Genomic DNA, 57,671 nt, shown 5'->3' with positions numbered 1-57,671 from the left:
CGATCACGTCAGGCAGGTGATCACCCTGGGCAGTCCGTTTGCCAACACCCACAGCAGTCTGCCGTGGATTGCGGGATTGTTTCGTCAACTGAACCGCCCGTTGCGACACCTGCCCCAGGAAGCTCATCAACGTTTGCGCGCGCCGCTCGATGTCCCCACCACGGCGGTGTACAGCCGTACCGACGGCATTATCCACTATCGCGCCAGTTGTATTCCACAGCTCAGTCCCAACAGTGAAAACATCGCCGTATCGGCCAGCCACCTCGGCATGGGCCACCATCCTCAGGTGCTGTGGCTGCTGGCTGACAGGCTGGCGCAGGCGGATGGCCACTGGAGGCCGTTCACGCCCCCCAGTGGCTTGTCGTGGGCCTTTCCCCGTCAACGGCCAAGGTCAATGACATGACCCAACAATGGCCTGTTAACGAGTCGATTGAGTTGTGTGTGGACGATCTGGGTAACCGGGATGCGCCGGTGGTACTGCTGATCATGGGGCTGGGCATGCAATTGATCCATTGGCACGATGGCTTTTGTCAGTCGCTAGTAGACCGGGGCTTCAGGGTCATCCGTTTCGATAACCGTGATGCCGGCCAAAGTACCCATTTGCACGCCCTTGGTGTTCCCGGCAACTGGTTACTGACCCGACAGCGGCTGGGCATGACCCGCACCAGCGCTTACAGCCTGACGGATATGGCCGAGGATGGCTGGCAACTGCTTGACCAACTTGACGTGCAACAGGCCCACCTGTTTGGCGCGTCCATGGGAGGCATGATTGCCCAAACCATGGCGCTGCAACAGCCAAAGCGCAGCCTCACCATGACCTCAGTGATGTCGAGCCCGGGAGCACCGCTGCGCCCGGGTCCCAACTGGTCGTTGCTAATGCACATGGCTCGCACGCCGAGGCGAGACAAGGATGGTTTCCTGCAACACACCCTCGCCTTATGGCACCGCTTGAATGGCACCGTGTATCCGTTTGATCGCGACTACACCGCAGCATTGATCCAGCGTGCCCAGCAACGGGGCATGCGGGTGGGCAGTCTGCGACGTCAGCTCAGTGCCATTTTGACCCAACAGGACCGGCGCTCGGCATTGGCCAGCCTGAAGGTTCCTTCACTGGTGATCCACGGTAAAGCCGATCCGCTGGTCCCCTTTGCGCAGGGACAGGCGACCGCACAGGCGCTCGGCAACGGGCGACTGCTGGCCATCGAACACATGGGACATACCCTGCCTCAAGCGGTGTGGCCTGACATCCTGGATAACTGGCAGGCGATGACCGAACAACGTTGATCAGCCGTTATTCCGGTTGTGCCCAGCGGGGAAATCGGGCGACAGCAAATCGCTCAGCGTAGATCGCCTGCAATTCGCCGGATTGGTACAAGGCTTCCATCGCCTGATCATATTGCGTTGCCAGCGCCCGGCCGGTGTCGTTGGGCTGAAACACCAGCCACAGACGGCGCTCTGGCACGATTTGCAGTTGCGCAAAGCCGGCGTCGGGTTTGATATGATTGGTGTACTCGAGTACCCCATCGATGCGCTGTGCTGATAACAGCGACAAGCCCCTGCTGCCTTGCTCAACCGGATAATGCACCACGTCTGATGGAATAAAACGGGCAAAGTCATAACCCCGATACCATGCCAGCACCAGACCCGCCAGGTCCTTCGGCGCTTCGATATGATGACGCTTGTTGTCATACAACAACATCAGTGGCGCCTGAATATCCAGATGCCACTGGGGACGCCAAAAGCCAGGGTGGTCATCCGCATAGGCGCCGACCAGGATATCCGCGCGACCATCCAGAAACCGTGCCGACAATCCACCGTAGTGCCCTTGCAGGAAGATTACCCGATTGCCCTTAAACACCCGCTTCAATAAGCGGTCGTAAATGCCCTGTTCGTCCGGTTGGGAATAGCCCGGCCAGTGGTCGCTGGCCACCACAATCGGTCTTGCAATAGCCAGACTTGCGAAGATAACGCTAATCAAGAAAACCGAACTCAGTCGGAAGATGGTTCGTCGTCCCAAAACGCCCCCTGCTCAGGTATAGAAGATGGTTGTTCACCTGCACGCTGCCTGGCAAGTGCCCGGCGCTTGCGTTGCTGACAAGCCCGAATGATGGTGCGCCTGACGCCGTCATCGAGTTGCTGCCAATACAGACGTTCTTCGCGCGAGCGAAAACACCCCAGGCAATACCCTCGGGGGCCTGACTGGCATACCCCGATACAGGGGCTGGGAATGTCAAAAAACTCGAGTTGCTGCACAGGCGCTTGGATCATCTCAGGCAGATTATCATCGCAAGCATAGCACGTCGATTTGCCCTTGTGGGCAGAAATTGTAAGCGTTTACGCTCGGCCACAATGAGGTGTGGCCACAACGGTGTTTAGCCACAAATACACAATAAAAAAGGGCCCGAAGGCCCTTTTTTCAATCATGCTCAGATCACTTTTTCTTGGCTTTCGGATTCGGCAGATCAGTAATGCTGCCTTCAAAAATTTCCGATGCCAGACCGATGGACTCGTTCAACGTCGGGTGGGCGTGGATAGTCAACGCCACGTCTTCGGCGTCTGCACCCATCTCGATGGCCAGGCCAATTTCACCCAGCATCTCACCGGCATTGATACCGACGATGGCACCACCGATCACACGGTTGGTGTCTTTGTCGAAAATCATTTTGGTCATCCCTTCGGTACGACCGGAGGCAATAGCACGACCAGAGGCAGCCCACGGGAAGGTCGCTGACTCATACTTGATACCCTGCTCTTTGGCTTCTTTTTCAGTCACACCAACCCACGCTACTTCAGGGTCGGTATAGGCCACAGAAGGAATGCATTTCGGATCGAAATAATGCTTCTTCCCGGCAATCACTTCCGCTGCCACGTGCCCTTCGTGAACGGCTTTGTGCGCCAGCATGGGTTGACCGACCAGGTCACCAATCGCATAGATGTTAGACACGTTAGTACGCATCTGCTTGTCAACGCTGATAAAGCCACGCTCATCAACATTCACACCGGCTTTGTCAGCCGCTACCAGGGCGCCATTCGGACGACGGCCCACTGCCACCAGCACTTTGTCATACTTGACCGGCTCAGCAGGCGCTTGCTTACCTTCGAAGGTCACGTACAAGCCGTCTTTCTTCGCTTCAACCGCAGTCACTTTGGTTTCCAGCATGACGTTGAACTTGTCTTTGACGTACTTCTGGTAAATCTTGATGACGTCTTTGTCTGCGGCCGGGATCAGTTGATCGAGGAATTCAACCACATCAATTTGCGAGCCCAGTGCGCGGTAAACGGTCCCCATTTCCAGACCGATGATGCCGCCACCCAGTACCAACATTTTTTCCGGCACATCCTGCATTTCCAGTGCACCGGTGGAATCGATAACGCGAGGGTCATCATGGGGAATGAACGGCAGGGTTACCGGCTCAGAGCCGGCAGCAATGATGGCGTTGTCAAACGTAATGGTGGTTTTGCCGTCTTTGCCTTCCACTTCCAGGGTGTTGCTACCGGTGAATTTACCGTAACCCTGAACGTGCTTCACTTTACGCATCTTGGACATGCCCGCCAGACCTTTGGTCAGCTGACCGACCACGCTGTCTTTCCAGCTGCGAACTTTGTCGAGATCGATTTTCGGCTCACCAAAGGTGACACCGTGAGCAGCCATTTCTTTCGCGTCGTCAATCACCTTGGCAACGTGAAGCAATGCTTTGGAAGGAATACAACCGACGTTCAGACACACACCACCTAAGGTTTCACGTGCGTCAACAATGACAGTTTCAATGCCCAAATCTGCTGCACGGAATGCTGCAGAGTAACCACCAGGACCGGCGCCAAGCACCACTAACTGGGTTTTAATCTCGCTCATTATGACCTCAATCTCGAATTTTGTTGGTACAGACGGGGCGAAATTTTACATACCCTACCTGCCCTTAGCAAAAAAAAGCGTCACTTTTTGTCACACTTTCTGAAAAACCACAGCCGGGGTTACATACCCCGGCCAATATGGATGGCGCTCCTTACAGCAACATCTGGCGCAAATCACCCAACACATTGCTCAAATGCACCGCAAACCTTGCGGCCACCGCACCGTCAATCACCCGGTGATCGTACGACAACGACAGCGGCAACATCAGGCGAGGCTCGAAGTCCTTGCCGTTCCATTTGGGTTTAATCTCGCTTTTAGAGACGCCCAGAATGGCCACATCCGGCGCATTGACGATCGGCGTGAAGGCTGTACCACCAATCCCGCCAAGGCTGGAAATGGTAAAGCAGCTACCTTGCATGTCGGCCGCTTTGAGCTTACCGTCACGGGCTTTAACACTGATCTCCATCAGCTCTTTGGACAGCTCCATGATGCCCTTCTGATCCACGTCCCTGACCACCGGAACCACCAGACCGTTGGGTGTGTCCACTGCAATGCCGATGTGGTAATACTTCTTCATGATCAGGCTTTCACCAGACTCGGACAGAGAAGAATTAAACACCGGGTAAGCTTTCAGTGCATCTGCCACGGCCTTCATCATGAACACCAGTGGGGTAATCTTCACACCCAGCTTTTTCTTCTCTGCCAGGGCGTTCTGCTCTTTGCGAAACGCTTCCATGTCAGTGATATCGGCTTCTTCAAACTGGGTCACATGGGGAATGGTCACCCAGTTACGGTGCAGGTTAGGCCCGGAAATTTTCTGAATGCGAGTCAACTCAACTTCTTCAACGTCGCCAAACTTGCTGAAGTCCACCTTGGGTGGCGCAAGAACCTGCAAACCGCCGGAACCGCTACCAACCGATGACCCTGGAGTCATTTTTGGCCGTGACAGTTCGTATTTTACATACGACTGCACGTCTTCTTTGAGAATACGGTTTTTCGGGCCAGTGCCTTTCACCTGAGACAGGTCTACACCAAACTCACGGGCCAGTCTGCGCACCGCGGGCGAAGCGTGCACCTTGCCACCCGGCTTGCGCTCACCCGCCGACGGGTGATGGGGAACCGGTGGCGGCTTAGGCGCACTGGCGGGTGCCGGTGTGCTGGCTGGCGCAGGGCTGGCAGCTGGCGCCGGGCTTGGCGCTGGCGCAGGGGCGGCTTCGCCTTGCACTTCCAGTTCAATCACCAGTGAGCCCTCAGAGACCTTGTCACCGACCTTGACCTTAACCGCTTTGACTTTACCCGCTTTGGGGCTGGGTACATCCATGGTTGCCTTGTCGGTTTCCAGGGTGATCAGGCCGGCTTCGGCGTCAATCTCGTCCCCTTCACTGACCAGCACATCAATGACATCCACATCGGTGTCGCCACCGATATCCGGCACTTTGACCTCGATGGTTTCACTACCACCGGATGTCGGCGCAGGTGCAGGGCTGGAGGCAGGCGCTGGTGCGCTGTCAGCGGGCGCGCCGTCAGCCGTTTCCAACAGCAGGATAAGACTGCCTTCAGACACCTTGTCACCGACCTTGACCTTAAGGCTTTTGACCACGCCCCCCTGGGGGGCTGGCACGTCCATGGTCGCCTTGTCTGTTTCCAGGGTGATCAGCCCGGTTTCTGCGTCGATGCTGTCCCCTTCGGCAACCAGCACATCAATGATTTCCACATCGGTGTCACCACCAATATCCGGCACTTTGACTTCCACGGTCGCGCCACCTGAAGACGGCGCCGGACTGGCAGCAGGTGCTGGCGTTGGCGCAGGTGTCGGTGCAGGCTCGGGGGCTGACGCGGGTTCGGATGCTGCTTCAGGTTCAGCCTCACCACCACCGTCAACGGCCATTTTGGCAATCAGGGTGTCCTGACTGACTTTGTCGCCCACCTTGACCAGAATTTCTTCTACCTTGCCGCCAAATGGCGCCGGAATGTCCATACTGGCCTTGTCACTCTCTACGGTGATCAGTGCGGCTTCAGCGTCAATGTTGTCACCCACGCTGACGCATACTTCAATGACTTCAACCTCTTCGCCACCGACATCTGGCACAACCACGTCTTTAACATCTGACATTTTGCTCATCTCCCTATCGGTTACGCGTACAGCGGGTTGAGTTTGTCACCGTCAATGCCGAACTCTTTGATGGCATTGAGAAGTACCTTCTTGTCCAACTCGCCGGCTTTAACCAGCTCGTACAACGCAGCAACGGTAATGTATTGCGCATCGACCTCGAAGTGGCGACGCAGGTTTGCGCGGCTGTCCGAACGCCCAAAACCGTCGGTGCCCAGCACGCGATAAGCACCCGGCACGAAGGCACGGATCTGATCGCTGTAGGCTTTCACGTAGTCGGTCGCCGCAATAGTAGGGCCATCGAAACCGTCTTGCAGGACTTCAGTCACGTACGGCACTTTCTCTTTCTTGTCCGGGTTGAGCATGTTGTAGCGCTCACAATCCTGACCGTCGCGGGCCAGTTCGTTGAACGAGGTCACGCTGTAAACCTCGGCAGCAACACCAAACTTGTCATGCAGCAGTTCTGCCGCTTCGCGCACCTGTAGCAAAATGGTGCCAGAGCCCAGCAGTTTCACTTTCTTCTTCGACTTGGCGGTGCCGACTTTATCCAGCAGGTAGATACCTTTGATAATGCCGTCCTCAACCCCTTTGGGCATTTCAGGCTGCACGTAGTTTTCGTTCATCACGGTCAGGTAATAGAACACGTTTTCCTGTTCTTCGCCCATGCGGCGCATACCGTCCTGAACAATCACCGCGACTTCATAACCAAAGGTCGGGTCGTACGTCACGCAGTTGGGGATCAGACCCGCCTGAATGTGACTGTGCCCGTCCTGGTGTTGCAGGCCTTCACCGTTGAGCGTGGTTCGACCGGCGGTACCACCGACCAGGAAACCACGGGCCATGCTGTCACCGGCGGCCCAGGCAAGATCGCCCACCCGCTGGAAGCCAAACATGGAGTAATAGATGTACACCGGGATCATCGGCAGATCATTGGTCGAGTAGGAGGTACCCGCAGCCAGCCAGGACGCCATCGCACCCAGCTCATTGATCCCTTCCTGCAGTACCTGGCCTTTTTTATCTTCGCGGTAGTAAGCCACCTGATCGGCATCCTGCGGCACGTACTTCTGGCCCTGACTGGAATAAATACCGACCTGACGGAACAAACCTTCCATACCAAAGGTACGGGCTTCATCAGGAATGATGGGCACGATGCGACTACCGACCTGCTTATCTTTGAGCAGCACGGTAAGAATACGCACGAAGGCCATGGTGGTAGAGATTTCACGCTCACCAGAGCCTTTGGTAATCGCTTCAAACGACTTCAGAGGCGGCGCTGGCAGTTCTTCCTTACTCTGCGGCAAGCGTGCTGGCATGTAGCCATACAGGGCTTCACGGCGAGCACGCAGGTACTTCATCTCTTCGCTGTCTTCGTCAAACTTGTAATACGGCAAGTCTGCCAGCTTGTCATCGGCAATCGGGATGTTGAAACGGTCGCGGTATTGCTTGACCGCTTCGACGTCCATTTTCTTGACGTTGTGGGCAATGTTTTTGCCTTCACCGGCAGCGCCCAGGCCATACCCTTTCACGGTCTTGGCCAGGATCACCTGCGGACGGCCCTGGGTTTCAACCGCACGCTTGTAAGCAGCATACACCTTGACCGGATCGTGACCGCCCCGGTTCAGACGCCAGATGTCTTCATCCGACATGTTGGACACCATCTCCTTGAGCTCTGGGTATTTACCGAAGAAATGCTCACGGGTATAGGCGCCGCCTTTGGCTTTAAAGTTCTGGTATTCGCCATCCACGGTTTCGTTCATGACATCCAGCAACTTACCGGAAGTGTCACGAGCCAGCAGCGGATCCCAGTAACGACCCCAAATAACCTTGATCACTTCCCAGCCTGCGCCGCGGAAGTTACCTTCCAGTTCCTGAATGATCTTGCCGTTGCCCCGCACCGGTCCATCCAGGCGCTGCAGGTTACAGTTGATCACAAAAGTCAGGTTATCCAGCCCTTCGCGAGACGCCAGGCCGATCGCGCCCAAGCTTTCCGGCTCATCCACTTCACCGTCACCCATAAAGCACCAGACACGCTGGCTGGAACAGTCTTTCAGGCCACGGTTGGTGAGGTATTTCAGATAACGGGCCAGGTAAATGGCCTGCATTGGACCCAAGCCCATGGATACGGTTGGGAACTGCCAGAAATCCGGCATCAATTTGGGGTGAGGATAAGACGACAAACCATTGCCATCCACTTCCTGGCGGAAACCGTCGAGTTGTTGTTCACTCAAACGCCCTTCGATGAACGCACGGCTGTAGATGCCTGGCGATACGTGGCCCTGCACGAACAGGAAGTCACCACCGTCTTTATCATTGGGGGCGCGGAAGAAATGGTTGAAGCCCACATCGTAGAGCATCGCGGAGGAGGCGAAACTGGAAATGTGGCCACCCAGCTCAAGATCTTTCTTCGAGCCGCGCAGCACCATCATCAATGCATTCCAGCGGATGGCTGTGCGGATACGGGCCTCGATGGTCTGATCCCCTGGCATCACCGGTTCCTGGCCGGCAGGAATGGTGTTGATGTACGCGGTGGTCGCGTCATAGGGCAAATGCGCGCCACTGCGGCGGGCTTTCTCGATCAGGCTTTCCAACAAGAAATGCGCGCGATCAATGCCCTCTTCTTCGAGGACAGCTTCAAGGGCGTCTAGCCACTCCTGCGTTTCTTGTGGATCCACATCCGGATGCATCATTTCTGTCATGGTGCTTTCCTTTCATCAAAGTGTGATAAAAATCAGGCTAAGTCGTTAAAGATAGTGCATTTACACCATTTTTCAGCCGACCTGGCCTGCGTCAGTCCTGCCCTTGCCTTCAAGTGACAGGCTCACTGACTAACGTTTTACTTCAATCCGCCGCAACGCCCGCTGTATACGAGTGTCCTGACGATTAATGTTCAATAAAGTGTCTTCAATAAATGCCAGGTGCTCATTACTCGCCTGGCGTGCTAATTCCGGGTCTCGCTGGACAATGGCGTTGACGATCTGCTGACGCTGTTGTGCGATGGTATCGCCCACATCCGCATCCCGGGCCAACATGTCGAGGTTGCCACGGATATTGTCCTGCAACATCGGTAACAGACTGCGCATGACATGCAACAGCACCATATTGTGTGCCGCTTGTGCCATGACCAGATAAAACGATGCCAGCGCCTCGGCTTCTGCCGCGGTGTCCTGGTCGCCATCCTTGGGTAGGCCGTTAAGCGCATCCTGTAACCGCTGGTAATCCTCCGGCTGACCACGCAACGCTGCATAATAGGCCGCCATGCCTTCCAGGGCATGACGAAACTCGAGCAGGTCAAACTGCGTTTCTGGTCGCTGAGCAATCAAATCCAGCAACGGATCCGTCACCAATGCGGTCAGTCGCCGTTTAACAAACGTGCCGCCGCCCTGCTTACGGTACACGAGTCCCTTGGCTTCCATCTTCTGTATGGCTTCACGCAGTGACGGGCGCGACACCGCGAACTGTTCGGCCAACTCTCGCTCAGGGGGGAGTTTCTGGCCAGCCAGTAAGCGACCGTCCAGGATCATGGACTCCAGTTCTTCCATGATCACATCCGACAATTTTTTGGATTGAATCCGTCGCATGTCAGCCTTGATGCTCCGATGTCTGTCGTGCCAAGAGAAAAAACAGACACCACAGCCGCCCAAAAATGGCACTGTCATCGTCTGTCACTCGCAAATTGGTAAGACCAATTAACCTAATAGCTTAAATGATCCCTGCCTAAGGGTAAATAGGCAACCGAAATCCTGCCAGGATACATGCATATTTTTTATTCAAAATAAGAAGTTTAAGCCGTCAGACCAGGGATTTCACACCTGGTCTGACCAATTTAAAGAAGAGGGGTTAAGGGTATCAGGCTATCCAGCCAGACAGGGTCAAAGCGGCGATCACGGCCAACATCAGCATCACATTGCGCTTTGCCAAACGGACTAAGGTACAGGGCTCTTCAGTGCAGTCACATTCCTCCGGCTCAATTTCTTCCGCCGCACAGGACACTTCAGACAACACTTGTCGGGCGGGTACGGACGGATCCGGCAAATAGGACAACCACACTGGCAACGCCCGGCTGAAGTGGCCAACCAGCAAAAAGCCCAACGCAGTGAGACGTACCGGCACCCAGTCCAGAATGGCCATCAAAGATTGCACGCTGGCGCTGGCGGGATGGGCTGTTTCCTGCAGTTTTTCGCCCAGTGAGCGGGTCAGGGTATAAAACACCGCACCCGGGGCACCGAACACCGCAAACCACACGACCACCGCCGCATAGTGCTGGTAGTTAAGCCATACCAGCGACTGACCAAAGGTATAGTTGTGCTCATCGCTGTGACCCAGTTGTTGGGCGTACAAATCACAGGCTTCCAGGTCACCGCGGTTGGCAGCCTGCAAGTAGGCTTTGTACGTCGCGCGCAATGAAGGACAGCCGATACACACCAGCATCACCAGTACACTGACCACGAACGACAGCAATGCAGTGTCCAGCTCCCACAGCAACAAAAACAGCAGCACTGCAGGCAACAACACCGCCACCAGTGCGGCCCATACGCCATGCCCGCCATCGAACCAGCCTCGCTTGGTCCACATCTCGAAATACGGCACAGCATAGGTCTCGGCACGCCACATCCGGCTTTGGGTGGCAAATCGCTCTATACTCAATACCAGCAGCAAACTGATCAGAATCATGACGTTTCCTCGTCAATACGATGATGAAAGGGCGTCGCTCAAATCACGACGAAAACGGGCCCAGTCAAACGCCGGACCTGGATCGGTCTTGCGACCCGGCGCGATATCACAGTGTCCAATGATCCGCCCAAGGGTAACACGTGGGTAAGTGTGCATAATTTTGACGCTGAGGGCTACCAGCTGTTGATACTGCTCGGATGTGTAAGCCGTCGTATCCGTACCTTCCAGTTCAATGCCAATGGAAAAGTCATTGCAACGCTGGCGGCCCTGAAAACTCGACACACCGGCATGCCACGCGCGTTTGTCAAAGGGTACATATTGCACCACCTCCCCTGTGCGGCGGATCACACAATGGGCTGACACCCGCAGTCCGCGCAACTGTTCAAAAAAGGGATGGGTCGTACAATCCAGCGTGCCCATGAACAACCCGTCAATGGCCTCGCCGCCAAATTGCCCGGGCGGCAGAGAAATATTGTGGATCACCAGCACGCTGATATCGTCTGGATCGGGCCGTTCATCGCAATGGGTTGTCATCCGCAGGCGACAATCCGCTAAACATCCGTTTACAATGGTCAAAGCAGTAACTACAACCGGTCATTGAGCATGTGGCTATTTGACCAAAAAAACGCGGGAAATGATACGCATGAATGACCAGTCCGGCGACAATGGCGAGCGTGGTATGGGCAAATGGATGATAATATTGGCCTGGCTGAGTGGCCTGGCCCTGCTTGCCATGGTGTTCGATGATCTGCTCGAACGTCAGGTTAATCCCAACGCATCCCCCCAATCGGTTTACCGTGGCTCGGCAGTGGAAGTCACACTGGAGCAGAACCGCTACGGACACTATGTGACCAGTGGCACCATCAATGGCCAGCCAGTCACCTTCTTATTGGATACTGGCGCCACCAATGTCTCTATCCCTGCCCATCTGGCTGCTCGACTGGGATTGAACGCCGGCCCTCGCTACCGCGTCAACACCGCCAATGGGCAGATCACCGTAGCCAGTACGCACATTGATCGACTCGCCATTGGCGATTTGCAGCTCAACGATATTGATGCGCACCTTAACCCCGCAATAAACAGTGATGAAATTTTGCTGGGAATGAGTGCCCTGAGACAATTAGAATTCACCCAACAAGGCAAATGGCTGACGTTACGCAGCCGCTAATTCACTTTAAAAAGACAACACATGCAATCAGAAGCGATACGAAACGAGGTCACACAGGCCTTACTTGAAGATCTTGGCGGCACCCTTGAACCCGGTGCCGATATCACCGCCCAGCTCATTCCTGCGCAGCATACCGTCACGGCACGGGTCATCACCCGGGAGCCTTGCATTCTGGCCGGTCAGGCCTGGGCCACCGCCAGTTTTGAACTGATTGACGATACACTCGACATCCAGTGGCAGGCCAATGACGGCGATGCTCTGGCGGCCAACGACACCTTATTTACTGTCACCGGCAGCGCGCGCCACATCCTGACCGCAGAGCGCACCGCGCTGAACTATTTGCAAACCTTGTCGGCCACAGCGACCCAGACTGCCGCCTATGTCAAGCTGCTGGACGGTAGCGGTATTACCCTGCTGGATACCCGCAAGACCCTGCCAGGAATGCGCATGGCGCAAAAGCACGCAGTGCGCTGTGGCGGTGGGCAGAACCATCGGGTCGGCTTGTACGATGCCTATTTGATCAAAGAGAATCACATCATGGCGTGTGGCTCAATCGATGCAGCGGTTACTCAAGCCCGTCAACTGAATCCCGGCAAACCGGTCGAAGTGGAAGTAGAAACCCTTGATGAATTAGCCCAGGCGATTGCTGCTAATGCGGATATTGTGATGCTGGATAATTTTACCCTGGACAACCTGCACAAAGCCGTTGCAATGGCCAAAGGGCGCTGTAAGCTGGAGGTTTCCGGCAACATTACCGACCAGCGGTTACAGGAATTGCGCACCACTGGTGTAGATTTTATTTCCTCAGGTGCACTAACAAAAAACGTTCAAGCTATTGATTTATCGATGAGAATTGTTGATAAATAGGGTTCTGTTCGCAATTTTGTTTGGGCCCGAAGACATTGGTATGTTCCTGCATACTTGTCGTTAGGCTAACTCGCTCTATACTGAATATGAATTCAACGGAGCGCCAACACACAGCGAATTGAATTTGGCCTAATTATTAATTTGTCAGTAACAATATAAATGTTCTTCACGGGGCATGCGGAGTAAAAATCATGAATATGACTCAACAAACTAACAACAAGGGTTTCACCCTGATCGAATTGATGATCGTTGTTGCTATCATCGGTATCCTGGCAGCCGTCGCATTGCCAGCGTATCAGACTTACACTGAGAAAGCGCGTTTCAGTGAAGTGGTACTGGCAACTTCTGGTCACAAAACGGCCATCGAAGTATGTGCCCAATCTACTGGCGCACTGGCTAACTGTGCACCTACCACTAACGGCGTTCCTGCGAACATCGCAGCCGGTGCTAACGGTGAGCTGGATTCATTGACCTGGGACCAGGCAGCGCCTCTGCTGACTGCAACTGGCGACAATGGTTTCACTTACACCTTGACGCCTAACTTCCAGAACGGCCAGGTTATCTGGACTGACGGTGGTACCTGTAAAGCAGAAGGTATCTGTTAATACCAGGGTCGGTGTAACACCCAACCCAATAAAAAAAGCCCAGCCTCGCCTGGGCTTTTTTGTCGCTCACCGCCGAACTCACAGAGAGCTGAACGATGGCAAAAACACCTGATATCTATATATGGAGTGGCGCCGACCGCCGGGGCCAAAGCGTGAAGGGAGAAATCAGCGCAACGTCCCTCAGCGAAGCAAAGAATTTGTTGCGTCGTCAGGGCGTCTCCGCCACCAAAGTCAAAAAAATGAGCAAGCCTCTGTTTGGCAAAGGGGCGGAAAAAATCAATGCCGCGGACATTTGTGTAGTCTCCCGTCAGATAGCCACCATGCTCGGTGCCGGTGTGACCTTGATCCAGTCGCTGGACATGATTGCCCAGGGCCATGCAAAAACCAGCATGCGCAAAATGCTCAACGAAGTCAGTAATGAAGTGAAAGCCGGTAACCCGCTCTCCAGCGCACTGCGCAAACACCCGGACCATTTCGACGATCTGTACTGTGATCTGGTGGAAACCGGTGAGCAATCAGGTGCCCTTGAAACCATTTATGATCGTATTGCAACCTACAAAGAAAAAGCCGAAGCGCTGAAATCCAAGATCAAAAAGGCCATGTTCTACCCGGTCGCGGTATTGGTTGTGGCGTTTATCGTAACCACCATTTTGCTGGTCTTTGTGGTACCGCAGTTCGAAGAAATCTTTAGCAGCTTTGGTGCTGAGCTTCCTGCCTTTACCCTGTTCGTGCTGGGCATATCCCGGTTCGTACAAGACTATGGTATCTACATTGCCATGGCGATGGGTGGCGCAGGCTTTATGTTCGCCCGCGCCCACAAGCGCTCGCTGGCGTTACGTGACAAGGTCGATGCTAACATCCTGAAGCTGCCGATCATCGGTGAAATTCTGAAAAAAGCGTCGATTGCCCGTTTCACCCGAACCCTGTCAACCACCTTTGCGGCCGGTGTTCCGTTGATTGGCGCGCTGGAATCGGCAGCGGGTGCATCAGGCAATGCGGTCTACCGTGACGCCATTTTGTTTATCCGCAAAGAAGTGTCTGGCGGTCTGCAGATGAACACCGCGATGCGCGCCACCGGCGTGTTCCCTGACATGGTCACCCAGATGATTGCCATCGGTGAGGAATCCGGTGCGGTGGACGATATGCTGAGTAAAATCGCCACCATTTATGAAGCCGAAGTGGACGACATGGTAGACGGCCTTACCAGCTTGCTGGAGCCTATGATCATGGCTGTCCTGGGTGTGGTCATCGGTGGTCTTATCGTTGCCATGTACCTGCCTATCTTCCAGATGGGTAATGTGGTTTAAGCCATAAAATTCTCCGCTTGCCGTTTTCCTGTCGCAGGAATTCTGGCAAGCTAATCCCGTTTATCGTTCGGAAACCCTATCACCATGCCGGAAATCTTTGTGCTGTTGGCAGAATCCCCCGCCTTTTTCGTTATCTTTGTGTTTGTGGTCAGTTTGATGATCGGCAGTTTTCTGAATGTGGTCATTCACCGCCTGCCCATCATGATGGAACGCAGTTGGAAGCGGGAATATCATGCCTATTTTCATCCTGACGACACCGCCAATGCGCCGGATGATACAACCTATAACTTGGTTAAGCCTGACTCCACCTGCCCCAAATGCGGCCATCAGATCCGTGCCTGGGAAAATATTCCAGTCATTAGCTGGCTGGCCCTGGGTGGCAAATGCAGTGCCTGTAAAACGCCGATATCGGCACGCTATCCCGCCGTTGAACTACTGACTGCCTTGCTGTCGGCGTGGGCCGCCTGGCACTTCGGGTTTGGCTGGCAGGGCATCACGGCCGCGCTGTTTACCTGGTTACTGGTCAGTATGACGTTTATCGATCTGGATAAAATGCTGTTACCGGATCAACTGACCCTGCCGCTGCTGTGGATTGGCTTACTGCTGAGTCTCAATCACACCTTTGTCACCCCTCAGGATGCAATTATCGGCGCCGCCGCCGGTTACCTCAGCTTGTGGTCGGTGTATTGGGCGTTCAAGCTGTTAACCGGCAAAGAAGGCATGGGCTATGGCGATTTCAAACTGCTCGCTGCTTTGGGCGCATGGATGGGTTGGCAACACCTGGCCCTGATCATTTTACTGTCCTCTGTGGTCGGCGCCGTGCTGGGCATTCTGATGTTATCGATGAAAGGTAAAGACAAACGCCAACCTATCCCGTTTGGGCCTTATCTTGCCATCGCCGGGTGGATTGCATTGTTGTATGGCCAGCCCATCGCGGATTGGTATTGGGGCCTGATGCTGCCATGAGTGCGCTTGTTGTTGGTCTGACAGGCGGTATCGGCAGTGGCAAAACCGCGGTGTCTGATCGCTTTGCCAAGCGAGGCATCGACATCATTGATGCCGATGTGATTGCCCGTCAGGTTGTGGAGCCCGGACAACCTGCCCTGGCCCAAATCGAAGCACATTTTTCTGCCGATATTCTCAATCCTGATGGCACATTGAATCGTCGCGCCCTGAGGGCCAAAGTGTTCGACAATCCTGACCAGCAACAATGGCTCAACCAATGCCTGCACCCACTGATCAGGGAACAAATGGTCACACAGACGCAAAAGGCATCATCACCATACTGCCTGCTGGTAGTGCCACTGTTGGTGGAAAACAACCTGACCTCACTGGTCGACAAAGTACTGGTAGTGGATGTGGATGAGGCACAGCAACGTGCCAGGGCCGCCGCACGGGATGATCAGAGTGCCGAGCAGGTCCAGGCTATCATGGACGCTCAGGCATCGCGTCAGCAGCGCCTGGCAGCAGCAGATTACGTCATCGATAACAGTGCCGGGCCAGATGCGCTCGACGCACAGATTGATGCCCTCGACCAGACCTTCCGAAAATTGCTAAAAAACCAGCCAAAAGCTTGAAATCCCATTGGATTTGCGTTGTAGTTCATGGAATGCCAATCGGGGAGTTACCATGTCCAACGCTGTATTTGAATTTCCGCTCAATGAAAAGGTCAGAACTTACCTGCGCCTTGAGCAACTGTTCAAGCAGCTGAAGCAAGGCCTCGACGCCAAGGAAGACTGGCAACGGATCAACTTTTTTGAAACCTTGTTCACCCTGCTCGATTTGCTCGAACGGTTAGATATCCGTAACGATATGCTCAAGGACATTGAGATCCACGAAAAAAACCTGGTCCACTGGTCTCAGCACCCCAATATTGACAACGAGGCATTGCAAGGGACATTGCAGCGCATTTTGCGTTTGCGCGATGAACTGAAAAATGCCAAACGGGTTGGCTCGGCCCTCAAAGACGACAAGTTTCTGGCCTCTATTCGTCAACGCTTCTCAATCCCGGGGGGCACCTGCAGCTTTGATTTACCCAACCTGCACTATTGGCTCAAGCAGCCTGATGACAATATCCATAAGGATATTCAGCGCTGGTGCGGTGAGTTTGAGCTGTTCGAGCAAGCCATCGGCATAACCTTGTCCTTCTTGCGCGAACGGGGCCGTTTCACCGAGCTGACCGCCACCAATGGTTTCTTCCAGGGGGTGGCCGATGACAAGAATGAACTGATCCGGGTGTATAGCCAGACCGACAAAGGCTACTATCCGGTGCTGAGCGGTAACAAATACCGCTATGCATTGCGTTTTATGTGGTTTACCCCGGACCCCAATGGCAGTGCCCAGGTTGATACTGACGTTACCTTTCAATTAGCCAGTTGCTGAAAATAGATCATGACCACCGTTGTAAAGTGTCCGACTTGCCAAACGGCTGTGCAGTGGAATGCTGACAGTCCTTATCGCCCTTTTTGTTGCAAACGCTGCCAACTCATTGACCTTGGTGAGTGGGCGGCTGAAGAGAAAGTGATTCCGGGTCAGCACAGCAGTGATAACGACAAGCCACCAGTCGATATTGAAGAAATCGAAGCCATGCTGGCCAAACAGCAGGACGACTTTTTCAAAGACTAGCGGTGTCCCGGCGCAATTCAGTTGCGCTGATCGAGGATCACCGGGCCGCTTCCTTTGTCGGCCAGTTTGTCCTCCGGGTTGTACAAAGGGCAGTTCTTCATCGACAGGCAACCACAGCCAATACACCCGGTCAACGAATCCCGTAACCGGCTGAGATAATCAATACGCTCAGACAACTGGCTATGCCATCGGGACGACAATTGCGCCCACTCCTGCGGATTTGGTGCACGATGTTTGGGCAGTGGCGCAAACGCCTGAGCAATCTCTTCCAGACTCACTCCCATGGTCTGGGCCCCTTTAATAATCGCAACACGTCTCAATACATCTTTGCCGTAGCGGCGCTGATTACCCCCATTACGTGAACTGCTGATCAATCCCTTGCGCTCATAAAAGTGCAATGCCGACACCGCTACTCCACTGCGCTTGGCAACCTGCCCTACCGATAACAGCCCGTCATTCATGATTGCTCCTCAAAGGGATTAAATAAGTGCAAAAAAACACTTTACCTAAACTTTAGTTTAGGTTTTAGCATGAGTCCCGAATCAATACAAGGAGCACCAAAATGACAACTTCTACACCCCTTCAACGACGCTTTCAACGCTGGGTTAAAAAAGCCCTGAACCGCTTTCCCAGCCAATACCGTTCAACCATGTTTCTAAAATAGGGAGGCTACAGCCATGATGATAGAACACCTGAATCTGGTCGTTTCAGACATTCAAACCAGCCTGCGCTTTTACCGTGCGGCCTTTCCACACTGGCAGGTGCGTGGCGGTGGAGAGCAGGACTGGTATGGCGTAGAGCGCCCCTGGGTGCATGTGGGAGACGATAACCACTACCTGACCCTGAATGGCAACGGCAGCGGCGAAAACCGGGACCTGACCAGCAACCGTCTCGGCTTGGGCCACTTTGCCTTTGTGATCAACAACCTTTCAGCCCTGGAGGACAGGCTGAGCGACGCAGGATTCCAGCCCAGCAAACGCGGGGCAGCGCATCCCTATCGTCGCAACCTGTATTATGAGGATGCCGATGGCTTTGAAATCGAATTCGTCGAATATCTGAGTGATATTCCCGAGCAGCGCAATCGTTATGATTGATCTGCTGGCACGCTGCCCAATGCCCCACACTGCTGGGGAAACGCCGGCAGCGGGCTCGGTGCCACTTGATGCTGAGCTATGCGCAACGCTTCAGACAGGGGACCAACCAACGCTCTGTGCCGAACATTCAGGTAGGAATACAAGGGGATTCTGGCCACCGATTCAATGACCCATTGTCCGTCAAGACCAATCTGTTGCTGAACTTCATCCTGGGTCAGGGACAAGGTGTAGACATAGTCGACCCGCTGACGGCGCAATAACTCCATCATCCGTGCAATGCCATCAACCTGCATCGCCTGTGGGTAACGCTGAGCCAGAATAAACGCCCCTTGCGGGATTGCAAAGCGGCCATTCAATGGGATGAGTGCGAGGGGTTTGATCCGGTAGATGCCCACTTCTACAGTAGGGACTTCAAGACGCAACAGGTTGTGAGTGAACTCAGGCTGCAAGGTGTGAATACTGGCGACACGTACCAACTCACCGGCCGGCTTGTCGTTGGCCATCTGCAAACTGCGTCGCGAAGATAACTGCTCCACGTTAAGACAATAGCCCAGTGAAGACAGTGCCTGCTGAAGACGCCAGGCCGCCAACCGGCTGGCGGGTAAATCAACATCAGTGTAGAAGGTAATGGCCGACACCATGGTCGACATTAGCAGCGTCCCTGCCAATAAGACACACGTGCTAATTCGTTTGATAAGACTACCCAACACATTCAGGGACTTCGCACAACTCTAGCCAGTCACCGTGAAAATTACCAGTGTTGATGCCCCGAATACCCCATCAGCGCTGTTGTAAGGCGTTTACAATGGCAAGGTTTGCCTTGGGGAAGGTATAGCGATGAAGATCCGATACCGAAACCCACAGCGCCTCCTGGCCTTCCTGTTGACGAGGTTCACCACGAAAAGCAGTGACCGTACGCACATCCAGGGTGACCTGTTTATCCGGATAATCATGACGAATCTGCATCAGCGGACGTTGGGTCTCGACGTCAATGCCCACCTCTTCGCGCAGCTCCCGACACAGGGCCTGTTCAAAGGTCTCATCGGCTTCTCGTTTCCCCCCCGGGAACTCCCATTTACCGCCCTGATGCAGGTGATCTGCCCGACGACTGATAAACACCTTCTCGTCACGCAGGATAACCCCCACGGCAACTTCAATCCGCTGCATTGACTGACTCCTGAATAAAAAGCCGGGTCAGACCCGGCTTTTGTTCAATTTCTGTTATGTCACTCAGCTCAGTTTGCCGTGACACTGCTTGTACTTTTTGCCCGAGCCGCAAGGACAGGGGTCGTTTCGTCCCACTTTTGGCCCTTCACGCACCGCCGTTGGGTTGGGCGCAGCCTCGCTTTGATTAGGAGACTCGTGCTCGTAATGTTTAGGGGTCTCGTCGGCCTGACGACGACGTTCTTCCACCGCCTCAACATCAGATTCAGCTTTCACCTGCACCTTGCTCAGAATGGTGATCACTTCCACTTTGAGGTTTTCCAGCATTTCAGAAAACAGTTCAAACGACTCGCGCTTGTATTCCTGCTTAGGATTCTTCTGCGCGTAACCCCGCAGATGGATGCCCTGGCGCAAGTGGTCCATGGCGGCCAAATGCTCTTTCCAGTGGGTGTCGAGGTTCTGCAACATGACCGCTTTCTCGAACTGACGCAGTACATCCGGACCGACAATCTCTTCTTTGGCTTTGTAGGCGGAAGCGACTTTATCAAGCAGGCGTTCACGCAACACCTCTTCATACAGCTTGTCATCTTCGTCCAGCCATTGCTGTACGGGAACATCCAACAGGAAATCCGACTTGAAACGTTCTTCCAGGCCCTGAACATCCCACATTTCTTCCAGCGATTGAGGCGGAATGTACTGATCAATAACGCCACTGACCACGTCTGCACGAATGGCTTCGATGGTCTCGCTGATATCGCCTTCATCCAACAGTTCGTTGCGCTGTTCGTAAATCACTTTACGCTGATCATTGGCGACATCATCGTATTCCAGCAATTGCTTACGAATGTCGAAGTTACGTCCTTCCACCTTGCGTTGGGCGTTTTCAATCGCACGGGTAACCCACGGATGCTCGATCGCCTCACCGTGTTGCATACCCAGACGCTTCATCATTGCACCCATCCGTTCAGAGGCAAAAATACGCATCAACGGATCTTCCAATGACAGGTAAAAACGTGATGAACCAGGGTCACCCTGACGACCCGAACGACCACGTAGCTGGTTATCAATACGACGGGACTCATGGCGCTCCGTACCGATGATGTGTAAACCGCCGGCTTCCAGCACCTTGGCATGATCTTTATCCCACGCCTCTTTGATCTTGGCGATACGCTCTTCAGACGGCTCTTTCAGGTTTTCGACTTCGACCTTCCAGTTACCACCCAAGACAATATCGGTGCCTCGACCAGCCATGTTGGTAGCAATGGTCACCGCGCCGGGCCTACCAGCCTGGGCTACGATCTCTGCTTCCTGAGCGTGGAATTTAGCATTCAGGACTTTGTGCGGGATCTTTTCTTTTTTCAGGATCCGCGACAACAATTCTGAGTTTTCAATCGATACGGTACCCACCAGGCTAGGCTGGCCCCGTTTCACACAGTCTTTGATGTCTTCAACGATGGCTTCGTATTTTTCTGCCGCGGTAAGATAAATCAAATCCGCTTTGTCATCCCGAATCATCGGCTTATTGGTCGGGATCACAACGGTTTCCAGACCATAAATATGATTGAACTCGAAGGCCTCGGTATCCGCCGTACCGGTCATACCGGCAAGCTTTTGATACAGGCGGAAGTAGTTCTGGAAGGTGATCGAAGCAAGGGTCTGGTTTTCGTTCTGGATCTTAACCCCTTCTTTGGCCTCTACGGCCTGGTGAAGACCTTCTGACCAGCGACGTCCTTCCATCGTTCGACCGGTGTGCTCATCAACGATAACAATTTCATCATCTTTGACGATGTAATCAACGTCCTTCTGGAACAGCTTGTGAGCCCGCAGCGCGGCGTTCACGTGGTGTAACAATGAAATATTCGCCGCTGCAAACAGGGAGTCTTCTTCATTCAGAACGCCAATGCGCTTGAGGATTTCTTCGATATGGATCTGACCTCGTTCGGTCAGGTGTACCTGTTTGCCTTTTTCATCAATGGTGAAGTCGCCATCACCTTCTTTGCCTTCTTCGTCTTCTTTGTCTTGCTGCACCAGCTCAGGAATGATGGTGTTGATCTGACGATATAACGCCGAACTGTCTTCTGCCTGACCGGAAATGATCAGCGGGGTCCGGGCTTCATCAATCAGGATGGAGTCAACCTCATCGATAACCGCATAGTGCAAAGGTCGCTGTACGCGATCCTGCGGACTGAAGGCCATGTTGTCACGCAGATAGTCGAAACCAAACTCGTTGTTGGTGCCGTATGTCACGTCAGACGCGTAGGCAGCTTTCTTTTCCGCATGGGACATGCCGGGTACATTACAGCCCACAGACATGCCCAGAAATTCAAACAACGGACGGCTCCAGTCGGCATCCCGACGGGCCAGATAGTCGTTCACGGTGATAACGTGCACACCTTTCCCGGTCAACGCATTGAGGTAGGTAGGCAGGGTCGCAGTCAGGGTTTTACCCTCACCGGTACGCATCTCGGAAATCTTGCCTTGATGTAACACCTGGCCACCCAGCATCTGCACATCGAAGTGACGCATGCCGAACACCCGCTTGCTCGCCTCACGGACAACGGCGAATGCTTCTACCAACAAATCATCGGTGCTTTGGCCTTGTTCCAGTCGACCTTTGAATTCCGCGGTCTTGGCTTTGAGCTGTTCATCACTCAGGGCTTCGTACTCGGTTTCCAGCCCATTGATTTCGTCTACGGCTTTGCTCAGTTTCTTCAGCAACCGGTCATTCCGGCTACCGAACACTTTTCTTATAATACTCGAAAACATGGATTAACAGCTTCCAATCTTGTTGTTGTGGTGTCCCTGAGAAACCGGGATTGCACCGTTGTCAAAATAAAACAATCGGCCCCATGGCCGATTGTCGAATCGATTTATCCGGCTTATCAAGCCGTGACGTCATTGCTTGCGGTAAACAAATGGCAAAGGGTCCTGTTGTTTGCCATGCCGCAGTACCTCGTAATGCACATGGGCCCCTGTCGAGCGCCCGGTACTGCCCATGATCGCGACCGTCTGCCCTTTGGTTACCACATCACCGATTTTTACCTTTAGCGAGCGGTTATGGGCGTATCGGGTTACCACACCATCACCGTGATCAATCTCAACCAAGTTGCCATAGCCATATCGCTCACCCGACCAGGTGACTAACCCTGCGCCGGTGGCGATAACCGGATCACCGGTTTTGCCGGCAAAGTCTAATCCTTTATGCATGGCTGGCTGGCCGCTAAACGGATCCTTGCGAATGCCATAATAGGAAGATAACCAGCCAGACCGAATCGGACGTCCCGACAGGTATCGCTGTTCATCGATATGGTGACTCATCAGGATAGATTCAAGGGCCTTGAGCTGCTGGGTCTTTTCTTCGAGGGTCAGCAAGGTGGTGTCAATGTCGGCCAGGAACTGGTCATGGCTGAAATCCACTGTCATGTCAGTGACAGCATCCACACCGGCTGCATCACTGGAAAACCCAAACTCTTCGGGTTTCAGTTTGGCTTGCTCAACCAGACGGGTACCCAATGCATTGATGCGATGCAATTGCCCTTGTACTTCGGCCAGCTTGAGCATCATACCGGTCAATTGCTCCTGGGTGTCGGTTTTCAGTGCCTCCACCGCCTGGCGTTGCTCCTCAAGGCCAGCCTGGGTGTACATGACCCGAGCAAGATTTTCATCTGGCTGCTGGGTTGAACGACTGGAAACAAGGGCTAGACCACACGCAAGAATAAGCCCGCTCACCACCTGGCGGCGACCGATGCGAAATATCCAGCGGCGGGATTGACCCTTGTATAAAACCGTTAGTGCCATGTACGACAGAATCTCATCAATAACGAAGCAGTAAGTCTAGCGTGAATGCGGCCATTTTTGAAGCCATAAACAGGCCTTGTTTACCCCGCTATCGGCATGTTCAGGCAAACCTGAAGCTCGCCGCCAGGGTGTAAAAAAAGCCGCTGATAGCGGCTTTTTGCAGAATCTTCAGCCCGCCAGAACCGGCGCAGCAAATTGAATGGGGACCTGTTCCTGATGTTCAAAGGTCACATATTCCCAACAGTCCTGTTGCGCCAGCACTGCATTCAATAATTTATTGTTCAGGCCATGGCCTGATTTATACGCACGTAATTCACCGATGATACTGTGGCCACCCAGATAAAGGTCGCCAACCGCATCGAGAATTTTGTGTTTCAGGAACTCGTCGTCGTAGCGCAGACCTTCAGGGTTTAATACCCGATACTCATCCAACGCGACGGCATTTTCCATGCTGCCACCCAGGGCCAGGTTATTGGCGTTCATGTATTCAAGATCTTTCATGAAGCCGAAGGTGCGGGCACGACTCACTTCGTCGATATACGACGCAGCGTCGAAATCCATCACCACATGCTGACGGGTCTGGCTGATCACAGGGTGATCAAAGTCGATTTTGAAGTCGACGCGAAAGCCATCATGGGGATGGAATTCCGCCCATTTGTCACCGTCTTCAACCCGGACAGGCTTTTTAATACGGATAAACCGCTTGGGTGCATTGAGCTCTTCGACACCTGCCGACTGCAACAGGAAAATGAACGGACTCGCGCTGCCGTCCATGATCGGAAGTTCGTTGCTATCGACTTCGACGATGATGTTGTCGATACCCATTCCCGCCAGCGCAGACGCCAGATGCTCTACGGTGGAAATGGATACGCCATCTTCGTTACTCAGACAGGTACACAATAACGTATCGCCCACGGCGTTGGCACGCGCAGGGATATCTACATAAGGCTCAAGGTCGATGCGGCGAAACACGATGCCCGTGTTCGCCGGCGCAGGCCGGAGAGTCATGGTGACCTTGTCACCCTTATGTAAGCCGATACCGGTCTCGGATACGGCATGTGAAATGGTACGTTGTTTGATCATCGAATCAATTGCTCAATTTTTAACCACTCGGTTGTGCGGCGCGTATTCTATGCATTATCTGCACCATTGTCAAAAAACTGCAATATTTCAAAGAATTTGCCCGATTCTTTGAGCGTATTGCCGAACTATGACAGCGCAGACCAACAAAAAATTCCGTCGCCGTCGATCAATCCGCTTGTTTGCGCAAAAATGCCGGAATATCCAGGTATTCCAGATCCGTGCTGGCTTCAGCCCGTTCTTCGGTCGCCAGAGCCTTGTTACCATCGGTGGCAACACTACCGCCAGACACGCTTTCACTGCTGCTAGGCTGCAGTTTAAAGTCGTTGGCATCACTGCCAAAGCGACTGGCGCGGCTGCTGACCAAGGAAATGTCGGGCTTGCGCTCTGCGCCAATGCCTGTAGCGACGACGGTCACACGCAGCTCGTCCGCCATGTCCATGTCGATAACAGTACCCACCACCACGGTAGCGTTCTCTGACGCGAATGCTTTAACGGCATTACCGACCGTTTCAAACTCATCGATAGCAAAGTCAGGGCCAGCGGTGATATTGACCAGGATACCGCGTGCACCGGACAAATCGATGTCCTCCAGCAAGGGGCAAGCAATGGCCGCTTCGGCCGCTTCTTCTGCACGATCTTCGCCTTTGGCTGAACCGCTACCCATCATCGCGGTGCCCATTTCAGACATCACGGTTTTAACGTCTGCAAAGTCAACGTTGATGAGACCCGGACGGGTGATCAGCTCGGCAATCCCCTGCACGGCACCACGCAATACATCGTTGGCAGCGCTGAATGCCTGTAACAATGGCGTGCCTTTGCCCATCACTTTGAGGAGCTTCTCATTGGGAATCGTGATCAGTGAGTCAACGTACTTGGATAATTCTTCAATACCCTGCTCGGCGAACTCGATGCGCTTACGTCCTTCAAACGGAAACGGCTTGGTGACGACGGCAACGGTCAGTACACCCAGCTCTTTAGCAACCTTGGCCACTTCCGGTGCAGCACCGGTTCCGGTACCACCGCCCATGCCAGCAGTAATGAACACCATATCAGCACCTTCAAGGCTCTGACGGATGGTTTCACGGTCTTCCTCAGCTGCCTGACGACCAATATTGGGGTTAGCACCGGCACCCAGGCCTTTGGTGACGTTGGAACCAATTTGCAGGGTGACGTTAGCAGAAGAGCTGCGCAACACCTGGGCATCGGTGTTAATGGCAATAAACTCTACGCCTTCAATACTTTGCGACACCATGTGTTCGACGGCATTACCACCACCGCCACCAACACCGATGACTTTAATTACAGCTTCTTCGCTGTGACTGTCCATTAATTCAAACATACTTACTCTCCGATTTTCGCGCGATTGGAACCCGGTGACATTCACCCGATCCACGAAACTTTATTGTTGTTATCTGTGTTACTGACCAACGGTCAAAATTCCCCTTTAAACCAGCTTTGTACTCGGTGCCACAAACTCTCTGTGACCGGCTTACTCGACACTGAACCACTTTGCAGCGTCAATTTACCGTACTGCAACAGGCCTACTGCTGTGGCAAAACTGGCATCTTCTACATATTCGGCAAGCCCTTTAACACCTAAGGGTTCACCCACGCGTACAGGCATCTGGAAGATCTCTTCAGCGAATTCCACTGCACCTTCCATCTTTGCCGTTCCGCCGGTCAGCACAATGCCGGCCGCGATTTGTTCTTCCAGCCCGCTGGCGCGGATCTCTTCGTGCACCAGTTCAAACAGTTCCTGGTAGCGTGGCTCGATCACTTCTGCCAGGGTGTGCCGGGACATTGCGCGGGAGGGACGACCTCCGACGCTGGGCACTTCAATGCTTTCTTCCATACTGACCATGTCTTTCAGCGCACAGGCATAGTTGATTTTGATCTCTTCTGCGTGGCTGATTGGCGTGCGGAAAATCTTCGCAATGTCACTGGTGATCTGATTACCTGCCACCGGCAACACTGCCGTGTGACGAATGGCACCATCGGTGTAAATCACGATGTCCATGGTGCCACCACCGATGTCTACCACACACACGCCGAGCTCTTTTTCATCCTCGGTCAGCACCGCATAACTGGACGCCAGCGCTGAGAAAATCAGTTGGTCGGCGCTCAGTTCACAACGCTCAACACATTTAATCAGGTTCTTCGCCATGTCATCAGCACAGGTGATGATGTGCGCTTCCGCTTCCATCCGCACACCCGACATACCCACCGGGTTTTTAATCCCTTCCTGCACATCGATGGTGAATTCCTGTGGTAACACATGCAGCAAACGCCGCTCAGCAGCAATCGGCACTGAACGGGCGGCATGGATAACATTGTCAACGTCTTCCGGGGTCACTTCCTGATTGTTGATCGGTACCATGCCGCTTTCATTTTGACACTGGACATGCCGTCCACTGATTGACATGAACACTGAAGACACCCGGCAATCCGCCATCAATTCCATCTCATCGATAGCCCGTTGAACCGACTGCACCACCAGGTTCAGATCATTGACACCGCCTTTGTCCATTCCTTTGGCAGAATGGCTGCCAACGCCAACGATACTGATCCCGCCGTCTTCGAGCATTTCGCCGACCACGGCTTTGACTTTGCTCGTTCCCATATCGAGACCGACAATCAGTTTACGTTCCGCCACCTTAGACATTCTGCTTAGCTCTCACTGCGTTCATCTTGTTGTTGTTCCGACTTCCATCCCACCGCCATTCCGGTGTCGTAACGTAAGTCGACGTAAGCCACTTGCCGCTCTGACTTGGCCAGCAAGGGGTATAAATCCACAAAGCGCTGCAACCGATCCACGAACTCACTACGTCCGAGGTTTAATTGCACGCCGTTGTTCAGGCGCAACTCCCAGGCAAACCGTTCACTCAGCGTCAATTCGCTGATCGTCAGCCCTGCGCTGTTAAGCAGCAACTGCATGGCGCGATAACCTTCCAACGCGGTTCTTTCGCTGCCACCGGGCCCGAACAATGCCGGTAACTGCCCCACTTCCAGTTGTGCTTCGAAGCTGTCACCGTATTGGTTCAGCAACATGTCACTGTTCCAGGACGCGACCGCCTGCTGCTCGACCACATATACCGTCAGGGTATTTGGCCAGCGCTTGCGTACCGACGCCCGATACACCCACGGCTGCGCTTCCAAATCCTGATGCACTGCACTGACATCCAGTTCAAAAAAGCTACCCGGATGCTGGCGGCGAATCATCGTCACCAATTGTTGGTCATCAATGTGACTGCGCTTGCCGGTCACCACAATGCGCTGAACCGGCACCTGTTGCTCATCTTCCAGCCACAGGCTGATGTGCCAGGCTGAATAGATCAGCGCCCACACAACCGACAACAAAAATGCCCCGCCAATCAGCGTTTCACGTTTCACGCTCAGGGCAGGCCACTGCATCAGTCTGTCGCCTCACAACCATCCAAAATGGCCATCACCAGATCGGTAAACGACAAACCCGCCTGTCGGGCCGCCATCGGTACCAGACTTTTAGCAGTCATGCCCGGCACGGTGTTGGCTTCCAGTAAATAAAATTGTCCCTGTTGGTCGCGCATCACATCAACGCGCCCCCAACCTCGTCCGTCGAGAGCCTCAAATGCTGCCAGCGCCAGCTCACCCAACGCCTGTTCATCAGCGTCACTGAGACCACTGGGACAGTGGTACTCGGTACTGTCGACCTGATACTTGGCAGCATAATCATAAAAATCGTGGGGGGTCGTTAAACGAATAGACGGCAAGGCACGACCGTTCAGAATACTCACAGTGTATTCTGGTCCGGCAATGAACTGCTCCAACAGGACTTGATTATCGTAATTAAAAGCGTCCTGTACGGCAGTGGCCAAATGTTCCGCACTCGTCACTTTTGCCATCCCGATGCTGGAGCCTTCCTGCGCCGGTTTGACCATGACGGTTTCCCCCAATTCAGCCATTATAACCTTGCAAGATCCCGCATCAAAGCCTCTTTTTGAGGCAATATGATAGGCGGCTGTCGGTAACCCCCGACTTTGCCAGATTTGCTTGCTGCGGATCTTGTCCATGCACAAGGCCGAGCCCAATACACCAGAGCCCGTAAAGGGGATCCCCATCAACTGCAACGCGCCTTGAACCGTGCCATCTTCACCGCCACGCCCATGCAGCATGATCAATGCTTTGCCAATGTTCATGTCAGCCAGGGCATGCACGGGCGTTGATGCGGTGTCCACACCCACCACATCAACACCTGCCCGTTGCAGTGCTTCCAGCACAGCCTGACCGGAACGCAGGGAGACGTCCCGTTCTGCCGAATGACCGCCGTACAGCACGGCTACCGGTTTAGACTGTGTCATTGCTGGTTCTCCTGAGTAAGCTGGCTGATTGAAAGCTGCATCTGCTGCAGCTGTTTCGCCAACATACCAATGTTGCCCGCGCCCTGTGTCATGACAATATCACCATCTTTCAGGTGTTCTGCCAGCAAGGCGGGAAGTTCTTCGGGTTTCGCCACGTAAATCGGTTCAACCTGGCCCCGTTGACGAATAGACCGACACAACGCTTTGCTGTCAGCCCCTTCAATGGGCGCTTCGCCGGCACTGTATACCTCCAGCAATAACAGTGCATCCACGCCACTGAGCACTTTTACAAAGTCCTCATACAAATCCCGGGTACGGGTAAAACGGTGCGGCTGATAGGCCATCACCAGACGACGTTCGGGCCAGTTACTGCGCGCCGCTGCTATGGTTGCCGCGACTTCGGTGGGATGATGACCGTAGTCATCCACCAGAATGGCTTTACCGCGGCCGGTTTCAAATTCACCGAGCACTTCAAACCGACGGCCGATACCTTCAAAGGCTGCCAAAGCACTGGCAATGGCGGCGTCATCAATACCTTCATCAGTTGCTACTGCTATGGCGGCCAGCGCGTTGAGAATATTGTGTTTGCCCGGCATGTTAAGACGTACTTTCAACGCCGGCTTATTGTGACGCTGCACGGTGAATTCACTGTGATTGAATCCATGACTGACATCCACCGCACGCACATCGACCTGCTCTGAAAAGCCGTAGGTGAGGTATTGGCGGCCGATTTCCGGTAACAATTGATTGATCACCGGGTCATCACCACACAACACCGCCAGGCCATAGAATGGCAGGTTGTGCAAAAACTCCACATAGGTATCCAACATGCGACGGAAATCACCGTCGTAGGTGTCCATGTGATCCGCTTCAATGTTGGTTACGATGCTAACCATCGGCTGCAGATGGACAAACGAGGCATCGCTTTCGTCGGCTTCGGCAATCAGGTAGCGACTGCTGCCTAATCGAGCATTCGTGCCCGCGCTGTTAAGCAATCCACCGATCACAAATGTCGGATCGAGATTGGCCTCGGCGAAGATGGTCGCCAGCAAACTGGTGGTGGTGGTTTTACCGTGAGTGCCGGCCACTGCAATCCCGTGTCTGAAACGCATCAATTCGGCCAGCATCTCAGCCCGGCGGATCACCGGAATCCGTGCTTCCTGAGCGGCTTTCACTTCAGGATTGGTCGGGTCAATGGCACTGGATACAACCACCACATGGGCATGCTGCACATGGGCAGCCTGATGTCCGAGATACACCCTAGCCCCTTTGCCTTCCAGACGAGCCGTCATGGCATTTCGTTGCTGATCAGAACCACTGACCGCATAGCCTTCGTTGAGCAGTACTTCGGCGATCCCACCCATACCGGCGCCGCCAATCCCAATAAAGTGGATGTGCTTGATACGGCGCATTTCCGGCACGTGGTAAGGCACCTGCTCAGGTTTAATCATGCTTATTCTCCGCCAATTCGCTGCAGATGCGGGCCACGCTATTCGCCGCATCCAGCGTTGCCAACGCCCGGGCCTTGTTACCCATGGTAATCACGTCTTCGGGGTTAGCAATCAGGTTATTCAGTACCGCCGTCAATTGTTGCGACAATTGTGCGGATTGAGGTAACAAAATGCCGGCCTGATGGTCGGTCAACGCTTTTGCGTTGCGCGTCTGGTGATCATCAACGGCATGGGGTAAGGGCACAAAAATCCCTGCCCGGCCGGATGCCGCCAACTCAGATACGGTCAATGCCCCAGCCCGGCACACAACGATGTCTGCCCACGCGTACGCTGCGACCATGTCATCGATAAACGCATCCACCTGCCATTGCAAAGCTTCGTTGCCCAGCGTTCGATAACGCTCGGTGACGTGCTCGGCATTGCCCTTGCCCGCCTGATGGCGAACCTCAATATTCTGCATCTGGGCCAACGCAGTTGGCACCGCGTCGTTGAGCGCTTGTGCGCCCAGACTGCCGCCAATCACTAACAGGCGCATCGGTGTGTTGACACTGTGTTTAGGTGTCAGTTCAGTGAAACCCTGGCGAACCGGATTACCCACCACGGTTGCCTGTGTAAACGCACCGGCAAAGCCACACAGAACTCGACTGGCCAAAGGCGCCAACAGTTTGTTGGTCAGCCCTGCTGCGGCATTTTGCTCGTGCAATACCAGCGGAATGCCGCTGGCTTTTGCCGCCACGCCGCCCGGGCCACTGGCAAAACCGCCCATGCCCAGCACCACGTCGGGTTTGAGCTGCTTGATGATACGTCGACTCTGGCGAATGGCCCGCAACAGCATCAGTGGTGCTTTTAACCAACCCAGTGCGCCATTGCCACGCAGACCAGCCACGTCAATACCGTGAAATGGATAGCCATGTTGGGGCACCAGGGTCGCCTCCATACGAGCAGGGGTGCCCAACCAGTCCACCTGCCAGCCCTGTGCTTTCAGGCAATCCGCCACCGCCAGACCCGGGAATACGTGACCACCGGTACCGCCGGCCATGACCAGTAATCGCTTAGTCATTGGCCACCTCCGCACTGTCACGGACATCATCCAATACAGCATTGACATTTTTGCGCGCAGATTTCTGTTTACGCGGCCCCTTGAGGCTCAATGCGTGTACGCCATCCACGCGCATCTCAAAATCAATCCGGATCAGCAGCGCCACCGCCACGGTCATGGTAATGATGCTTGAACCGCCATAACTGACTAACGGCAATGTCAGGCCTTTGGTCGGCAGAGCGCCGGCTGCGGCGCCCACATTGACCGCGGTCTGGAAGCTGAACCAGATACCGATGGCGTAGGCCAGGTAAGCATCAAAAGGACGCTGTTTTTGTAACGCAATGTTGCCCAGTTTGAGGGCTTTAAACACCAGCGCAAACAACAAACCCAGTACCATGGCAATACCCAAAAATCCGAGCTCCTCGGCCAGAATGGCGACGATAAAATCGGTGTGCGCAATTGGCAGGAATTGCAATTTCTGCAGACTGTTGCCCAAGCCTTGGCCCAACAGATCGCCGCGACCAAACGCCATCAGCGATTGGGTCAGCTGATAGCCACTGCCGAACGGATCGGCCCAGGGGTCGAGGAATGAAATGACCCGTTGCATCCGGTAACTCTCAAACAGGATCAAGGCAACGATGGCCAGAATACCGGCCAGCAGCAGGCCAAAGAACTGCCACAGTCGGGCACCGGCCAGGAACAGCAATCCTACGGTCGTGGCAAACATCACCACCACGGTACCCAAATCGGGCTGCATCAGTAGCAGAATAGCCAACACAAAAAACACCAACAACGGCTTGATAAAGCCTTTGAGGTTCTCGGTAACTTCTTCGTAGCGACGCACCAGGTAACCTGCCAGATAGCAGAAGAAAAATAACTTGGCCGGCTCGGCAGCCTGAATGGTGATCGGCCCGACCACCAGCCAGCGGGTACTGCCATTAATGTTGCGCCCTACCAACAATACGGCGACCAACAAGGCAATGGCAAACAGCAACAAATAGGGGTTGCTGGCGCGCCACCAATGCATGGGAATGTTTAACACGATAAGGCCAGCAATCATCGCCAGACAGATATACACCACATGACGAATAGCGAAATAAAACGGATTGTCATATAAACGGGATGCCTCGGGCATCGACGCAGACGTCACGATCACCAGGCCTATTGCCATCAGGGTGACCGCAAGCAACAACAACCCGACGTCAAACGGAAAGACAGTTTCTTTATCGTGCCGTTGGGAAAACAGCGCGCGTAAATGTTCGGTGGCTGAGAAGTTGGCAATCATGCGGCAAGCTCCTCAATCGCTTGGGCAAACGCGTCACCACGGGCCTGGTAGTTAGCGAACATGTCCAGGCTGGCGCAGGCCGGAGCCAACAATACAACGTCGCCACTGCGAGCGAGTGTTTTGGCCAGAGATACCGCTTCTGCCATCGAAGCAACCTGCTGGCTGCCGGGTTTCAACGCGGCCAGTGTGGGGCCATCCTGACCCAAGGTGATAAGGTGACCAACCCGTTGTTGGAACACATCCTGTAGCGGGCTGAAATCGGCCCCTTTGCCCACCCCGCCAGCGATCACGATCAGTTGTTGTCCGGCACTGAGCAGCACACCTTCGATGGCCGCCAGGGTAGCGCCAACATTGGTCGCTTTGGAGTCATTGATCCAGCACACGCCCCCCTTTATTGAGACGGTCTGGAAACGATGAGGTAATCCTTCAAATTGGGTCAGCGCATCCCACACCGGTTGCCAGTCACTGACAAAGGGTTGCAGGCAAGCCAGCACGGCTTGCAGGTTCAGCATATTGTGTCGCCCCTGCAGGCGGCACGCTTGGGCTTCCAGTACAACCTCGCCATTGTGTTCGATACTACGAGTTTGCTCGTTCCAACCCCACCCTCTGGCCACCGTGTCCAAACCAATGCTGTGTTCAATCTGTGCGTGAGGCGGATAGGTCAGGGGATCGGTGCGGTTATAAACACACTGGGAAGCGCCCTGATAAATACGCAGTTTGGCCTGTTGATAGGCCGTCAATGTGCCATGACGGTCTAGATGATCGTCACTGACATTCAACACAGCCGCGACCTGAGGTGTCAGTGACTGGGTGGTTTCAAGCTGGAAGCTGGACAGCTCCAACACCATGATGTCGGCATCCAGGTCGAGCAATTCCAACACTGGGGTTCCTATATTGCCGCCCAACGCCACACGTTGCCCACAGGCTTTGAGCGCCGCATGAATTAAGGTCACCACCGTCGATTTACCGTTTGAACCGGTCACTGCAATCACCTTAGCCTGGTTGGCGCGGGCAAACAGCTCAACGTCACCAATAATCGCCACGCCAGCGGCACGCGCTTTATCAAACGCGCCCTGATGGGTATCAACGCCGGGACTGGCAACAATGAGGTCAGCTTTACTGAGCACGTCAGCATCCAAAGTGCCAAGGTGCAAGGGAATATTGCAGTCCAGCGTGACATCGCTACGACTGTCCATGCCGATGACATGTGCTCCCTGTTGCTGCAAATAACGCACACACGACGTTCCGGTCAGGCCTAGCCCGACGACAACGACTTGCATATTTTCGTATGTGCTGATTGGCATAATCTTTGTGTTACCTCAACTTCAGAGTTGCCAGACCCACCAACACCAGGATCAGAGAGATGATCCAGAAGCGCACAATAACGCGCGGCTCGGGCCATCCTTTGAGTTCATAGTGATGGTGAATGGGGGCCATTCTGAAAATACGCTGGCCGCGTAATTTGTACGAACCAACCTGCAATATCACGCTGAGGGTTTCGGCCACGAACACGCCGCCCATGATGATCAGTACGATTTCCTGGCGCACCAGAACGGCCATAATGCCAAGGGTACCGCCCAGCGCCAGAGAGCCGACATCACCCATGAAAACCTGCGCGGGATAGGTGTTAAACCACAGAAAGCCCAGACCGGCGCCAACGATGGCAGTACACACCACCACCAGTTCACTGGTGTCGGGAATGTAGGGAATATTCAGGTAGCTGGAAAAATTGGTATTGCCGGTGGTATAGGCGAAAATCGCCAACGCACCGGCTACCAGTATGGTTGGTACAATGGCCAGCCCATCCAGGCCGTCGGTCAGGTTAACCGCATTACTGGTACCCACCACGGTGAAATACACCACCACAATGTAAAACATACCCAGTTGCGGCATCACTTCTTTAAAAAACGGTACCAGCAGTGCTGTTTCGGCGGGATCCTGCGCATTGGCGTAGAGGAAAATCGCCACGCTGATAGCGATCACCGACTGCCAGAAATACTTCCATTTTGCGATCAACCCTTTAGGGTCTTTGCGCACCACTTTACGGTAGTCATCCACAAAGCCGATCAAGCCGTACCCCGCAACGATGAACAATGTCACCCACACATACCGGTTTTCCAGATTGGCCCACAACAACACACTGGTGATGATAGCCGCCAGGATCAATAATCCGCCCATGGTCGGTGTGCCGGCTTTTGATAAGTGACTTTGCGGACCATCGTCACGTACGGTCTGACCAATCTGCATACGCTGCAACCAGGTGATCATACGAGGCCCAATCAACACTGCCATCAACAACGCTGTCAGGGTACTGAGAATGGCACGCATGGTCAGGTACGAAAATACGTTGAACCCGGACTCATACTGCTGCAGCCATTCGGCCAGCCAAATTAACATGCGATGCGCTCCCTAACCCGTTCAAGCTTTCCCAACGGAGAGCCCTCCAGGGCTTTGACCACTCGCTCCATTCGTGCGCTACGGGACCCTTTGACCAGCACGGAAACATCGCGCTGTTCGTTACAGGTGTCAGCGCAGATGGCTTGTACCAGGGTGTCGAGATCACTGAAATGTTGTCCACCAAACGCATCACTGGCACTTTGGCTCAGAACCCCTAAGGTGTACAGCGCATCGATACCTTTGTTGCGGGCGTACTCTCCCACTTCTTCATGGTAGTAGCGGGCTTTCTCGCCCAACTCACCCATATCCCCCAGTACCAGAATACGTCGACCAGAAAAGCTGGCCAGCAAGTCAATCGCGGCATGTACCGAGGCGACGTTGGCGTTGTAGCTGTCATCGAGGATCTTGATTTGATTGGTCAGTTGATGCACCTGCAAGCGGCCGCTGACCTGTTTCATGTGTTCCAGACCATATTTGACATCTTCAAGGCTAGCACCCACTTCCATCGACAATGCTGCCGCGACCAGCGCGTTGCTGACATTGTGCATGCCCGGCAAAGCCAGGTGAACCGGCATCCGGCCATTAGGCGTAGCAAGGGTAAACTGGGCACAGCCATCCAGGCCGAGCATCACGTCCTCGGCCGTGAAATCCTGATCATCATGCTCAACCGAGAACGTCTTGATCGTGTGCTGGTGTAATTTGCCATGCCAGTAATCATAAAACTGACTGTCACGGTTCAGTATTGCTACGCCACTGTCTTCAAGACCTTTGAAAATTTCGCTCTTTGCCCGCGCCACACCAAACAAACTGCCAAAACCTTCCAGGTGCGCCGCTGCAGCATTGACGATGGTGGACACATCCGGCTTCACCAGCGAGGTGGTATAAGCAATTTCACCCAGGTGATTGGCCCCCAGCTCTATCACCGCAAAATCATGGCTGGGTTCGAGGCGCAACAAGGTCAGCGGTACGCCGATGTCATTGTTGAAATTGCCCTGGGTGGCCAGCACTTTGCCGCGACGAGAAAGGATCGCCGCAACCATTTCTTTGACCGTCGTTTTACCGCTGCTGCCAGTGATAGCGACCGTTTTCGGTGCCACTTCGGCTTTGACTGCCGCCGCCAGTTGGCCCAACGCCAGCTTGGTATCCTGTACGTTGATCTGGGGAATGGGCGCATCAACTTCCTCACTCACGATGGCAGCCACCGCCCCTTTTTCCAGTGCCTGCTCGACGAAGGCATGTCCGTTAAAATTGGGACCAACCAATGCAACAAACACGTCACCGGGCTGAATGGTTCGCGTATCCGTACTCACTCCGGTCACGGTGATATCGCCGTGCTGAGTTTGTCCTCCGACCTGATTAGCCAGCCAGTCCAGCGTCACAGTAATCATTGCGCGTTCCCCTTTATTGTATTTTTTACGTAGTCGCGTTCATCGTAATCGAGCACATCCGATCCGATGATTTGATAGTTTTCGTGGCCTTTGCCAGCCACCAGGATCATGTCCTCGGGGGCGGCGTGTTGCAGCGCTGATTGGATCGCGGCTTTGCGATCCAGAATAATGTCGATGGCTTCCGGCTGTCGGCACCCTGCCAGAATGTCATTCACGATGGCCAATGGCTGTTCTGAACGACTGTTGTCGTTGGTGAGAATGATGCGATCAGCAAATCGCTCTGCCACTTCGCCCATCAACGGTCGCTTGCCAGTGTCCCGGTCGCCACCACAACCAAACACCACCCAACGCTGTCCATGACAGTGATCGGCCATTGCTGTCAGGGCTTGCTGCAAGGCATCCGGTGTGTGGGCGTAATCTACGACAACACTGGCCGAGCCGGGAGCACTGAACACTTCCATGCGACCGGCCACTGGATGCAGGCTAGACGCTTTGGCCAACAGGGTGTCAAAGTCAACGCCCAGCGCCAGCAGAGATGCCATCGCACACAGCACGTTGTGAACGTTGAACGCCCCCAACAGCGATACAGACAAGATGCCCTGGCCGAACGTGCCAGTCAGTTGAATGTCGCAACCGGCACTGTGAAAGACCGTCTGCTCTGCACGCAGTAGCAGTGCCCCTTCGGGCAGGGAAAAAGCGTGTTTGCCCCGGGTGATACCAATCAATTGCACCTGCTCAGGCAGTGCGTTGATCCATTGTCGGCTTTCGGGATCATCCAGATTAACGACCACATGGGTCAGGCCGGGCTGCGCCAATAAGCGACGTTTGGCGTTGGCGTATTCGGCCATGGTGCCATGATAATCCAGGTGATCCCGGGTCAGGTTGGTAAACACCGCAACGTTTACGTCTAACGCGGCAATGCGGCCTTGCACCAACGCGTGGGAAGACGCCTCCAGTGCGACCTGACGAACGCCCTGAGTAACAAAATCTGCCAGCAAGCGGGGCATCTGCACCGCATCAGGTGTGGTATTGACGGTTTCATCCAAATCGGCCTGTTGTCCGGCATAGACACCAGCGCCCAGCGTACCAACTGAAGCACAAACCTCACCCACGGCATGGCGCCACTGGGTAATCAATTGCACAGTAGAGGTTTTGCCGTTGGTGCCGGTCACTGCCACAACATCCATTGCTTTGGCCGGATAATCATAAAAACGACACGCCAGCTCAGACAGGGAGGTAGCCAAACGGTAAAATGAGATGATCAGCGACTGTTCACGCATCTGCAACGCGCCGTGTTGCTGGACCTCATCACATTCAGCCAAAATCACCTTGGCGCCCAGACTGATGGCCTGAGGAATAAAATCTCGTCCATCCCGCTGATGGCCTTTGATAGCCACAAACCCTTTGTGTATAGCGACTTCACGGCTGTCCAGCACCAAATCGGTGATGCGGATATCCGGTGCTTCGATGCCGTAACCGGCCAGCAAAGGTTGAATGCTTTTGCCGCTATTCTGCGCCATCGAGCACCTCCACCTGAGCATTGACCGCAAGGGATGACACACGGCGGTTATCCGGTGGCACATTCAGCAGTTGCAACGCGCCCGTCATAATACTGCCAAACACTGGCGCCGCAGTATCACCAGCGTAGTAAAGTTCACCGCGGGGCTCGTTGATCAGGACAACCACGGCCAACTGCGGATTGGACACCGGCGCAACGCCGGCAAAAATGTTCACGTACTCCTCACCGTAGCCACCGGCAACTGCCTTACGGCTGGTGCCGGTCTTGCCCGCAACCCGATAACCCGGCACCCGGGCTTTGGTGCCTGAGCCGCCTTCCTGGGTCACACTTTCCATCATTTCCAGTACCGCCCGGGCGTTTTCTTCACTCAGTACCCGCTCACCGGTAATCGCCGTTTCTGACTTAATGACCTGCAACGGACGCTTAATACCACCGTTGCCCAGGATCGTGTACAAACGCGCCAATTGCATGGTGGTCACTGACAGACCATAACCAAAGGATAGGGTCGACAATTCAAAATCTGACCAACGAGAACGCTCATGAAAGATACCTGAACTCTCCCCCAACAGGTTGCTGCCGGAGTCGCTCATCAAACCCATTTCATAATACAAATCGAGGATAAAACTCTTGGGCACCGACAACGCCAACTTGGAGGTTCCCATGTTGCTGGATTTCTGGATAATTTCGGTCAGGGTCAGCTCACCGTAATTTCGCGAGTCATACACGCGACTACCACCCAGACGCATCCACCCCGGCGAGGTATCCACCACGCTGTCGGTCTCGACGGTACCAAATTCCAGCGCACTCAACACCGCCAAAGGTTTGACCGACGATCCAGGCTCAAAGGCATCGGTGATCGCGCGATTGCGCACCCGGTGCGGTGATACATCCTGTCGGTTGTTGGGGTTGAAAGAGGGGCTGTTAACCAGTGCAAGCACTTCGCCGGTGTTAACGTCTGCCACCACCGCTGATCCCGACGTGGCTTTGTAGTACTGCACGGCTTTTTTCAATTCTTTGTAAGCAATGGCCTGTACACGCTGATCAATGGTCAATTGCAGATTATGCGGCGCTTCGCCTTTTTCTTCTTCCAGGATTTCGACCTGACGGCCTTTACCGTCACGGCGGATCTTGCGCTTTCCGGGAGTGCCGGTCAGCCAGTCATCATACAGGCGTTCGATGCCTTCCAGCCCCTTGTCATCCACATCGGTAAAACCGATCAATTGCGCCGAGACTTCACCGCTGGGGTAGTAACGACGTGACTCATCACGCAAGTACACACCGGGGATATCCAGTTGTTCGACATAATCAGCCATGGCCGGAGACACCTGGCGCTCGATGTACACGAAGCGACGGCTCGGGTCGGCGACCTTGTCGCGCAGCGTCTGAACATTCATGCCAAGGACTTCGGCCAGGGCCTGCCAACGGCGGTTGTCCGACAGTGCATCGGCGCTATGTACGGTTTTCGGATCTGCCCAAATGGCCTGCACCGGTACGCTGACAGCCAATTGTTCACCGTTGCGATCGGTAATGATGCCCCGGTGAACCGGCATGTTGCGGGTACGCAGCGAGCGATTGTCACCCTGCTCAATCAACATATCCGGGTCGATGACCTGAATATAAGCGGCGCGCAGGGTCAGGCCGGCAAACACCAGCAGAATGACACCCACGACCACCCAAAAGCGCCAGTGTACGAGGCTTGGCGCAACATTTTGCTTGGCGTGGACCGAACGTGCCGTCATTTGACCCTCACCACAATTTCTTCTTCTGGCGTAGGACGATGCATGTCCAGTTGCTCTTTGACCAGCGATTCAATGCGGTTGTGCTCAGTCAGCGCGCTCTGTTCGAGGATCAGGTGACGCCACTCAACATCCAGTTTATCCCGCTCCTGCATGGTGGATTCCAGCGCAATCGCCATCTGTCGATTGTGGTGGGTGGTCAGGATCACCATCGCGGCACTGGCCAGTACCGCTAAAAACAACAAAACCCGCACTGGATGTCGGGCTAGTTCGGTGAGGATTAACAACACCAGATTGAAGTTGCTGCCGCGTTCACTCATCGTTTCTCTGCCACCCTGAGAACGGAGCTCCTGGCCCTGACATTTTGTTGTAATTCTGCCGAACTCGGCTTGATGGCTTTACCGATCAGGCGCATGGCCCGACTGGCATCCAATTCTTTTTCAGTCAGCGGTAACCCATGAGGCACCTGCTTGCCACGGCTTTGTTCACGCATAAAGCGTTTAACCAGTCTATCTTCCAGGGAGTGGAAACTGATCACCGCCAGACGTCCGCCACTGCGCAAGGATGCCAACGCACCTTTGAGAGCCGTGCGAATTTCCTCCAGTTCACTGTTGATATAAATACGGATACCCTGAAAGCTGCGGGTCGCTGGATGTTTGTGCTTGTCTTTGACCGGCACAGCGGCATCGATCAGTTTGGCCAATTGAGCAGTGGTGGTCAGCGGTTGCTCATCGCGGGTTGTCACGATCGCATGGGCGATGCGGCGGCCAAACTTTTCTTCGCCAAATTCTTTCAATACCTGACAGATGTCATCTTCATCGGCACTCGCCAGCCAGTCAGCTGCACTGACACCTCGGGTGGTATCCATGCGCATATCCAACGGACCGTCTTTCATGAAGCTGAAACCCCGTGACGCATCATCCAGTTGAGGAGATGACACACCGAGATCCATCAGAATCCCGTCAATCTGTTCGTTCAGACCTTTCTCAGCAACGACAGCTTGCAGGGCTGAAAAGGGGGTGTGGACGATCTCAAAGCGGGGATCGTCAGCAAAACGTTGTGCTGCGCTGATTGCCTGGGGATCCCGATCCAGTGCTATTAGGCGGCCGTTGTCAGACAGTGCATCGAGGATCGCCTGGCTATGACCGCCGCGGCCGAAGGTAGCATCAATGTAGATACCGTCAGGGCGGATCGCCAGCGCATCAACGGACTCCTGCAGCAGTACCGAGGTGTGGGTAAATGGCACAGACATTAGAGGGAGAAGTCCTGAAGACGTTCGGTCAGTTCAAAGTCGCCGGTCTGCTCGGTCTCCATGTCACGTAATACTTGTGCGTGCCAGGTTTCAGCATCCCAGATTTCAAATTTATTTAACTGACCCACCAGCATAACCTCTTTGTTGAGGTTGGCATGCTGACGAAGTGGAGAAGACAGCAGAAACCGACCGTTTTTATCCATTTCCCCCTCGGTTGCATAGCCCAGCAACAGCCGTTGCAGGCGACGCTCATGAGGATTCATGGTGGATAACTTACTTAACTTGAGCTCGATTTCTTCCCATTCAGTGAGTGGGTAAAGCAGCAAACAGCTTTGCTGAGTGTCAATCGTACAAACCAGCTGTCCCTGACAATCATCCAGCAGCAGTTGCCGATACCGCGTTGGTATCGCCACTCTGCCTTTCGCATCTAGATTGATTGCATTAGCGCCGCGGAACATTTCCCCTAAGCCTTTTTTTAGTTAGTTGCTTTTATTGTTGTTTTGTAAGCACTGATTTGCGACTGCGATGGACACTTTGATCCACTTTTTGCCACTTTTACCCACTTTGCACAGTTTAGGTACCACCTGACCGTCCTGTCAAGAATAAAAAACGACGAATCCACCCCGCCGAAGGCCTTTAAAAATAAGGCTTCAATGGAAGCGTCTGATTCCGTTGCAGATTTCCGTTTTTCCGAGGGTCGGAGGGACCGGGGAAGAGAGGGTATTGCCGTTTAAGTATACCAAATGCAGGCCAACATCGCTGTGTGATTCCTGCCCATTCGTGACCTCGCATCCACGCAAAAAGTTCTGTACAGTAGCCGCCATCGGCGTTAACGGCGCCTTCACTTCAACCGCTGACAGCGAGGCTCCCATGCAACAACCGCAATGCTTCGGATACTTACCCGATGGTCGGGCAATCTACCGCTATCGCCTGAGCAACAAGCGGGGAATGACGGTGGATGTGTTGACCTTGGGCGCCATCATTCAGTCCTGGTCGATAACCGGTGCGCCCCAGGATGACATCATCCTGGGGTTTGATGATCTTGATGGCTATCTGTCAGACAACAGTTGTCAGGGCGCCGTGGTCGGTCGATATGCCAACCGCATCGGACACGGTCGTTTCAGCATTGACCAGCAACCTTACCGGGTTTCTACCAACCTGGCCGGACATTGTCTGCATGGGGGTGCCGACGGATTCCATCGTCGGGTGTGGGAAGCCACTCCATTGTGCCACAACGGCACCCAGGGTGTTCGTCTGGCCCTGACCAGCCCACACAATGACCAGGGTTTTCCCGGCAACCTGGCAATGACCGTCACCTACTGGTTACACGACGATGGACTATCCATTCACTATACCGCCAACAGCGACCGCCCGACGGTATTCAGTCCGACCCAGCACAGCTACATGAACCTGGCCGGCCATCACAGCGGCGATGTGTTGGACACCCAGGTGTGGCTGAACGCCGATCATTACTTACCTGCGATGGCTGATGCGTTGCCGACCGGAGAGATCCGTGCAGTTGCAGCCACGCCCTATGATCTTCGCCACCCCACCCCGCTGCGGGCGTTGGTGGAGGCACAGGAAGCAGGTTTAGTCACCGCCAATGGACCAGATCACAACTGGTGTCTGAAAGACTATCCGTCTGTCAACGGTCGGCCCTTTGTCGCAGGTGAGCTCTATCACCCTGGTAACGGGCGTCGCCTGCGGGTCTCCACCGACCTTCCCGGTGTGCAACTGTATGCCGGCAACTTCCTGCCCAATCACCTTCACGGAAAGCACGGCGCTATCTACGCCCCTTATCAGGGCGTGTGCCTGGAAACCCAACATTTCCCGGACAGCCCCAATCACACCCACTTTCCCAGCGCACGACTAAATCCGGGTAGCACCGTCCATTACCAAACTCACTGGCAATTGCGCTGACTTAGCCATAAAAAAAGCCAGCATATGCTGGCTTTTTTAATACTGAAAACAGGCCTATCAGGCGTCAGCGGTCTCAGCCGCTTTCTGGGCTTGTTCAGCCGATGCTGCCGGTGCGATTTGAATCGACATGATCGGCGCATCAGTGGTCGATGCCAGGTAAGCCAAGCGGTTGATTTGACCCAGTGACAGCAGGTGCGCATACACGGCGCCCAGGAAACCGGCTTTGCGCAGCTCGATGATTTTGTCATCATCCAGCTTGTTCAGGCGCTCTTCGCTGATCACAAACATGCCTGTAACAGAACGCTTGTTACCGTCAGCGTGCAACACGTTCAGTTGCACTTCTTCAAACAAGCCGAGTTCATCGAGCATTTTGATCATACGGCCAGTGGCCATTTCACTGTTGGCGATATCGCTCAGCATACGATGACGCATTTGCAGGAACTCTGTCGCTTCACCTTTGTCGTTGAACAACGGTTCGCCGTCATCGGTGATCAGATCACTGTTCTCATCAATGAACACACCCAGTTTGTCACCGTCAGGACGTACGTCAAACGGAAAACGCTGCACGCTCATTGGCAATACATGGGTTTGCCACTTGTTGTCTTTTACGTACAGGTTGCTGCCTTTTTCCAGGCCGAACATGGCAATGGTGTGGAAGTTGCCGGTATTGGGATCCTTGACGAAAACGATCGGCATGTTGCCACCGATAATTGGCATCTCGCGCAACGTCACTGCAGCCATGTGAATGGTTTTGGCATATTCGAATTCGTGACGTGCTTTGACTTTAATGTTGCTGTGTTTGTCTTTGTCCAGCGGAACGTAGTTAATTGTCATTACTTCTTTCTCTTATCGTTTTATACGCCAGCGACTCCGTGACCGGCGTTGGTTCAACCACCCTCGGTGGCTTGATTATCGAATTGCGTGTTCCCGCATCAATGGACGGGGCATTCGCGAGGGGCAAAGTATGTGGGATTTACGCTTTGTTGTCACGGCTATTCCCGGCCAGATCAGGTAACAAATTACTAACATACTGATCTGCCGATTGATCTCTTACGATGCCTAATTAAGGATGTGGAGACACTTCGACATAATTCAATCCTTTGTGGCCGGATAAACCACTACCGCTGTGCGCAATTTGTTTTTCCCGTATGCCGCCATGAAAGAGAAATCCTCCCGCGCAACCGGAATGTGCTGACAATCCATCGGATGGGGGTGTTCATCATCAGGGTATGGATCGTGCAGGTACAAACAATCTTCATCAATGTGCGTAACCGTCACCCAATGAGGTACTTTTCGGCCATCCATCCGGTAGGTACTGATCAAACACAACACCGCAGCGCCTTCTGCCAACGCTGCCTGCAGGCGCTCTACGCTGGGGTCCTGCCACAATACCTGAATGTCCTGTTTGCCGGCATCGGTTACAAACTGCTCGTGCACGGCGCGCAAAATGTCTTTCTTGTGTTCACTGCGCACACCGTCGAGAAACAATGGCTCGTGTTGATTGATGTACACCTGCGCTTGAAAGCCCAACTCTGTAGCGGCTAATCCGAGCCCCAGCGGATGACATCCGCCGTGACCCGAGGTCATGTAAATGGTTGTGGCCTGTCGCCAAATCCATAACTCGCGCGCCAGATTCAGCGGTTCCGCACTGCGCAAACGCTTCATTGCCATCATCAATGCCGCCGGTCCACAAGTAAACTCGGTGGATTGCGGGTACCAGGGGTATGCACCCAAACGCCGGGCACTGAGCACCTGGCGTATGGGCTTTTGCATCCGCAACGCATCACTGCCGTTGTCGTAGTATTTACTGTAGGTGCCGAAGGTGCGATAACCCAGTTGCTGGTAAAGGTGTATCGCACCGCTGTTGTCCGCAGCCACTTCCAGTCGCATAAACAACTTGCCTTGCGCCACGGTGGCCTGTTCCAGGGCCAATAACAGCTCCCGCGCTACACCACGTCCACGCATCAAAGGAGATACCGCGAGCGAATACAGTCGCGCCAGGCGGGTACCTTTACGCATGATCACCAATCCATACGCTACCACCAGGCCTTTCTCGCGGACCACCAGAAACACGCCCCCGGGCGCCTTTAACCAATGTTTGAACTGCCGCCTGCTGAGGCGATCGCTGTCAAAACACTGCTGCTCCAACGCCACCAGCGCATCCAGGTCCTGCTGCTGCGGCAAACCAATATCAAGGGGCGAAACCACAGATGTCACTGCCACAGCATTAGCGTCCACGGGCTTCCAACCTGTCTGCGAAGGTTTGCATCAGTATCATGTACAACTCTTTGCCCAAGTATTGGTCTTCAATTTTGGACTCAATACTGGGATTGTCATTCACTTCAATCACATACACCTGATTGTTACGGTATTTGATGTCAACGCCATACAGGCTTTTACCGACAATAGCGCTGGCTTTAACTGCGGCATCCAAAACTGGCTTTGGCACTTCAAAGGTCGGCATGGTTTCAAAGTCACCCGATGTATGGGACTTGGCGCCATGGTTGTAGATCTGCCAGTGGTTGCGGGCCATAAAATAACGACAGGCATAGATAGCCCGCCCATTCAACACACCAATGCGCCAATCGTACTCGGTGTACACATACTCCTGCACCAATACCAACGCCGACTGTGCCAACATCGCCGCCAGGCGTTGTGTCAGTTCCTGACGGTTCTCTGCCTTGTAAACCCCCATCGAAAACGAGCTTTCCGGCAGCTTTAATACCATCGGGTATTCAAATTGCTGTTCCAGTGCATCGCACACGTCATCGTCCAGATGCGACACAAAGCGACTGCGCGGCGCGGGAATTTTGTGGTAGGTGAATGCATCTTGTAAAAACACCTTATTGCAGCAACGCAGTATTGATGTGGCATCGTCAATTACCACCAGACCATCCTGCTCGGCTTTACGTGCCAGTCGATAGGTGTGGTGGTTGATGGCGGTCGTCTCACGAATGAACAACGCATCGTACTGTGAGATTAAACGGCCCTGATCCGGCGTGATGACATCGGCCTGGATACCCACCTGCTCGGCGGCTTTAACAAAGTTCTTGATCGCCTTCTGATCGCTCGGCGGCGTCGCTTCATCCGGATTCACCAGGATCGCCATGTCCCAGCGCGCCCGTTTCTTACTGGTTCTTGGCCGCCAGGTTGTAGCAGTAAAATGCTGTAATCGTTCAACCAGAAACGGCCAATCCTCAGCAGCCATCTCATGAATACCCAACAGGCCCAGTTGTACCACCGGCAAACCCTGCACATGCTTGACAGCGACGGATAACACCGGCGCCGGATATTGCTCAAACACATATTTGGCCAGGCGCTTGTAGCGAGCCTGCTGACAGCCCCCGAACACCACCAGAAAATTCACATCGCCGGACCCTTTCAACTCGTTGAACAAAGGTTGTGGCACGGCCATGCCGGTGTTGGATTCGGCTTGTTGCTCGCTCAGAGTGCGTAAATCATTGATGGTATTTACGCTGGGCAACACTTTGTGCTGCCTGGCTTCTGCGAGCAATGAACAATAGTACCCTTCACTCAGGTATCGCTGGGTAGCACATAAGTTGATCAGCCGAGTTTTAGGTTCGCCTGCTTTGGGGTACTCGGCCAGGTATTGGTCGAAATCCAGTGTCTCTGTATCCATGGCTGGCAGTGAGGCCAGATTGTCTACAACGACGAGGGTTTTAAACATGTTACGCTCCGCAAAGAAGCCAAAACACAGAGCACCGCGCCCTGTGATGGTATGTCGCGCACTATAGGCTCAATGGCGCAATTCACAAGCATCAGAGACGGGTTTCTGTACGAAAAATATTTGTCCTCAGGAAAAGATATTTGTGTCGCCTTATTCGTGGACTTTACCGCCGCCCGGCATTGCTCTAGGCTAGCATTCTCAGGTCCCGCAGCGTCTGCGCCGGGCACACAATAAGAGGCAAATAAAATGACGTCATCACTACTGACCGCAAGCTTGCTGGCAGGGATTGCACTGAGTTCACCGGTGTTAGCGGAGCAGGACTGGCCCTATCCTCAGGATACGCCTGCAGCACAGCCCTTATCCATTGGCTATGCGGGGCAACAACCCAGCGACATCTCACGCATCCTGTTGTCCCGTGGCGCTCAATCTGCGCAAATGGGTCCCGATGGTTCGGTGATCGCGTTTACCAGTTCAGTGACCGGATCACCGCAATTGTGGGTGAAGCATCTGAAGGATGGACGTCAGCAGCAGCTCACCTTCGGCAATGGTGTGCGCAACTATCGCTGGCACCCCGATGGTCGGCACCTGATTTACACCGCCGATAATGAAGGCAATGAGCGAGAAGCCTTCGTCATGATCACCTTGGACGGCAAGCACGAAAAACCCTTACTGCCGGCCAATGACAGCTTCAGGGCACTAGGACCTGTGAGTCCCGACGGACGCTACCTTGCCTATGCATCCACTGAACGCAATGGACGGGATTTCGACCTGTACTTGCTGGATCTCGAACAAGGTGGCAGCAAGCGTATCTATGAAGCCGAGTTTGGCTACTACCCGGTCAGTTGGCGTCCGGGTTCAGCAACGTTATTGGTGGCCGAGGTACGGGGTGAAGATGCCAATAACCTGTATGCACTGGATACGGACAAAGGTGATGGCACGCTCAAGACACTGTTCAAACCTGACGTTGCAGCTCGCTACAACAATATTCAGTGGCAGGCGGATGGTACGGGCTTTTATTTCACCACGAATCAGGACGGTGAAATGATGGCCTTGGCTTACTACGACTATGCCAACAGCCAGACAGCAACCGTGCGCAGTGTGCAACACAACATCGAAGACGTTCAATTGTGTCAACAGGACCGCACTCTGATGTGGCGTGAGAATGATCAGGGCATTGACCGGCTCTATATTCAGGATCAACAAACCCGACAAGCAACCCCGATAGACACACCCACTGGCACCCTCAGCCTTTCCTGCGGTAACACCGCCAGTGCAGCTATCCTGTTGCGTGGCCCTGACACGCCCGGCGACGTCTATGTACTGAACCTCAATGATCCTACCCCCAGGTTAGTACTGCCTTCGACGTTGGCGGGGTTAAGCGCTGAGCAATTCGTCTTTCCAACCGTTGTACAGTTTCCAGCCAGAGATGGCGTGATGCTCCAGGGGCTGCTGTACCTGCCTGAAACCCCTCAAGGCGAGGTCCCACCAGTGGTCATAGATATCCATGGCGGTCCGACTGCCCAGAGCAAAGCGAGCTGGCAGCCCTTAACCCAATACCTTGTCAGCAGAGGCATTGCCGTGCTGGATATCAATGTACGAGGGTCCACCGGATTTGGTAAGACCTATGCACGGCTGGACAATCAAACCAAACGCCTGGACAGTGTCAGAGACCTGGTGGATGCGCTGGCCTGGCTGAAAAAAGACGGTCGGGTTGATGCCCAACGCGCCGCCGCGATGGGCGGTTCCTACGGCGGCTACATGGTCAATGCAGTGATGGGGGCTTACCCACAGGCCTTTAAAGCAGGGGCATCATTTGTCGGTGTCGCCGATTGGGTAAAAGCACTGCAAAATGCGTCACCAGGCCTTAAAGCCTCTGACCGTATTGAATACGGCGATATTCGCGAACCGCGCTGGCAAGCATTTTATGCCGCCAATAGCCCCATCAATACGGTCAACAACATCATTGCCCCTATGTTTTATCAACACGGTGTGAATGACCCTCGTGACCCGGTCGAAGAATCTGATACTATGGTTAAATCATTGCGTGCCAAAGGTATTCCGGTCACCTATTTACGCTTTGCCGATGAAGGGCACAGCGTGACCAAACTGGAAAACCGGGTGATTTTTTACCGCGAGCTGGCCGCATTTCTTGAACGCCACCTGGCCTCACCTGAAAAGGAAAACTGATCCATGTTGAAACCCTTATCGTTGACTGTCTCTCTTGCGCTGTGCGGCGCTGCCGTTGCTGAACAGCAGGATGATGTGCTGGCCCATGCCAAAGCGCTCACCCAGCAACATATTCTGGTGGATGGACACATTGATGTACCTTATCGGGTCAACGAGCAATGGGTCGACGTGACACAGGCCACAGAAGGGGGCGATTTCGATTACCCCCGTGCCCGTCAGGGCGGCCTGAATGCACCGTTCATGTCCATTTATGTCCCCGCTGAGCTGGACGCGTCGGCTGAGTCAACCGCACTGGCACATAAACTGATCGACAGCGTCGAGGCCATCGTCGGCCGCGCGCCAGACAAGTTTGCCATTGCCACCTCCGTGGCGGATGTCGAAGAACAGTTCAAACAAGGCCTGATTTCACTGCCCATGGGCATGGAAAACGGCTCTCCGGTGCAAGGCAGCCTGGCAACGCTGAAGGCCTTCTATGACCGCGGCATCCGTTACATCACGCTGGCCCACTCACAGAGCAATCACATCAGCGACTCTTCGTATGATTTGCGCCGTAAATGGAAAGGTCTGAGTCCGTTTGGTAAAGAGATGGTTCGGGAAATGAATGCGCTCGGCATGATGGTAGACATCTCTCACGTTTCCGACGCTGCGTTTTATCAAGCAGTGGAAATCTCCACCGCGCCGGTGATTGCCTCGCACTCTTCATTGCGTTCGTTTACACCCGGTTTTGAGCGCAACATGGACGACGACATGATCAAAGCCCTGGCTGAAAACGGTGGCGTGGTGATGATCAATTTCGGCTCCACCTTTGTTGATCAGGTGGCGCGCAACTGGCGCAACCAATTCAGTCAGGCCCGCAAGCCGGTTGAACAACAATACGGTGAAGACAGCGAGCAAGCCCAGGGCTTCGAAGCACAGTACCGTGAAGAAAAACCGTTTCCGTTTGCCGGCGTTGCCAAAGTCGCCGACCACATCGACCACGTCGTGAAGCTGGTCGGTATTGAGCATGTCGGCATTGGTTCGGATTACGATGGTGTGGGTGACTCACTGCCCCAGGGCCTCAAGGACGTTGCCAGTTATCCGAACCTGGTCGCCGAGCTACTGCGCCGGGGCTACAGTGATGACGATATTGCCAAGCTATTGGGTGAGAACCTGCTGCGGGTATGGCGAGAAGTTGAACGGGTAGCCGCCGAGCACAACAGCAACAAATCCTGATTTTATGTGACACCGGCCGCTCTGGCGGCCGCCTTTTTCGCTCAAACGGACCTGACCATGCACATCCGACACAGTACCGAACAGGATATTCCTGCCATTCACCAGTTGTACGCGCAACCCAGTTGTTACGCGCAAACGTTACAAACCCCATTCCCTTCACTGATCAAATGGCAGCGCATGTTGTCACAACCAGGTGATGACTTCCGCAGCTTGGTCGCAATCAGTGACAACGGCCAGCTTGCCGGGCAACTGGGCATGGCCCTGATGGACAATCCCCGCCGACGTCATGTGGCCAATATCGGCATGGCAGTGGATGAATCCCAGCGCCGTCAGGGCGTGGCCGATAAACTCCTGCTCGCCGCCATGGACTTGGCGATGAACTGGCTGGCGATACGCCGTCTGGAACTGGAAGTGTATTGCGACAACGACGCTGCCATAGCGCTGTACCAAAAACACGGTTTTGTGATTGAAGGCACCGCCCGCGAATATGCCTTCCGCGACGGCCAGTATACCGATGTTCACCTGATGGCCAAATGTATTACCGGAGCCTAAACAGCGCTGTGTGAAGGGCTAACACCCATGGTCGGGTAGCACTACTCGACCGTTAACATCAGCTCGACAGACTGGTCGTCGCGCTTTACCGTCATAGGAACATCACTGCCGGGACTGAATTGGCCTAGTAAGCGCAGCAACACCCTGATGTCACTGACATCCCGATGGGCAAAACGCACCAGCCAATCGCCGTCTTTAACACCGGCCCGTGCGAACGGATACTGGCCGTAGGCTTTTTTGATAGGGATCCCCTGCTGTTCAGGTGATTCTGGATGTCGCCACACCACCAGCCCGACCTTATAGCGATGCTGACCTTCAATTCCCCACTCCATGACCTGCTGTTCCTGTTGTGCGGCGTGATAGTCTTGCAGGCGCGTTTCAAGTGCTTGCGCCTCGGCACTGTCTGCTGAAGACTGGGCCAGCAATTGATGCAACACTTCAAACGCGTCGACTGTATAGGCGCTGATCCCCTCGCTGCGTTGTTCTTCAGGAAGGGCAATGGCCAATCGGTCCAACGCCCGTTGCGGACGCGCCAGTGCCTGCCAGCGCCTTGCACTGACCAATGCCAGCCGCCGATCGCGGGGAAACAGTGACGCCACAGCATCAAGCAAGCGTTGTTGCATATCCCCGCTTAACGCCAGCCATTGCGGCTCTGTCATATCCAGCATCCAACGACGCAAGGCCTGGCGGGCATTTACCTTGCCCTCCACCACTTGCGGGCTGGACGGCGAATCGACGTCGACCGCAGCCAGAAAATGCGACAGCCCAGCCGCCATTTGCTGTGTCTGGGTGATGGTCTGGTGTCCGGCAGCGTAGCGAATGTGAGCAGCATCCGGCGCCAATTGCGCAGCCTTTTCCAACAAAGTCAGGCCGTAAGTAGGGTCAACGTCATCACGGATAAGCCACTGGGCATAGGGGTACAACACACCGATGTCTTCGCCTGCGCGATGCAGGGCATCGGTGTACAGTGTCTGTATTAAGGCCGGATCGTACCAATCCCGGTCATAAGGCAGTAGCTGTGCCAGGCGTACATTGAGGGTTGCGGATACCGAACGCTCGGGCTGTTGATTGAGTAAGCGAAAGCCGTCCATGATCAGCTGACGCAGTTCGGATTGCTGGTCGTGATCAGCGTACCCTGACTGCTGTGCCAACCACTGCCCGGCCTGCAACACAAACACTTTTCGTTGCAAGGAAAGATCCGACGAAGACAAAGCCAGCGCTTTGTTGTAGGCATCCAGCGCAAAACCTGTGGCCTGCTGCTGGTCAAAAAAATCTGCTACGTCGAGGTAGGATTGTAACGCCTCTCGGTGTTGCTGACGCTTTTCAACCGCGTAATAGCCTTCCCGTAGCGCGTAGAACAAGCTCAACGCTGCGGTCATAGCACCTATCAATGCGACGGCTTGGGTTGCCCACTGTCGCCATCGGGACGTGTCTGACACACTCGCCTGGCAATGAAAACAGCGCGTTGCCTCAATCGGGATAGGTTGCAAGCAGTGCCGACAGGGGTGTACCCCCCGATTGTCTGCCATGTGCGGATACCTGTATACAGTTGCGATTCTCTAAGGGTAGTTGCTGCAGCGCCAAATCGGTATGCGAGAAGGGAAAGTGAGCCGCGTCGCCAATGACGACGCGTCTGTAAAGGGGTGAGTCGGCCGGTAAGCCGGGTTCTGTACGCTATTGCTAGCGTGGTGATCATTCATCTAGGCCTGCAATCACTCGCAGGCTCAAGCAACCTACCCGGTTCCGATGTGGGCCACACCATAAGGAACCCTATTTGGTCTTGCTCCGGGTGGAGTTTACCGTGCCGTGAACTGTTGCCAGTCACGCGGTGCGCTCTTACCGCACCCTTTCACCCTTACCGGCGCCGAAGCGCTTAGGCGGTTTACTCTCTGCTGCACTGGTCGTCGGCTCACGCCGCCCAGACGTTATCTGGCACCCTGCCCTGTGGAGCCCGGACTTTCCTCCCTCTGCGATGCAGACGGCGATCACCTGGCCAACTCAGGGGGCGGATTCTACGCCGTTGTCCGTTCAGCGTCTACGTTTGTCCGCACCGGTAACTTGGACAGTCTGTCAGCTTTTTTAACAGCAATGAGTAAAACTCACCCAAAATACATGATAACCAATTGTTTTACATACCTTTTAATTTTTGGCACAGAAATAGCTAGGGATTGTTGAGTTCACGATATTTTCGTGACTAACTGACTGAAACGATAGCAAATTAAAGGAAGAACCATGTTCAAGAGACTGTTATTGGGTGCCGCACTGTTATGCGCAGGAACTGCACAGGCCGCACTGATCAACTTTACCGGCAACATCGCCAATCACAATGATGTTATCCGTATCGACTTCACCCTGCTGAGCGACGCCAACAACGTTCGCGTGTGGACCGACTCACATGATGGTGGTGTTAACTTTGACCCCATTACGGCGTTGTGGGATGCTGCGGGCAACCTGCTGGATGAAAACGATGACAACGATTCAATCGATCCGGCAACCCAAACCGTTTTTGACTCCGGTTTCACCTTGCCTTTCCTGGCTGCCGGTAACTACACCTTTACCATCGCCACTTTCAATAACTTTGCCGCAGGCTCTACCCTCGCTGATGGATTCAGTTTTGACAGTGAGACTGCTATCCCACTGAGTCAGTGGTGTCAGCCTGCCAACGATTGTAACGAAGGCACCTTCTGGAGCGTATGGCTGGACGGCGTTGATTCAGCAACCAACCCAGGTGGTGGTACGCCTGTACCTGCACCCGCCACTCTGCTGCTGATGGCATTCGGTGGTCTGCTGATGGCCCGTCGCCGCAAGTAATTTGCATTTTTCCAAAAAACCACCGCCGCGCGGTGGTTTTTTTGCTCTAAACATCAAGGACTAGCCGGCAAAAACCGGTAACGCAGAAACCGCTCGGCCCAGATTGACTATACTTGAAGAGCTAAGTTTCACTAGGTTTGGAGGCAAGTATGTCATCAGACAACCGCGTTACCCATTATCTGGACAGTCAACACATTCGTTACGAGCTGCGCAGTCATCCGCACAGCAAAAGTTCGCTGGGCTCTGCCCTTAGCGCCGATGTTCCCCTGCACGACATGGCCAAAGCCGTGATGCTCGAAGACCACGATGGCAAGCACATGATGGCCATCCTGCCGTGTGATTACAAAGTCAGCTTACGCGCACTGCAGGATGAATTGCACCGGGATTTCAAATTGGTCAAGGAAGCCAAAGTGTATCAGCTGTTTACCGATTGCGACTCAGGCGCTGTTCCACCCGTCCCACAGGCTTATCACATGGAAGCCATCTATGACGAAGCCTTGGAAGAGTGCAACACGGTATACCTGGAGTGCGGAGATCACGAAACCTTGATTGCCATGGATAAAGAAGACTTTGTGCGCATGTTGGGCAATGCCAAACATGGCCGTTTCAGCTATCGCACCATCCACTGATACGGGCTGTTCAGCGTTCCCTGAACCACTTGGTGATCACCACTTTTTCGCCTTGAGTGACCGGGTGTGCCTGATGTAACGTACGTGGGTTGGGCGTACCGTCTGAACACAGATTGTTCCAGGCCAGGGCCATGCCTGTTCGGGGTGAAAAGCGCAACCCCAGGTGAGGAAACTCGGTTTCTCCGCCTTGGCAGCCTTCGCTCAGATAGAGCATGAACGTCCAGCTGCGCTGGCCATCCTGTGCGGCAAAATCACGGTACTCATCACTGCCCGGTTCAAAGTAGTCGGTGTGCGCTTTAAACCCCTGCCCCGGCGCATAGTGTTGCGCCTGAATTGGCTCAGCTTCACCAATACCCAAGCCCATTGCATCGACAATCCGTTGTTCGACCTGCGCTGCCAGCGGATGATGCAGTGTCGGCAGATCACAGGTTGAAGAGGTTCTGAACCCCTCGTACCCCTGCGTAGCGGTGATCTCTGAAGGGCGCAAACGGGTTTTCGCCAGTGCAGCCAGTTCAGTACACTTTCGCACCGATAAAAACTGCTCCAACACCACAAATTGAGCATCTGCAACATCGAGCAGCCTGGCTTGCCATTGGTCCAATTGCTTGAGTAAACGCGGCGTTGCCAGGCGCTGATAGAAATCGGCACTGTGGTCGACTAACAGTTCAGGCGCCAAATGCGCTTCAAGGTAAGGCAGGCATTGCTGGTAGACAAATCCGTTGTCGCACAAACGACTCAACAACGTCTCGGCGGATACCCCGCGGTTGAGATTGTCTGCAATCCAGTCACGCCATTGGCGAGGCAAGTCGGCCAAGACTAGCCCTGCTTCAGGGTCTGAGGCGACACGGTCGCCACCAACTCACTGGACAGAATAAACCAGAACTCACTGCCCACGTTCACTTCACTGTCAATCATCAATTGAGAGTTGTGATGCGACAACACGTGCTTCACGATCGCCAGCCCCAATCCGGAGCCGCCCGTGCGACGGGAGCGGGCTTTGTCGACCCGATAAAAGCGTTCAGTCAGACGACTCAGGTGCTTGGCAGCAATGCCTTCACCATTATCCCGGACGCGGAACACAGCATCTTCCCCTTCCAACTGCCAGCGCACCTCAATCTTGCCCGGTGCCGGAGTGTAGTGCACGGCATTAAAAATCAGATTAGAAAAGGCGCTGCGCAACTCGGTTTCAAGCCCATACACTTTGAGCTGCGGATCAACCGAGAAAGTAATCTCATGTTGTTTCTCCCGGTTCAGCGTATTGGCCTCGGTGGCAATGGTCTGTAACATTGATGGCACATCAACCACATTGTCGAATTGCTGATCGACATTGGCTTCGATTCGAGACAACACCAGCAGCTCTTCAATCAGGGTTTGCATGCGTTTGGCCTGGCTGCTCATTTCCTTGAACGCTTTCTGCTGAACGCTGGCAGGAAGTTGGCCATCGTCTGGCGCCATTTCCAGATAACCGCTAATGACGGTGAGTGGGGTGCGCAATTCATGGGAAACATTGGCGACGAAGTCACGACGCATTTGTTCGAGCTGAACAAACTTGGTCACGTCACGGGCAATCAGCAATAACTGCTTGTCGCCATAGGGAATGAAGCGGTATTCGAGGATCTTGTCCTGATTCAGTGGAGACTGGACCTCGATCGGTTTATCAAATTCTCGTGCATGGAAGTAATCCAGGAATTTGGGATGGCGGATCAGGTTATCGATACGGCGGCCAAAATCCTGCGGAAAGCGCAATCCCAAACTGAATCGGGCCAGCTTGTTACACCAGACAATGGCGCCGTCTTCATCCAACACTACCGTGGCATCGGGTAACGCTTCCGACCCCTCCCGGAAACGCTTGACCATTTTACTCAGCTCTTTGCGCTTGCGGCGATCCCGTCGCTGCATGACATAAATGCCTTCGTAGATGTACGACCATAGCCCCTCACTGACCGGCGGTGTCATCTTCTTGCTATGCCATAACCAATGGTTAAGCCTGAACAACTGCCGGTAGGACAACACCAACAGACACATGGCACCCAGGGCAATTGCCCAGCCAATATGCCCGACATACGCGCCAAAAATCGCACACAACGTGAAGTATGCGGCGAGTTTTAGCAGCGTGCCACTGCGAGAAAAAGGGTAGTACATACTACAGTGTCACTCATCGTCACAGAAAAGCGTGGCTTTTCTAACCTTGGTAAAACCTGAACTATACCCTAGTTGAAAAACGATATCCTGCCCCACGTACGGTTTGGATCATCGCGTCATGGCCGTGACGATCAATGGCTTTGCGCAAGCGGCGAATATGCACGTCTACGGTGCGGTCTTCCACGTACACATTGGTGCCCCAGACATTGTCCAGCAGTTGTTCACGACTGTACACCCGTTCGGCATGCGCCATAAAAAAGTGCAACAGCTTGAACTCCGTGGGCCCCATGTCGAGGGGTTCGTCATTCACCGTCACCCGGTGAGACACGGGATCCAGCATTAAACCATTCACCACAATCGGCTCTTCACTGGCAGTGGGTGCTGCGCGTCGAATGACCGCTTTGATGCGGGCAATCAGCTCGCGGGGTGAAAACGGTTTGGTGACGTAATCATCAGCGCCGGCTTCCAGCCCCCGCACTTTGTCTTCTTCTTCACCACGGGCGGTTAACATGATGATCGGGATGTCACGGGTATGCTCATGTTCCTTGAGCTTTTTCGCCAGCTGTACACCGCTGCCGCCCGGCAACATCCAATCCAACAGGATAATGTCTGGGTAAGGTTCCACCAGCTTATCCATGGCCACATGGAAATCTTCAGCCTGCACAGTTTCAAATCCATATTGAACCAGCACAAACTCGAGCATTTCCCGAATGGGCGCTTCATCTTCTACTACAAGTACGCGTTTGGACATTTATATTTCCCTGCCTTATCACTGGCGCTCATTATTCTGCGCAAATATGACAGATTTATTAAAGTTATCATAAAAGTGTCAAACTCTCGCCAAACCTTTCCTTCACTATCCTATAAGCCTTTGTTGAAGCGCTACAAATCCTAAATTTCACCTTGCCGTTGTGGTAATTTTGTTTATTCTAACTACAGCAGGAGATTTTTTGTGCGCGGTAACAGTAGCGCCGTTTAAGGTTGGTGAATGACAAAAGTCAAAACAGGATTGTCTCGAAAGCTACTGACGCGGGTGTTGTCTGTTTATTTCATACTGACTCTCATCGTCACCTTTGGTCAGATCCTGACGGAATACCTCAATGCGAAAAACCATATTGAAAGTGAACTGCAAACCCTGAAGAACACCTTCAGTACCAGTTTGACTCGTGCAATATGGGAGCTCAATACGCCTCAGGCGGTCTCCATTGCAGAAGGTCTGATGGAGCTGCCGATCGTTGAGGGTGTACAAATCCGCGATGAAAACGGCAAATACATCGCCGACATCGGACGCACCAACAAGCAAGCCCTGGAACCGGTCACGACCGGCGTCATGAAGGACCACCCCGGCGGAACGTTCGGCTACAGTTTTCCGTTGATTTTTGAATTCTCGGGTCGCACATCAAACGTTGGCGACGTAACCCTGTACTCCAGTATCGGCATCATTTTCAGCCGTATTGAAGTTGGGATCTTTTTCCTGATCGGCAATGCGATCATCAAGACCGCTTTCCTGGTGTTCCTGTTCCTCAACGCCTTCCGGCAGATGTTGACAGAACCCCTGTCAGAATTAACCCAACAAATCAGTGAATTCGATGTTGACCGTCCTGAATCGTCAAAACTGCACGTGCACATTGATGATGATAACGAGTTAAAACTGCTGCAATCGTCTTACAACGAGCTCATCGATGATCTGATTGATTACAAACGACGACTGAAACTGACTCAGGATGAGCTTACCGACGCCAACCGCAAGCTCGACGATCAGAACATTTTCCTGGAACAGGA

The 57,671-nt window shown here is 54.0% G+C and carries 54 protein-coding genes and 1 other RNA gene (2 of these 55 cut by a window edge); 18 read left to right on the top strand and 37 right to left on the bottom strand.

The window, feature by feature from the left end; all coding sequences use genetic code 11:
- On the top strand, positions 1–403 hold the 3' portion of the coding sequence (locus LJ739_RS09510; RefSeq protein ID WP_229159838.1) for an esterase/lipase family protein. The gene continues 389 nt to the left of window position 1, outside the view; only the last 403 of its 792 coding nucleotides appear in the window; its start codon lies off the left edge, out of view; the stop codon is at positions 401–403.
- Positions 400–1,284, top strand: coding sequence for an alpha/beta fold hydrolase (locus LJ739_RS09505; protein ID WP_229159829.1), 885 nt, complete (start codon positions 400–402; stop codon positions 1,282–1,284). The genes LJ739_RS09510 and LJ739_RS09505 overlap by 4 nt, the downstream gene beginning before the upstream one ends.
- A gap of 7 nt (positions 1,285–1,291) precedes the next feature.
- Here LJ739_RS09505 and LJ739_RS09500 read toward each other — a convergent pair whose 3' ends face one another.
- The 8 genes from LJ739_RS09500 to ampD form a co-directional block, all read right to left on the bottom strand.
- Positions 1,292–1,978, bottom strand: coding sequence for a substrate-binding periplasmic protein (locus tag LJ739_RS09500; protein ID WP_229159827.1), 687 nt, complete (start codon positions 1,976–1,978; stop codon positions 1,292–1,294).
- Between the two features lie 11 nt (positions 1,979–1,989).
- On the bottom strand, positions 1,990–2,268 hold the full coding sequence (locus LJ739_RS09495) for a DUF1289 domain-containing protein (RefSeq protein ID WP_229159825.1): 279 nt from the start codon (positions 2,266–2,268) through the stop codon (positions 1,990–1,992).
- A gap of 163 nt (positions 2,269–2,431) precedes the next feature.
- The gene (lpdA, locus tag LJ739_RS09490) at positions 2,432–3,853 is read right to left on the bottom strand and encodes a dihydrolipoyl dehydrogenase (RefSeq protein ID WP_229159823.1); all 1,422 of its coding nucleotides are present in this window, start codon (positions 3,851–3,853) and stop codon (positions 2,432–2,434) included.
- Between the two features lie 151 nt (positions 3,854–4,004).
- Positions 4,005–5,966 (bottom strand): dihydrolipoyllysine-residue acetyltransferase, encoded by a 1,962-nt coding sequence (gene aceF / locus LJ739_RS09485; RefSeq protein ID WP_229159822.1) that lies wholly within the window; start codon positions 5,964–5,966, stop codon positions 4,005–4,007.
- A 20-nt stretch (positions 5,967–5,986) separates the two neighbouring features.
- A complete protein-coding gene (aceE, locus tag LJ739_RS09480; RefSeq protein WP_229159820.1) occupies positions 5,987–8,659 on the bottom strand; it encodes a pyruvate dehydrogenase (acetyl-transferring), homodimeric type in 2,673 nt (890 codons plus the stop codon).
- 129 nt (positions 8,660–8,788) lie between these two features.
- Positions 8,789–9,541 (bottom strand): pyruvate dehydrogenase complex transcriptional repressor PdhR, encoded by a 753-nt coding sequence (gene pdhR / locus LJ739_RS09475; RefSeq protein WP_229159818.1) that lies wholly within the window; start codon positions 9,539–9,541, stop codon positions 8,789–8,791.
- Between the two features lie 268 nt (positions 9,542–9,809).
- Positions 9,810–10,634: a beta-lactamase regulator AmpE gene (ampE, locus tag LJ739_RS09470; RefSeq protein ID WP_229159815.1), complete on the bottom strand. Its 825-nt coding sequence runs from the start codon at positions 10,632–10,634 to the stop codon at positions 9,810–9,812.
- Between the two features lie 12 nt (positions 10,635–10,646).
- Positions 10,647–11,210 (bottom strand): 1,6-anhydro-N-acetylmuramyl-L-alanine amidase AmpD, encoded by a 564-nt coding sequence (ampD, locus tag LJ739_RS09465; RefSeq protein WP_267494291.1) that lies wholly within the window; start codon positions 11,208–11,210, stop codon positions 10,647–10,649.
- A gap of 67 nt (positions 11,211–11,277) precedes the next feature.
- Between ampD and LJ739_RS09460 the strand changes: the two genes are divergently transcribed.
- The 8 genes from LJ739_RS09460 to yacG all read left to right on the top strand — a co-directional run bounded on the left by LJ739_RS09460 (position 11,278) and on the right by yacG (position 17,206).
- Positions 11,278–11,802 (top strand): retropepsin-like aspartic protease family protein, encoded by a 525-nt coding sequence (locus LJ739_RS09460; RefSeq protein ID WP_229159811.1) that lies wholly within the window; start codon positions 11,278–11,280, stop codon positions 11,800–11,802.
- A 21-nt stretch (positions 11,803–11,823) separates the two neighbouring features.
- Entirely contained in the window at positions 11,824–12,669 is an 846-nt protein-coding gene (nadC, locus tag LJ739_RS09455) for a carboxylating nicotinate-nucleotide diphosphorylase (RefSeq protein WP_229159809.1), read from the top strand.
- Positions 12,670–12,866: 197 nt separating this feature from the next.
- Positions 12,867–13,274: a pilin gene (locus LJ739_RS09450; protein ID WP_229160676.1), complete on the top strand. Its 408-nt coding sequence runs from the start codon at positions 12,867–12,869 to the stop codon at positions 13,272–13,274.
- Between the two features lie 95 nt (positions 13,275–13,369).
- Entirely contained in the window at positions 13,370–14,581 is a 1,212-nt protein-coding gene (locus tag LJ739_RS09445; RefSeq protein WP_229159807.1) for a type II secretion system F family protein, read from the top strand.
- Positions 14,582–14,665: 84 nt separating this feature from the next.
- Complete coding sequence (locus tag LJ739_RS09440; RefSeq protein WP_229159798.1) at positions 14,666–15,547, top strand: prepilin peptidase; 882 nt, start codon at positions 14,666–14,668, stop codon at positions 15,545–15,547.
- Complete coding sequence (gene coaE / locus LJ739_RS09435) at positions 15,544–16,158, top strand: dephospho-CoA kinase (RefSeq protein WP_229159796.1); 615 nt, start codon at positions 15,544–15,546, stop codon at positions 16,156–16,158. The genes LJ739_RS09440 and coaE overlap by 4 nt, the downstream gene beginning before the upstream one ends.
- Positions 16,159–16,210: 52 nt before the next feature.
- Positions 16,211–16,963, top strand: a complete 753-nt coding sequence (gene zapD / locus LJ739_RS09430) for a cell division protein ZapD (protein WP_229159794.1) — start codon at positions 16,211–16,213, stop codon at positions 16,961–16,963.
- 9 nt (positions 16,964–16,972) lie between these two features.
- Complete coding sequence (gene yacG, locus LJ739_RS09425; RefSeq protein WP_229159792.1) at positions 16,973–17,206, top strand: DNA gyrase inhibitor YacG; 234 nt, start codon at positions 16,973–16,975, stop codon at positions 17,204–17,206.
- 17 nt (positions 17,207–17,223) lie between these two features.
- Here the strand turns inward: yacG and soxR are convergent, their stop codons facing one another.
- Positions 17,224–17,667, bottom strand: coding sequence for a redox-sensitive transcriptional activator SoxR (gene soxR / locus LJ739_RS09420; protein ID WP_229159790.1), 444 nt, complete (start codon positions 17,665–17,667; stop codon positions 17,224–17,226).
- 216 nt (positions 17,668–17,883) lie between these two features.
- Here soxR and LJ739_RS09415 point away from each other — a divergent pair, with 216 nt between their 5' ends.
- Positions 17,884–18,300: a VOC family protein gene (locus LJ739_RS09415; RefSeq protein ID WP_229159788.1), complete on the top strand. Its 417-nt coding sequence runs from the start codon at positions 17,884–17,886 to the stop codon at positions 18,298–18,300.
- On the opposite strand, the gene LJ739_RS09410 is transcribed toward LJ739_RS09415, so the two are convergent.
- The 20 genes from LJ739_RS09410 to mraZ all read right to left on the bottom strand — a co-directional run bounded on the left by LJ739_RS09410 (position 18,291) and on the right by mraZ (position 41,206).
- Positions 18,291–18,950 (bottom strand): hypothetical protein, encoded by a 660-nt coding sequence (locus tag LJ739_RS09410; protein WP_229159786.1) that lies wholly within the window; start codon positions 18,948–18,950, stop codon positions 18,291–18,293. The two genes, LJ739_RS09415 and LJ739_RS09410, sit on opposite strands and share 10 nt — an antisense overlap.
- A 130-nt stretch (positions 18,951–19,080) precedes the next feature.
- Positions 19,081–19,467, bottom strand: coding sequence for an 8-oxo-dGTP diphosphatase MutT (mutT, locus tag LJ739_RS09405; RefSeq protein WP_229159784.1), 387 nt, complete (start codon positions 19,465–19,467; stop codon positions 19,081–19,083).
- A gap of 63 nt (positions 19,468–19,530) precedes the next feature.
- Positions 19,531–22,230 (bottom strand): preprotein translocase subunit SecA, encoded by a 2,700-nt coding sequence (secA, locus tag LJ739_RS09400; protein WP_229159781.1) that lies wholly within the window; start codon positions 22,228–22,230, stop codon positions 19,531–19,533.
- Positions 22,231–22,359: 129 nt separating this feature from the next.
- Positions 22,360–23,262 carry a M23 family metallopeptidase gene (locus tag LJ739_RS09395; RefSeq protein WP_229159773.1) on the bottom strand — a complete coding sequence of 301 codons (903 nt, stop codon included), beginning with the start codon at positions 23,260–23,262 and terminating at the stop codon, positions 22,360–22,362.
- Between the two features lie 168 nt (positions 23,263–23,430).
- The gene (gene lpxC, locus LJ739_RS09390; protein ID WP_229159771.1) at positions 23,431–24,345 is read right to left on the bottom strand and encodes a UDP-3-O-acyl-N-acetylglucosamine deacetylase; all 915 of its coding nucleotides are present in this window, start codon (positions 24,343–24,345) and stop codon (positions 23,431–23,433) included.
- A gap of 166 nt (positions 24,346–24,511) precedes the next feature.
- Positions 24,512–25,684 (bottom strand): cell division protein FtsZ, encoded by a 1,173-nt coding sequence (gene ftsZ, locus LJ739_RS09385; protein ID WP_229159768.1) that lies wholly within the window; start codon positions 25,682–25,684, stop codon positions 24,512–24,514.
- Positions 25,685–25,776: 92 nt separating this feature from the next.
- A complete protein-coding gene (gene ftsA / locus LJ739_RS09380) occupies positions 25,777–27,006 on the bottom strand; it encodes a cell division protein FtsA (protein ID WP_229159766.1) in 1,230 nt (409 codons plus the stop codon).
- 5 nt (positions 27,007–27,011) lie between these two features.
- Positions 27,012–27,755, bottom strand: coding sequence for a cell division protein FtsQ/DivIB (locus tag LJ739_RS09375; protein WP_229159764.1), 744 nt, complete (start codon positions 27,753–27,755; stop codon positions 27,012–27,014).
- The gene (locus tag LJ739_RS09370; RefSeq protein ID WP_229159762.1) at positions 27,755–28,681 is read right to left on the bottom strand and encodes a D-alanine--D-alanine ligase; all 927 of its coding nucleotides are present in this window, start codon (positions 28,679–28,681) and stop codon (positions 27,755–27,757) included. The genes LJ739_RS09375 and LJ739_RS09370 overlap by 1 nt, the downstream gene beginning before the upstream one ends.
- Entirely contained in the window at positions 28,678–30,132 is a 1,455-nt protein-coding gene (gene murC / locus LJ739_RS09365; protein ID WP_229159755.1) for a UDP-N-acetylmuramate--L-alanine ligase, read from the bottom strand. The genes LJ739_RS09370 and murC overlap by 4 nt, the downstream gene beginning before the upstream one ends.
- On the bottom strand, positions 30,125–31,192 hold the full coding sequence (gene murG / locus LJ739_RS09360) for an undecaprenyldiphospho-muramoylpentapeptide beta-N-acetylglucosaminyltransferase (RefSeq protein WP_229159753.1): 1,068 nt from the start codon (positions 31,190–31,192) through the stop codon (positions 30,125–30,127). Before murG ends, murC begins: the two co-directional genes overlap by 8 nt.
- On the bottom strand, positions 31,185–32,456 hold the full coding sequence (ftsW, locus tag LJ739_RS09355) for a cell division protein FtsW (RefSeq protein WP_229159751.1): 1,272 nt from the start codon (positions 32,454–32,456) through the stop codon (positions 31,185–31,187). The genes murG and ftsW overlap by 8 nt, the downstream gene beginning before the upstream one ends.
- Complete coding sequence (murD, locus tag LJ739_RS09350; protein ID WP_229159749.1) at positions 32,453–33,760, bottom strand: UDP-N-acetylmuramoyl-L-alanine--D-glutamate ligase; 1,308 nt, start codon at positions 33,758–33,760, stop codon at positions 32,453–32,455. Before murD ends, ftsW begins: the two co-directional genes overlap by 4 nt.
- A gap of 10 nt (positions 33,761–33,770) precedes the next feature.
- Entirely contained in the window at positions 33,771–34,853 is a 1,083-nt protein-coding gene (gene mraY / locus LJ739_RS09345) for a phospho-N-acetylmuramoyl-pentapeptide-transferase (RefSeq protein WP_229159747.1), read from the bottom strand.
- Positions 34,847–36,241, bottom strand: coding sequence for a UDP-N-acetylmuramoyl-tripeptide--D-alanyl-D-alanine ligase (locus LJ739_RS09340; RefSeq protein ID WP_229159745.1), 1,395 nt, complete (start codon positions 36,239–36,241; stop codon positions 34,847–34,849). The genes mraY and LJ739_RS09340 overlap by 7 nt, the downstream gene beginning before the upstream one ends.
- Complete coding sequence (gene murE, locus LJ739_RS09335; protein ID WP_229159743.1) at positions 36,238–37,761, bottom strand: UDP-N-acetylmuramoyl-L-alanyl-D-glutamate--2,6-diaminopimelate ligase; 1,524 nt, start codon at positions 37,759–37,761, stop codon at positions 36,238–36,240. The genes LJ739_RS09340 and murE overlap by 4 nt, the downstream gene beginning before the upstream one ends.
- On the bottom strand, positions 37,748–39,499 hold the full coding sequence (locus tag LJ739_RS09330) for a penicillin-binding transpeptidase domain-containing protein (protein ID WP_229159741.1): 1,752 nt from the start codon (positions 39,497–39,499) through the stop codon (positions 37,748–37,750). Before LJ739_RS09330 ends, murE begins: the two co-directional genes overlap by 14 nt.
- Positions 39,496–39,816 (bottom strand): cell division protein FtsL, encoded by a 321-nt coding sequence (gene ftsL / locus LJ739_RS09325; RefSeq protein WP_229159739.1) that lies wholly within the window; start codon positions 39,814–39,816, stop codon positions 39,496–39,498. The genes LJ739_RS09330 and ftsL overlap by 4 nt, the downstream gene beginning before the upstream one ends.
- On the bottom strand, positions 39,813–40,748 hold the full coding sequence (rsmH, locus tag LJ739_RS09320) for a 16S rRNA (cytosine(1402)-N(4))-methyltransferase RsmH (RefSeq protein ID WP_229159737.1): 936 nt from the start codon (positions 40,746–40,748) through the stop codon (positions 39,813–39,815). The genes ftsL and rsmH overlap by 4 nt, the downstream gene beginning before the upstream one ends.
- Positions 40,748–41,206: a division/cell wall cluster transcriptional repressor MraZ gene (gene mraZ / locus LJ739_RS09315; RefSeq protein WP_229159735.1), complete on the bottom strand. Its 459-nt coding sequence runs from the start codon at positions 41,204–41,206 to the stop codon at positions 40,748–40,750. The genes rsmH and mraZ overlap by 1 nt, the downstream gene beginning before the upstream one ends.
- A gap of 412 nt (positions 41,207–41,618) precedes the next feature.
- Here mraZ and LJ739_RS09310 point away from each other — a divergent pair, with 412 nt between their 5' ends.
- The gene (locus tag LJ739_RS09310) at positions 41,619–42,668 is read left to right on the top strand and encodes an aldose epimerase family protein (RefSeq protein WP_229159733.1); all 1,050 of its coding nucleotides are present in this window, start codon (positions 41,619–41,621) and stop codon (positions 42,666–42,668) included.
- Between the two features lie 57 nt (positions 42,669–42,725).
- On the opposite strand, the gene LJ739_RS09305 is transcribed toward LJ739_RS09310, so the two are convergent.
- The 3 genes from LJ739_RS09305 to LJ739_RS09295 form a co-directional block, all read right to left on the bottom strand.
- On the bottom strand, positions 42,726–43,502 hold the full coding sequence (locus LJ739_RS09305) for a SapC family protein (protein ID WP_229159731.1): 777 nt from the start codon (positions 43,500–43,502) through the stop codon (positions 42,726–42,728).
- A gap of 258 nt (positions 43,503–43,760) precedes the next feature.
- Positions 43,761–44,906, bottom strand: a complete 1,146-nt coding sequence (locus tag LJ739_RS09300) for a peptidase C39 family protein (protein ID WP_407646766.1) — start codon at positions 44,904–44,906, stop codon at positions 43,761–43,763.
- Complete coding sequence (locus tag LJ739_RS09295) at positions 44,896–46,356, bottom strand: RimK family protein (RefSeq protein WP_229159729.1); 1,461 nt, start codon at positions 46,354–46,356, stop codon at positions 44,896–44,898. The genes LJ739_RS09300 and LJ739_RS09295 overlap by 11 nt, the downstream gene beginning before the upstream one ends.
- A gap of 246 nt (positions 46,357–46,602) precedes the next feature.
- Here LJ739_RS09295 and LJ739_RS09290 point away from each other — a divergent pair, with 246 nt between their 5' ends.
- Genes LJ739_RS09290 through LJ739_RS09280 form a run of 3 tightly spaced genes read left to right on the top strand, consistent with a single transcriptional unit; the run spans position 46,603 to position 50,307 of the window.
- Positions 46,603–48,543, top strand: coding sequence for a S9 family peptidase (locus LJ739_RS09290; protein ID WP_229159727.1), 1,941 nt, complete (start codon positions 46,603–46,605; stop codon positions 48,541–48,543).
- Between the two features lie 3 nt (positions 48,544–48,546).
- Complete coding sequence (locus LJ739_RS09285) at positions 48,547–49,755, top strand: dipeptidase (protein WP_229159725.1); 1,209 nt, start codon at positions 48,547–48,549, stop codon at positions 49,753–49,755.
- 57 nt (positions 49,756–49,812) lie between these two features.
- A complete protein-coding gene (locus tag LJ739_RS09280; RefSeq protein WP_229159723.1) occupies positions 49,813–50,307 on the top strand; it encodes a GNAT family N-acetyltransferase in 495 nt (164 codons plus the stop codon).
- 41 nt (positions 50,308–50,348) lie between these two features.
- Here LJ739_RS09280 and LJ739_RS09275 read toward each other — a convergent pair whose 3' ends face one another.
- Together LJ739_RS09275 and rnpB are read right to left on the bottom strand one after the other, a co-directional pair.
- On the bottom strand, positions 50,349–51,836 hold the full coding sequence (locus LJ739_RS09275) for a PDZ domain-containing protein (RefSeq protein ID WP_229159721.1): 1,488 nt from the start codon (positions 51,834–51,836) through the stop codon (positions 50,349–50,351).
- A gap of 111 nt (positions 51,837–51,947) precedes the next feature.
- Positions 51,948–52,308: RNase P RNA component class A (rnpB, locus tag LJ739_RS09270), an RNA gene on the bottom strand.
- Positions 52,309–52,539: 231 nt separating this feature from the next.
- On the opposite strand from rnpB, the gene LJ739_RS09265 reads away from it, so the two are divergent.
- Entirely contained in the window at positions 52,540–53,118 is a 579-nt protein-coding gene (locus LJ739_RS09265; RefSeq protein WP_229159719.1) for a DVUA0089 family protein, read from the top strand.
- A gap of 149 nt (positions 53,119–53,267) precedes the next feature.
- Positions 53,268–53,747: an aminoacyl-tRNA deacylase gene (locus LJ739_RS09260; protein WP_229159717.1), complete on the top strand. Its 480-nt coding sequence runs from the start codon at positions 53,268–53,270 to the stop codon at positions 53,745–53,747.
- Positions 53,748–53,757: 10 nt separating this feature from the next.
- Here the strand turns inward: LJ739_RS09260 and LJ739_RS09255 are convergent, their stop codons facing one another.
- The 3 genes from LJ739_RS09255 to phoB form a co-directional block, all read right to left on the bottom strand.
- Positions 53,758–54,561 (bottom strand): prolyl hydroxylase family protein, encoded by an 804-nt coding sequence (locus LJ739_RS09255; RefSeq protein ID WP_229159715.1) that lies wholly within the window; start codon positions 54,559–54,561, stop codon positions 53,758–53,760.
- Positions 54,562–54,563: 2 nt separating this feature from the next.
- Positions 54,564–55,889 carry a phosphate regulon sensor histidine kinase PhoR gene (gene phoR, locus LJ739_RS09250; RefSeq protein ID WP_229159713.1) on the bottom strand — a complete coding sequence of 442 codons (1,326 nt, stop codon included), beginning with the start codon at positions 55,887–55,889 and terminating at the stop codon, positions 54,564–54,566.
- A 61-nt stretch (positions 55,890–55,950) separates the two neighbouring features.
- Positions 55,951–56,640: a phosphate regulon transcriptional regulator PhoB gene (gene phoB / locus LJ739_RS09245; RefSeq protein WP_229159711.1), complete on the bottom strand. Its 690-nt coding sequence runs from the start codon at positions 56,638–56,640 to the stop codon at positions 55,951–55,953.
- A gap of 237 nt (positions 56,641–56,877) precedes the next feature.
- Here phoB and LJ739_RS09240 point away from each other — a divergent pair, with 237 nt between their 5' ends.
- A protein-coding gene (locus tag LJ739_RS09240) for a sensor histidine kinase (protein WP_229159709.1) crosses the window boundary here: on the top strand, positions 56,878–57,671 show its start. The gene runs 937 nt beyond the window's last position; 794 of the gene's 1,731 nt are visible here — the first part of the coding sequence; the start codon lies at positions 56,878–56,880; the stop codon falls past the right edge of the window.

It is taken from the genome of Fluctibacter halophilus (genome assembly GCF_020687825.1).
Taxonomy (GTDB): domain Bacteria; phylum Pseudomonadota; class Gammaproteobacteria; order Enterobacterales; family Alteromonadaceae; genus Fluctibacter; species Fluctibacter halophilus.
This window is presented reverse-complemented; position numbering and strand designations above follow the sequence as displayed.

What these genes read in the sequence shown, in the direction of transcription:
- LJ739_RS09505 (WP_229159829.1), top strand. Translation starts at nt 400, where the DNA reads ATGACCCAACAATGGCCTGTTAACGAGTCGATTGAGTTGTGTGTGGAC.
- LJ739_RS09495 (WP_229159825.1), bottom strand. Translation starts at nt 2,268, where the DNA reads ATGATCCAAGCGCCTGTGCAGCAACTCGAGTTTTTTGACATTCCCAGC.
- lpdA (WP_229159823.1), bottom strand. Translation starts at nt 3,853, where the DNA reads ATGAGCGAGATTAAAACCCAGTTAGTGGTGCTTGGCGCCGGTCCTGGT.
- aceF (WP_229159822.1), bottom strand. Translation starts at nt 5,966, where the DNA reads ATGTCAGATGTTAAAGACGTGGTTGTGCCAGATGTCGGTGGCGAAGAG.
- aceE (WP_229159820.1), bottom strand. Translation starts at nt 8,659, where the DNA reads ATGACAGAAATGATGCATCCGGATGTGGATCCACAAGAAACGCAGGAG.
- pdhR (WP_229159818.1), bottom strand. Translation starts at nt 9,541, where the DNA reads ATGCGACGGATTCAATCCAAAAAATTGTCGGATGTGATCATGGAAGAA.
- ampE (WP_229159815.1), bottom strand. Translation starts at nt 10,634, where the DNA reads ATGATTCTGATCAGTTTGCTGCTGGTATTGAGTATAGAGCGATTTGCC.
- LJ739_RS09460 (WP_229159811.1), top strand. Translation starts at nt 11,278, where the DNA reads ATGAATGACCAGTCCGGCGACAATGGCGAGCGTGGTATGGGCAAATGG.
- nadC (WP_229159809.1), top strand. Translation starts at nt 11,824, where the DNA reads ATGCAATCAGAAGCGATACGAAACGAGGTCACACAGGCCTTACTTGAA.
- LJ739_RS09450 (WP_229160676.1), top strand. Translation starts at nt 12,867, where the DNA reads ATGACTCAACAAACTAACAACAAGGGTTTCACCCTGATCGAATTGATG.
- LJ739_RS09445 (WP_229159807.1), top strand. Translation starts at nt 13,370, where the DNA reads ATGGCAAAAACACCTGATATCTATATATGGAGTGGCGCCGACCGCCGG.
- LJ739_RS09440 (WP_229159798.1), top strand. Translation starts at nt 14,666, where the DNA reads ATGCCGGAAATCTTTGTGCTGTTGGCAGAATCCCCCGCCTTTTTCGTT.
- coaE (WP_229159796.1), top strand. Translation starts at nt 15,544, where the DNA reads ATGAGTGCGCTTGTTGTTGGTCTGACAGGCGGTATCGGCAGTGGCAAA.
- zapD (WP_229159794.1), top strand. Translation starts at nt 16,211, where the DNA reads ATGTCCAACGCTGTATTTGAATTTCCGCTCAATGAAAAGGTCAGAACT.
- yacG (WP_229159792.1), top strand. Translation starts at nt 16,973, where the DNA reads ATGACCACCGTTGTAAAGTGTCCGACTTGCCAAACGGCTGTGCAGTGG.
- soxR (WP_229159790.1), bottom strand. Translation starts at nt 17,667, where the DNA reads ATGAATGACGGGCTGTTATCGGTAGGGCAGGTTGCCAAGCGCAGTGGA.
- LJ739_RS09415 (WP_229159788.1), top strand. Translation starts at nt 17,884, where the DNA reads ATGATGATAGAACACCTGAATCTGGTCGTTTCAGACATTCAAACCAGC.
- LJ739_RS09410 (WP_229159786.1), bottom strand. Translation starts at nt 18,950, where the DNA reads ATGTCGACCATGGTGTCGGCCATTACCTTCTACACTGATGTTGATTTA.
- mutT (WP_229159784.1), bottom strand. Translation starts at nt 19,467, where the DNA reads ATGCAGCGGATTGAAGTTGCCGTGGGGGTTATCCTGCGTGACGAGAAG.
- secA (WP_229159781.1), bottom strand. Translation starts at nt 22,230, where the DNA reads ATGTTTTCGAGTATTATAAGAAAAGTGTTCGGTAGCCGGAATGACCGG.
- LJ739_RS09395 (WP_229159773.1), bottom strand. Translation starts at nt 23,262, where the DNA reads ATGGCACTAACGGTTTTATACAAGGGTCAATCCCGCCGCTGGATATTT.
- lpxC (WP_229159771.1), bottom strand. Translation starts at nt 24,345, where the DNA reads ATGATCAAACAACGTACCATTTCACATGCCGTATCCGAGACCGGTATC.
- ftsZ (WP_229159768.1), bottom strand. Translation starts at nt 25,684, where the DNA reads ATGTTTGAATTAATGGACAGTCACAGCGAAGAAGCTGTAATTAAAGTC.
- ftsA (WP_229159766.1), bottom strand. Translation starts at nt 27,006, where the DNA reads ATGTCTAAGGTGGCGGAACGTAAACTGATTGTCGGTCTCGATATGGGA.
- LJ739_RS09375 (WP_229159764.1), bottom strand. Translation starts at nt 27,755, where the DNA reads ATGCAGTGGCCTGCCCTGAGCGTGAAACGTGAAACGCTGATTGGCGGG.
- LJ739_RS09370 (WP_229159762.1), bottom strand. Translation starts at nt 28,681, where the DNA reads ATGACACAGTCTAAACCGGTAGCCGTGCTGTACGGCGGTCATTCGGCA.
- murC (WP_229159755.1), bottom strand. Translation starts at nt 30,132, where the DNA reads ATGATTAAACCTGAGCAGGTGCCTTACCACGTGCCGGAAATGCGCCGT.
- murG (WP_229159753.1), bottom strand. Translation starts at nt 31,192, where the DNA reads ATGACTAAGCGATTACTGGTCATGGCCGGCGGTACCGGTGGTCACGTA.
- ftsW (WP_229159751.1), bottom strand. Translation starts at nt 32,456, where the DNA reads ATGATTGCCAACTTCTCAGCCACCGAACATTTACGCGCGCTGTTTTCC.
- murD (WP_229159749.1), bottom strand. Translation starts at nt 33,760, where the DNA reads ATGCCAATCAGCACATACGAAAATATGCAAGTCGTTGTCGTCGGGCTA.
- mraY (WP_229159747.1), bottom strand. Translation starts at nt 34,853, where the DNA reads ATGTTAATTTGGCTGGCCGAATGGCTGCAGCAGTATGAGTCCGGGTTC.
- LJ739_RS09340 (WP_229159745.1), bottom strand. Translation starts at nt 36,241, where the DNA reads ATGATTACTGTGACGCTGGACTGGCTGGCTAATCAGGTCGGAGGACAA.
- murE (WP_229159743.1), bottom strand. Translation starts at nt 37,761, where the DNA reads ATGGCGCAGAATAGCGGCAAAAGCATTCAACCTTTGCTGGCCGGTTAC.
- LJ739_RS09330 (WP_229159741.1), bottom strand. Translation starts at nt 39,499, where the DNA reads ATGACGGCACGTTCGGTCCACGCCAAGCAAAATGTTGCGCCAAGCCTC.
- ftsL (WP_229159739.1), bottom strand. Translation starts at nt 39,816, where the DNA reads ATGAGTGAACGCGGCAGCAACTTCAATCTGGTGTTGTTAATCCTCACC.
- rsmH (WP_229159737.1), bottom strand. Translation starts at nt 40,748, where the DNA reads ATGTCTGTGCCATTTACCCACACCTCGGTACTGCTGCAGGAGTCCGTT.
- mraZ (WP_229159735.1), bottom strand. Translation starts at nt 41,206, where the DNA reads ATGTTCCGCGGCGCTAATGCAATCAATCTAGATGCGAAAGGCAGAGTG.
- LJ739_RS09310 (WP_229159733.1), top strand. Translation starts at nt 41,619, where the DNA reads ATGCAACAACCGCAATGCTTCGGATACTTACCCGATGGTCGGGCAATC.
- LJ739_RS09305 (WP_229159731.1), bottom strand. Translation starts at nt 43,502, where the DNA reads ATGACAATTAACTACGTTCCGCTGGACAAAGACAAACACAGCAACATT.
- LJ739_RS09295 (WP_229159729.1), bottom strand. Translation starts at nt 46,356, where the DNA reads ATGTTTAAAACCCTCGTCGTTGTAGACAATCTGGCCTCACTGCCAGCC.
- LJ739_RS09290 (WP_229159727.1), top strand. Translation starts at nt 46,603, where the DNA reads ATGACGTCATCACTACTGACCGCAAGCTTGCTGGCAGGGATTGCACTG.
- LJ739_RS09285 (WP_229159725.1), top strand. Translation starts at nt 48,547, where the DNA reads ATGTTGAAACCCTTATCGTTGACTGTCTCTCTTGCGCTGTGCGGCGCT.
- LJ739_RS09280 (WP_229159723.1), top strand. Translation starts at nt 49,813, where the DNA reads ATGCACATCCGACACAGTACCGAACAGGATATTCCTGCCATTCACCAG.
- LJ739_RS09275 (WP_229159721.1), bottom strand. Translation starts at nt 51,836, where the DNA reads ATGGCAGACAATCGGGGGGTACACCCCTGTCGGCACTGCTTGCAACCT.
- LJ739_RS09265 (WP_229159719.1), top strand. Translation starts at nt 52,540, where the DNA reads ATGTTCAAGAGACTGTTATTGGGTGCCGCACTGTTATGCGCAGGAACT.
- LJ739_RS09260 (WP_229159717.1), top strand. Translation starts at nt 53,268, where the DNA reads ATGTCATCAGACAACCGCGTTACCCATTATCTGGACAGTCAACACATT.
- phoR (WP_229159713.1), bottom strand. Translation starts at nt 55,889, where the DNA reads ATGTACTACCCTTTTTCTCGCAGTGGCACGCTGCTAAAACTCGCCGCA.
- phoB (WP_229159711.1), bottom strand. Translation starts at nt 56,640, where the DNA reads ATGTCCAAACGCGTACTTGTAGTAGAAGATGAAGCGCCCATTCGGGAA.